The following is a 57,671-nucleotide window of genomic DNA, read 5'->3' as shown; positions in this document are numbered from 1 at the left end:
GACTTCGACGCGGTCTGTCTGAGCAACGGTGCCCTGGCACAGCGCGATGTGGAGATTCCCGGGCGCGCGCTGCACGGCATTCACTTCGGTATGGCGTTTTTGGTGTCCGAGAACCGCCGCCAGGCGGAGCGCGCGGTGGAGCGTCCAATCGACGCGGCGGGCCGGCGCGTGGTGGTGCTCGGCGGTGGCGACACCGGCGCCGACTGCGTCGCCACGGCGCACCGGCAGGGCGCGGCGGGGGTGATGCAGGTGAGCATCCGCGCCAAGCCGCCCGAGGCCCGCCCGCGCGGCAATCCCTGGCCCGCCCATCCCCGAACCTACGAGATGACCTATGCCATTGCCGAAGGCGGCGAGGAGGTCTTCGACCTCAACTCGGCCCGCTTCGTCGACAGCGACGGAGACGGGCACGTCAACGCCATCGAGTTTGAACGGGTGCGCTGGAGCTTCGACGAGAGCGGCCGCAGGACCGACAAGGAGGTGCTGGACGCGGGTGTCCGTCTCGACGCCGACCTGGTGCTGATCGCCGCCGGCTTCAGCGGTCCCGAGATGGCGCCCTTCATCGGATCAGGGCTTGATACCACGCCGGCCGGCACCATCGCCAGCGATGCCGCCATGATGACCGCGCTGCCCGGGGTGTTCGTCGCCGGCGATGCCCGCATGGGCGCCTCCCTGGTGGTGTGGGCGATTGGCGAGGGGCGTGACGTGGCGCGCGCCATCGACTGCTATCTGACCGGCGTGACCCGTTTGCCCGCCAGCCTGGCCACGCACAATCCGCCGCTGTGGCCGCGAGGACTTTAGGGCCGGTCAATAAATAACTACGCCGGCTTGCTGGTCTTTTTGTCCACCTTCGGCATTACGGCAAGACTTACATAGAATGTAACTACTCACGGGGTGATTGGCCTGCCTTGCCGGCCTCACACGATGGCTGGATCAAGATCGGCCAACAAGGCGGACCAATCACTCACAGACCAGGTGAGTGGTCACCATAGAACGACCATGCGCGCCTTGCCGTGCGACGTGAACGGATTCACTTATGCCGCAGGGGCAGGGATGCCCGCAGGAACTTTTTCCTTACAATCTGTCTTATGTTACGTTGAGCACTAAGCTTTCGGTCAACATTGCAACTACTTCTGACATTTCTCATATTTCAGGATCACATGGCAACAGGCAGGAGAAAAAACAGGTTCATATCCTGCACTGTAATGGTGATCTTGGTGCTGACCGTGCTGTCCAGCAGTATCCACGCCAGCCAGATTTTTCCATCATTGAACGAGCAGAATGTTTTGTCCTCGGGGTTTGATGTCGGCTACGACCATGTCATCGGGATTGACCAGGAAGCGTGTGACGAAGGCGATTACGGTCAACCACTGCATTCAGACAACTGCTGCGGGATTTTTTGTCATTTTGTCAGCCCCGTAACCCATGCCGTCGCTGCCGGCCTCGGCAAGAGAACCCACCTCAGCGCATTCGTTCCGCCACTGATCGAATCGGCGCCCTCCCTCCTGCTCAGACCCCCAATCCTTCATACGATCTGAACCAGATACCAACCCTGTTTTTCAGGCCGTGCGCACGTGCCTGTGAGTGCGTGCCTGTATGAATCGTTAGAAGGTGATACGAGATGATCCGTAGTAACGTATTAAAACTAGTCAGCAATTTACTTTTATCAAGCACCCTGCTGCTCACATTTTCTGTTTCTGCCAGTGAGGGGATGCACATGGACGATCACGATAAAGACCATGGCATGAGCGACCGCGGTGAGCATATGGAGACGGAATCCGGGCATTCATCCGGGATGGAAAGTCATGGCCACGATTTCTGGGTGACCCCACCCCCTGAGTATCGGGACAAGAGAAATGCCAACTGGAATGACCGAAATGCTGTGCTCCAGGGAATGGGAATTTTTGCCCAACAGTGCGCCCAGTGCCACGGCGTCTCCGGTACCGGGGATGGCCCCGTGGCCGTGAACCTGAGCCACAAGCCGGCCGATCTCAGTAAACATTTTCATGCCAGGGACGGTGTCAGTGACGCCTACCTTTTCTGGCGTGTGAGTGAGGGGGGCACGGTGGAACCCTTCAAATCAGCGAATTCGGCCATGCCGGCCTTCAAAGGCAGCCTTACCGAGAAGCAGCGATGGGATGTGTTGACCTATATCCATCTGCAGATCCACAAGGGGTTCCATCTCTCCAGGATGATCGATAATGAAGACGTTCACGCAACCAATGAAAGCGGATAAGGAGAGGTAACGGATGCCAGAGCCCAGGGAGGGGCTCTGTACCCTGGAGATCAGGTGCCCGCTGTCACCGCTGTCATTGGCATATCTATGTAGACGGGGAGTGTCCCGATGATTGTCCCCGGCCGTTCGCACTCCGCGAGGGACGCCCCGACTGGCCGTGCCTGCTGGGCGAGATTTCCCGTACCGGTGTGACCCCCGTCTGCTATGTTTGTGGCCCCGACAGCCTGCACCGGCAGGTGGTGCGGGCGTGTCACGGCCATCGCTGGCGGGTGCGCGCCGAGCAGTTCTAGCCCTACCCTTTACCCACAAATGCCGATGAACACGCGTGTAGGATGCAGTCCGACCCACTTATGGGTAAAGGGCAAGGCATGCCGGGAAGGGTGGGGATTCGTGGGGCCGTGACGGCCCATGCGGGCTACCGGCAGGTCTCCGTTTCCCGGGGAGCGTCGCGCGCTTCGAGTAGCGCGCCGGCCGCGTCCGGCGGCACCGGTTTGCTGAACAGGTAGCCCTGCAGATAGTCACAGCGGTGTTCGGCCAGGAAGTCGCGCTGGGTGGTGGTCTCCACCCCCTCGGCGACCACTTTCAGGCCGAGGTTGTGGGCGAGGGCGATGGTGGCCATGCAGATCTCGGCGTCGTTGCGGTCGTTCTCAATGTCGCCGACGAAGGCCCGGTCGAGCTTGAGTGTGTTGATCGGCAGCTTTTTCAGGTAGGCGAGGGAGGAGTAGCCGGTACCAAAGTCATCAATCGCCAGGCTCACCCCCAGCTGACTCAATCTGTTGAGCTGGCGTACCGCCAGTTCGGGATCGGACATCGTGGCGGTTTCGGTGATCTCCAGCTCCAGTTCCCCCTCCCGGATTCGGTGCCGCTCCATGGCCTCGCGCACGGTCTCGATCAGCGAATCCGAGTGCAGCTGCTTGGCCGAGAGATTGACGGAGATCTGCAGGGGGTTGGTGGTAGTCTGCTTCCAGATCGCCAGTTGCCGGCAGGCCTCGTCGATAACCCAGGCCCCCAGTTGCTGGATTACGTCGATCTCCTCGGCGATTGGAATAAACCGGTCGGGACCGATGAAGCCACGGACGGGGTGATTCCAACGGATCAACGCCTCCATGCCGTAGATGTGGTTGCCTTGAGTGTGGACCTGTGCCTGATAGTAGAGTTCGAACTGGTCGAGTTCGAGGGCGCTACGCAGTTGGTGTTCGATATCAAGCCGCTCCTCGGAGGCCACCAACAGACTCTCGGTGAAGAACTGAAAGTTCCTTCTGCCCTGATCCTTGGCGTGATACATGGCGATGTCGCTGTTCTTCAACAGCTCATCGATGTTGTCGCCATCATCGGGATAGATGCTGATACCGATACTCGGGCTGCTGTCGAATACGTTGTCATTGACGGTATAGGGTTGCGAAATGCGATCGATGATATTCCCGGCCAGGGTGGGTACCCGGTTGGTATCTTTCAGCCCGGTGAGCACCAGGACAAACTCATCACCACCAATTCGGGCAACAATATCACTCTCCCTGAGGCACTCCTTCAAGCGGCTGGCCACCTCGATCAGCAGCTGGTCCCCCACCTGGTGTCCCATCGAGTCGTTGATATATTTGAAGCGATCGAGATCGACAAACAGCACGGCCAGTTGCTGATTATCCCTTTTTGCCGCCAGTACGGCCTGTTCCATGCGGCTCTCCAGGCTGAAGCGATTGAGCAGTCCGGTGAGCATGTCATAGTGGGCCAGATGTTCGATTCTGGCTTCGGCCGCCTTGCGGTCGCTGATATCGGTGAAGCTGGCGATATGGAACAGGACCTCGCCGTCGGGATCGCGGATGACGGAAATCGCCGCCCATTTGGGATAGAGTTCGCCGGACTTCTTTTTGTCCCACAGCTCGCCTTGCCAGAAGCTGTTGCTCTCCAGGGCCCGCCACATCTCGCGGTAGGTACCGATGGTGGTGTTGCCGCCCGAAAGTATCCGCGGATTCCTGCCGGCAATATCCGCCAGCTCGTAGCCGGTCTGCCGAGTAAACGCGGTGTTGACGTTGATAATGTGATTATTCCGGTCCGTGATGAGTATCGCCTCGCCGCTGTTCTCAAAGGCGTTGGCATAGATCTGCAGGGTTTCGGCGATCGTTTCCGCATTTTTTTTCGCCCTCTCCAACTTGCCATGTGCGTCGGAAATGCTGTCCGCCATCTCCATCATCGCCTGGGTCAGTTGTCCTACCTCATCGCTGGAATTCCGGGTGAGGGGGGCAGAATAATTTCCCTCCGATATCGCCTGGGACCAGATGAGCAGTCGCGACAATCGTCGGGTAACGCCGCGGATCACGGCAAAGGCGATCAACAGCAGCAGGCCTCCGCCACTGATGCCGATGGCGATAGTGATATAAAGATTTTGCGTGGCGACCGACATGAGTATTTGGCGCGAAACGGCAATGTCTTCGAACTCATGACGGATCAGTTGCGATGTGATCTCCTTGATGCGGGGTACGTATTTCGATTCGACGCGGCTGAGCAGGATAAATGCGGCCTCTTTTTCAAACTCGGCACTCAGTTTGATCGCAACGCCGGTCTCAGCAAAATAGCTTCGCAGGGCAGCAGCGAGGTCGTGTGTGTATACATCGCTCTCCGGCACCGGTTGTTCTGTTGCCGCAGGGGGGGGGCGGGCACCTGGCAGGGCGTCCAGGATTTCCAGACGGGTCTGCTGTAGTTGCCGATTGATCTCCTCCATGCTGCTGAAACTTTCCGTGGTCAGGTGCCGGAGGCTCAGTGCCCGATAAGCGGTGACTCGTCGCTCTATCTGTTCGAGGTTGTGCAGCCGGATATCACCGTCAACATAGATCGTGTCCAGCGCGGCCACCGACTGCTTGAGGATGTTGGAGAAGTAGACGGTGCCGAGTAGTGAGATCAGCCCGATACCAATCATGGGGATGATCAGTTGCCGATAAAGCGAGCAGTTTCTCAGCCTTTTGAGCATAGCGGGCTATCCGCTCACATCGAAGCCGGCCGATCGGAACACCTCTCGACCGGCGTCGCCGTTGACGAATTCGAAAAACCGGCTTGCCTCGGCCCCGGTTTCGGAGGCTCCAAGCGGTGCCATGTAGTAGCGGATCTCCGGGTGCCAGGTCGGGTCGACGGCGTAGAGCGAACGCAACCGGTCCGTGAGATTGGTTGAAAACAGGATGCCGACGGTCCGGTTATCCGATTGCGCGAGTCTATCCGCCAGCAGGGTGATATGTCTTGTCGTGGTGATCTTCTGTTTTATCTGCTCCCAGATACCGGTCCGCTGCAGGGCCTCCTTTGCATAGCGGCCAAAGGGTGCCGTGCCGGGGTCACCTATGAGAATTGTTTTTACCCTGTCCGTATTCAAATCATTCCATGCCTCAAGCTTCAGGGGACTGCCGGCAGGTGCACCGACCACCAGGCGATTGCCCCAGGGACTGACGACCTTATCGGCAGCTACCAGACCACCTTTAGTCATGTACTCCATCCAGCGCCGACTGGCGGAGATATAGATATCGGCCTTGATGGCCCCGCCGCGAATACCCTTGGCCAGCAGGCCCGAGGACTTGCAGAGATAATTGATCTTGATGTCATGGGTTTCAATATAACGCGCCCCCACCGCCTTGATGGCGCTGCAGGTGGAATTGGCTACGGCAAGGGTGATTTCAGCGGCATTGCCGGGGAAGGTGGCTGCCAATGAAATGAGTGCCAAAACCGGCAAGCAGACCCGCCTCACTAAACTGCGCATAAGCGATAACCTGTCAATTGGTCTTATAGAAATAGGACAAGCAATGCGCCAAGTCTACATGAAGAGTAGGGTTAATATCATCAAACTGGTGGATGGTGCGATTAACTTTTGATTATCGAGTTCCCTTTTTCAGATAGTGAAGTGGTTCTGGCTATCTAAGAAAATAATATGCCTATCAGAGCATTTAATTCGATGGATCGGTCAGGCATTACCCGGTAGTTGCATTAATCATGATCCAACAATTTATTTCACCCCATTATCTGCCGGATGAAATAGGGCATGTTGCATGGCTTCCTGGAATGCACCGCTGGTGCAGTCCGGCATTGCGCCCCGTAGGAGGTCCGTCCCCGGGCCGATTTCGCGGCGAGGCGTCGCTACAGGTCGATTTTTACAATGCCCGGGATTACTCTCACTGACCCGACACATGGTGCGGATCCTTAGCCCAAGGGTTTCCTGTTCTCCTTGTGGACTGTTCCATTGCTGTCGATTCCGGGTACGCAGACTGATTCGGCGCTAAGCAGGATCACTTCGATCTCCTCGATAATCTCTTCCTGGCGCAGCACATTGCGCCGCTTGGCCAGTTCGTCCATCCGGCCTCCCAGGTGGTGGCCCGCCTGATCGAGATGCTGCATGCGGCGCTGGTTTTCCGCCATCAGTGCGGTGAAGAACCAGGCATTGGCAAGGGCGAATAGGTACTGTTCCAACAGCTCGCCGAGCAGTTGCCGGGGCGGCAGGTTGAGCAGCGGCGGCAGACCCCGGTCAGCGCGTTCGGCCAATGACGGCAGGGCCGGCTCACAGAGAGGTGCCTGGCTGTCGGGGGTGAAATGGATCACCTCCAGGCGTAGCGGGCCCAGTTGCCGGCGCAGCCGGTTCAGGGTCTCGATAATGTCCGCCAGCACTGCCGCCGCCTCGCCGGCCACCACGGCGCCCGTCAGGCAGACGGCATGGGGATACTTCTGCCGTATCAACCCGTTGAGGCGTGATCCGATGCTGATCAGCGGTGCGCGCAGATGATCGGGCTGCTGTTCCAGCCGGCTCAGCAACTGCTCGTTGTAGGCACCGCAGAAGCCGCGTTCCGAACCGAACAGCAGGTAGACCGGCGGCGCATCCGGCAACCCCGTATCGGGTGCGTTGAAGCGCCACACGTCATTGAGTGCATCGCGGATGGAGCTGACCACGCGCTGTTGGGTCTGGTGATAACGGGCCAGTTTACGGGTCTCCATCATGGCCAGGTTTTTCATGCTCTCCATGATGCCGCGGATCTCCTTGAACGCCTCGATACGCTCCTCTATATCATGTCGTCTGCTCATGCTCCGCTCCGCTTTCCGACCACCAATGACGAATCCATTTTTGCCAATCCTCGAGCGGGGTATCGAGTGACAGTTCACTCTGCCGGATACCCTGATCCAGCCGTTCCAGGTGATCACGCGCCCGTTCCGGCTCCATAGCGTCCAGCAGGCCGTCATTGTAGGCGATCAGCCAGACCAGCAGTTCGGTTTCGCTGCCCGGTTTGAGCCGGTCCTGTTTCAACAATTCGCGCAGGATGCGGCCGCGTTGCAGGCGTTCCTGCATCTGCGGTTCGAGTCGGGCGCCAAAACGGGTAAAAGACTCCAGCTCCTGAAACTGCAGGTAGTCGAGCTTGATCCGTGCCGCCTGTTGCTTGATCAGCGGGTGCTGGGCCTTGCCGCCGATCCGCGAGACCGACTTGCCCACATCGATGGCCGGACGCACACCGGCGGCAAACAGTTTCTGCTCCAGGTAGATCTGACCGTCGGTGATGGAGATCAGATTGGTGGGGATGTAGGAGGCGATCTCGCCCTGCTGGGTCTCGACAATGGGCAGCGCGGTGAGGCTGCCGCCGCCCTGTGCGGGCGCCAGGCAGGTGGCCCGCTCCAACAGCCGCGCATGCAGATAGAAGATGTCACCGGGATAGGCCTCGCGCCCGGGGGGACGGCGCAGCAGCAGCGAGAGTTCACGGTAGGCGCGGGCGTGGTGGGTGAGGTCGTCATAGATCACCAGGCAGTCATGGCCCTGACGCATCCACGCCTCGCCGATGGCGCAGCCGGCATAGGGGGCAAGGTATTTCAGCCCGGGGAGGGCGCTGGCCTCGCCAACCACCACGGTGGTGTATTCCAGTGCGCCGTATTCGCGCAGCCGGTCGATGATGTTGATCACCTCGGAGCGTTTCTGTCCCACCACTACATAGACACAGCGTGTTCCCCTCCCGCGCTGGTTGATGACGCTATCCAGGGCGATACTGGTGCGCCCCAGCCCCTCATCTCCGATGATCAGCTGGCGTTGGCCCTTGCCGATCGGCAGCAGGCTGTCGATCAGGCGGATGCCGGTGTACAGCGGTCGCTGCACGAAGTCACGTTCGATCATCTGCGGTGACGGTCCCTCCAGATTGCGCCGCACCTGGCCGGGGGGCATCGGTTGGCCGTCCAGGGGCAGACCCAGCGGGTCGATCACCCGTCCCAGCAGCGCCTCATCCACCGGTACGCTGACCCGCCGCCCGCCGAGCCGGACCGTGGTGCCGGCGGTCAACTTTTCCGTCTCTCGCAGCAGCACGGCAGCAAGCAGCCGTTCTCCAAGATGCAGGACCTGGCCCAGACTGCCGTCGGCAAAGTTGAGCAGCTCATCCAGTGCCGCGGACGGGAGTCCCTCGATCCAGGCGATACCATCACCGATCGCGACCAGGGTGCCGCGTTCGGCCAGGCGCAGCGCGGGCCGGTAGTCGTCCAGCCAGCGGCGCTGGCGCCGCAGTGCGGGGAATGGATCATTCGGCATGAGCGGCCTCGCTGAAGAAGCGCAGTTCATCCTGAAGGTTGGCATGCAACAGCCAGCCACCGATTGAAATGCGCAGGCCGGCGATCAGCTGTGTATCCTGGCGAAACTGCCATTGACCCAGGCTTGGACCGATCCGTTGCTCCAGGGCCTGGCGGATCGCCTGCTGTTGCGATTCATCCAGCGGCAGGGCGCTGACCACCTCGATCCTTGGAGCTTCATCGAGTCGGCCCTGATGCAGTTGCTTGAGTGCGCTTTCCGGCAGCGTCGTCAGTTGATCGATAAACAGCTGTCGCAGGCGCCGGTCCAGCTCGGGGCCGGCGAGGGTGGTGAGCAGGCGGCTGGTAAAGGCCGCCCCCAGCTGCAGCGCTTCGGTCTCGGCCTGCCGGCGCCACTGTGTCTGTTGTTGCAGATCGCGGGCCGCATGCTTGAGCCGCTGCCGGTCGAGCTCGTCGTCGAGCTGCCGCAGCCGCTTGCCGCGCTCCTGGACCAGTTCCTGCTCCAGGGCTGCCCGGGCCGCCTGTCTCTCCGTTTCCCAGTCGCCTAGGCGGGCCTCATACCGGGTCTTCAGCTGATTTGCCTCCGCCTGCTCGCGGGATGCCTGGCGCAGCTCCTCGCGGATCTGTCGGCGACGCTGTGCTATCACATTCAGTACCGGCTGGTAAAAGAAGCGTTTCAGCAGCCAGATCAGGATCAGGAAATTGACCACCTCCAGGGCAAAGGTCGACCAGTCGAGTTCCACGATGCACGCTCCTTATGGCAGCAGGTATTCCAGCAGTGGGTTGCGGAACAGCACAATCAGTACGATCACCAGCACATAGATGGCCAGCGACTCGATCATCGCCAGGCCGATAAACAGGGTGCGGGTGATCGATTTTTCCGCCTCCGGCTGGCGGGCCAGGGCGTCCAGGGCGCGGCTGATGGCCCAGCCCATCGCAATAGCCGGTCCGAACACACCGATGCCGATGGCGACCAGGGCCCACATGGTGGAGTCGGTGACAAAGCTGCTCAGTTCACTCATAGCGCTTCCTTCTGTTGTTGTAGTTGCTGTGACTGCAGGCCGCCCGCGATATAGATCAGCGCCAGCATGCCGAAGATGTAGGCCTGTACCAGGGCCTCGACGATGTGCAGCATCAGGATCGGCACCGGGGCCAGCAGCCCCGCCACCCAGAGAATCAGCAGCGCGGCCATCTCCAGGCTCATGATGTTGCCGAACAGGCGTACCGCCAGCGCCACGGTGCGGGTGATCTCGCTGATCAGGTGAAACGGCAGCAGCAGCGGGGTGGGGGTGAGATAGTGGCGCAGATAGGCGCGCAGGCCGTTGGCGCGAATGCCGAACCAGTGTACCGAGAGGAACACCAGCAGCGCCAGGGCGCTGGTGGCCGACAGGTCACCGGTGGGTGAGTGCAGGCCGGGGATCAGGCCAACCAGATTGGCCAGCACCAGATAGATCCAGAGCGTGGCGACAAAGGGTAAAACCTGGCGGGCCTGCTGTGGCGTCAACATCTCGCCGATAACGTCCCTGATCGCTTCGATTACGCCCTCGGCGGCGGTCTGCCAGGGTCCAGGCTGCAGTTGCAGGCCGCGCATCAGCAGTCGGCTTGCCAGCCACAACAGCAGCATCACGCCCCAGGTGGTGAGCACGGTATGGGTGACCGCAACCGGTCCCAGTTGAAAGAGCACGGCGGCGCCGAGTGGGTTGGACTCATTCATGGCTCTTGATCATCCAGTAGACATTGAACGCCCCGACCAGCAGACCGAGAAACAGCAGACTCAGGGTCCAGCGCATGGAGTAGCCGGCCAACTGCTCATCCAGCCAGTGGCCCAGATAGACGCCGCCAACCACCGGCAGGATAAACATCAGGCCCAGGCTGCCGAGATAGACGGTCTGCGCCAGCAGGGTCGGCCGCTCGCGCTCGGCCCGTTGCATGCGTTTCGCCTGCTGTTCGACCCGCCTGGCCAGGCGGTCATTGCCCGGTTTCATCCGCCGCGCCCCGCACCACGGCCGATGCGCCACAGGCGCAGCAGCATGGTCTGCTCCAACTGCTCGATACTGCGTCTGAACCCGGAGAGGGTCACCTCCTCCTGCAGCAACTCCTCCCGCAGCGCCTGGCTGATCCGGCTGTAGTCGACGCTGCGCAGATAGCGGCGGGTACTGATAGTTAGCCGGTTGTTGTCGAAATCGGCTACCGCTTCGGGCAGCGCCAGGTACTCCCGGTGCCCGTCCTCGAAGCGCAGCCGGGCGAGAGCGAACACCAGCGTGGTGACGAAGCGGGTATGTCCCCGCATCAGGCCAAAGCTGCCGCTGGCATCCTCGCCGACAAAGGAGACCACCCGGTCGAGCCGTTCGGACTGGGTGGCACTCTGCAACTGGATGCTGAAGCCGCTCATTGGGTTGGACGCTCCATGCTGCCGCGCATATAACACTGGGCTTCCGCTATCCCGTCATAGTGTCCGCGCAGAAACGCCTCGCAATCGGTCAGGGTGTCGGCCAGCGTTACCGTGACACCGGCGATGCCGGTGTGGGCCGCGGTGAGATGGAACGGCTGGCTCAAATAGCGTTGCAGTTTGCGCGCCCGCATGACAATGTCGCGGTCCTTCTGTGACAGCTCCTCGATACCGAGCATGGTGATGATGTCCTCCAGCTCGCGGTAGCGGGCCAGATGTTCACGTACCCCTTCGGCGATGGCGTAATGGTGGTCTCCCACCACATGCCGATCGAGCAGCCGGCTGCCGGAAAGTAGCGGGTCGACCGCCGGATAGATGCCTTGGGCGGCTTGGCTGCGGGAGAGGATCACCTTGGTGTCGAGGTGGCCGAGGATGGTGGTCACCGCCGGATCGGTCATGTCGTCAGCCGGTACATAGACCGCCTGCACCGAAGTGATCGCCCCCTGGTCGGTGGAATTGATACGGTCCTCCAGTTCCGCCACCTCGGTGCCCAGCGTCGGCTGATAACCGACGGTGGCCGGCATGCGCCCCAGCAGGCTGGATATCTCACTGCCGGCCTGGACGAAGCGGAATACGTTGTCCATCAGCAGCAGCACCTCGTGCTGCAGGCTGTCACGCAGGTATTCGGCATAGGTCAAGGCGGTGTGGGCGATGCGAAAGCGCACTCCGGGAGACTCATCCATCTCGCCGAACACCAGCAGTGCCTTGTCCATCACCCCCGCCTCGCACAGTTCGTGCCACAGCTCATGCCCCTCGCGGATGCGCTCGCCGACACCGGCAAATACCGCGCTTCCTTTGTGGAGGGTGGAGACGGCGTGGATGAACTCCATGATCAACACCGTCTTGCCGACTCCGGCGCCGCCGAACAGGCCGGTCTTGCCGCCGCGCACGAAGGGGCAGAGCAGGTCGACCACCTTGATGCCAACCGGCAGGATCTCACTCGCCCCGCGCACCTGGTGAAGAGGCCGCATCACGCCGTGAATATTGTTCATCGTAACCGGGGTGAAAGCGGGTTGACCGTCCAGCGGCCGGCCGAACATATTCAGCACCCGCCCCAGACACTCGGAGGCCACCGGCACGTGCAGGGGCGCCCCGGTATCGATGACCGGGATGCCGCGACTCAGGCCGGCGGTACTGTGCAGGGCAATGGCGCGGACGTGGTGTTCATCCAGATGCTGATGCACCTCGAACAGCAATTCCTCGCCATCCACCTTGGTAGAGAGGGCCTGGCGGAGGGGGGGGAGCCGCTCACAGCGGATCACCACCACGGGGCCCTGGACTTCATGAATAAACCCAATTACCTCATTTGGGACAGGCGCGGGCAACGGGCTGGTGTCTGGTTTTGGCATGATTCGATTGAATGGCAGTGGGGAGGGTCATCCGGCCCTGTCTCTGATCAGTTATTCCCTAAACAAATAGTAGACAACCCCGCTCGGCGGCGTGAGAAAAAAGCATAACGATCTAATGGTATTTTTACCATCGACAGGGCGGTCGAAGTGGGGCGTTATCCGGATTGCTGCACCGGGGAGCAACTATACTGGTGTGAAACTCCCATGCCGTTGTTCCCCATTGCGTGTATGGCCGATAGAGGATTTTCAGCCGGCGATAATAATTTATGGATAAACAGTCAACAGACGGGAGTTCAATTCAAACCAAACTGGAACGGCGATTTGAAAAGGTAGTCACGCCGTTTCAGTATTTCATCCGGGATCAAACCACCAGCAGTATATTGCTGATCCTCTGTACCGCTATCGCACTGCTGTTGGCCAATTCGCCATTCCGGGATGATTACCAGGCCTTTGTCGAGCTCCCCTTCGGCCTGGTGGTGGGCAACCAACTCCTGAGCATGAGCCTGCATCATTGGGTCAATGAAGCCGTCATGTCGTTGTTCTTTTTTTTACTGGGCCTGGAGATCAAGCGGGAATTGCTGGCAGGTGAACTGAGGAATCTGCAGCGGATGATGCCGGTGATTGCCGCCGCCATCGGCGGCATGGTGTTTCCGGCCTTGCTGTTTCTTTCGCTCAACTTCGGTACCGCTACGGAACATGGCTGGGGGATTCCCATGGCCACCGATACCGCCTTTGCAGTGGGTATACTGGCGCTGTTGCGACGGCGGATTCCACCCACGGCCTTCGTCTTCCTGACCGCGCTGGCCATTATTGACGATATAGGAGCCATCCTGGTGATTGCGGTCTTTTACACCGACACCATCGATTTCCTCTACCTGGCTTCAAGTGCCCTCGGCTTTGCCGCGCTATTGCTGTTTAATCTCCTCGGTGTCCGCAAATCCTGGGCCTATCTGGCAGGTGGTGTGCTGGTCTGGGGCACGCTGTACCAGTCGGGGGTTCACGCCACGGTGGCCGGCATCCTGGTGGCGTTCACCGTACCGGCGCGCCCGACGCGGGAGCCCGACTGGTTCTTGCAACGTGTACGGCGTCTGATGAGGCGTTTTGAACACATTGAACGGCAGAGTGACAGCTCGGAAAACATCCTCAGCAGTAACGATCAGCACGACCTCGTCGAGGGGGTGCAGGTGGCGGCGGAGAAGGCCACCACCCCGCTGCGCCGTTGGGAGCGGGCGCTGGAGCACCCGGTAGCGCTGTTCGTATTACCGCTGTTCGCCCTGGTGAATGCTGGTATCCCAATCTCGCCCAACACCCTCCATGCCCTGTGGGATCACGCCCTCGCTTCGGGTATCGTGCTGGGCCTGGTGCTGGGCAAGAGCATCGGCATCCCGCTGCTGGCGTGGCTCGCGGTCAGACTCCGGCTGGGTCGTCTTCCGGAGGGGCTTGATATGCGGCACATTATCGGTATCGGTATGCTGGGTGGCATGGGATTTACCATGTCGATCTTCATTGCCGATCTCGGCTTCACCCAGGCCGATCAGCTGGTCGCCGCCAAATCGGGCATTCTTGTGGCCTCCCTGTTGGCCGGGATCCTGGGCTGGCTCTGGCTACGCTTGGTCTGCAATGACAGGGCGCGAGCCTAGACCGATCGGCCCGCAATCACGGCCAAAGATGTGGATATGCCGAAATGCCGTGACACCAGGCAACCATACTCATACGCCCACTACCGCGTCGGCCCGTGGCCGGTGGGCAATGCCGTCAGATGTGGTCAATTGTTCGCGCTGACATTCGATGAAGATGGGGTTGACGCACTGCCGGCAGACCTGCCGGTCGAGTTTGCGGTAGATGGCGCTGATGGCATCGGATTTGTTGTCAAAGAAATACTGCGCGCCGATGCTCCGCAGATAACCGCCTTCGGCCAGAAACTGCCAGAGTTCATCCTTCAACCCGTAGATATAGAGTCCGCCGCCCGCCGCCTTGAGGCGTTTTGCCTCCTGGGTAAGCAGCTCGGCACCCGCCATGTCGATATAGTTGATACGGGATGCAATGAGCAGGATATGCTTGACACCGTACCTGGCCTCGATCGTCTGCAGTTTCAGCTGCAGATAACTGACCGAACCGAAATAGATGGAGCGGTCCACGCGCACCACCTTGAGCTGTCTGCACTCCTGGAGCGGCTTGGTCTCAATATCGGTGAACACCCGGCTTTTCTGTGTCAGGTCAGGTGCCAGCAGGGTGATCTTGGGCTTTGAGGTGTTGGCCAGAAAGATCACCAGTGACAGCAGAACCCCGATATAGATGGCAAATTCGAGCTCCAGAAACAGGGTGGAGAAGAAGGTGACGAGAAAGATGGCCGTCTCCGGCCGGCTAGTTTTAAAGATGGCACGGATGTGGTGAAAATCGACCAGGTTGTAGGCCACCAGCAAAATAACACCACCCATCGCCGCCACCGGCAGATAGGCGGTCAAGGGGGCTATCAGCAGGACAATGATCATCAGCATGAGTGCCGCGAAGATGGCCGACATAGGGGTCTGGGCGCCGGCGTCATAGTTGATGCCGGAGCGGGTGAAGGAGCCGGAACCCGCATAGCTGGAGAAGAAGCTGCCGACGATATTGGAGAGACCCTGTCCGATGAACTCCTGATTGCCGTCGATACGCTGGTTGGAACGGGTGGCGACGGAGCGGGCGATGGATACCGCCTCGATCAGGCCAAGCAGCGCCACCGCGAACGCCTGAGGCGCCAGCATCCGAATGGCGTCCATGCTGAACAGCGGGCTGGAGAGTGGCGGCAGCTGGGCCGGAATGCTGCCGACCAGGGCGACGTTGTGCGCGGAAGCGCCCACAAACAGCGCGGCGAGCGAACCGACGACCAGGCCCAGCAGCAGATGCGGCATTCTGCGTGACAGGCGCCGGCTGAACAGTGCCACGCCCAGGGTGGCGATGGCGATGACCAGCACGTAGCCGTTGGTCTGGTTAAGCTGCTGAAAGACACCGATCCAGGTGTCGGCAAAGGAGTGGCCACGCGCCAGTTCCAGTCCCAGGACATGCTTGATCTGGCTGGTGGCGATCAGGATCGCCGCCGCGGCGGTGAAGGCCACCACCACGGTATGGGAAACAAAATTCACCAGCGCGCCGAGGCGCGCCACGCCGAAGGCGAACTGATAGACGCCGGCGAGGAAAGTCATGGTCAACACCAGTTGCACAAACTCCGGGGTGCCCGGGGTGGCGTATTGACTGACGGAGGAGAAGACGACGATGGAGATGGCCGTGGTCGGACCGGATACCAGATGCCGTGACGAGCCGAACAGTGCGGCGATGATGGGGGTGATCATGGCCGTGTAGAGGCCGTACTGCGGCGGCATGCCGGCGATGGTGGCAAAGGCGACACCCTGGGGCAGTACCACGACCGCCCCGGTCAACCCGGCCATCAGGTCGAGTCGAAGACTTTGGCCGGTGACTCCGGGTAGCCAGCGCAGGAACGGCAGCAGAAGCAGCAGGCGCTGGGGAATCGAGATCGGTTGATCCGCCCCGGTAAAGCTGTTTGCATCAGCAGAGAGTGCTTTCATCGTGGTAAGGGCCTGGAAAGAAATAAAGGTTACAGATTGCGCCGGATTTTCGTTTGCCTTCAAGGCGCGGCAAGGCGCGCATAGTCGTTCTATGTAAGTCTTGCCGTAACGCCGAAGGCGGACGAAAAGACCAGCAAGATGTGACCTTTATTTCTTGACAGACCCTAAGCGCGCACGTTCAAAGCTGCCACCGTCATGGACGACCTTGCCGCCCGCCCGTGGACGCGCAGGCCGCTGCTCGGTCGGAAATGCGCCGCCATCGAAGGTTTTCAGGGTGTGGGTGCCTGGGCTGAACCGCGCGGCGACATGCTCCAAATTATTGATCCGCTCAACAAAACCCAGCGCAAGTCCGAACGCCAGGGCGAGCAGCATCAACTGGCCGACACTCAGTACGTAGGCGGCCAGCAACAGCAGAGGGATCGACAGCAGGTAGCGGTTACGGAGAAACCGCAGGCCACTTTTCAGCGGGGTGCAGGGTAAGGCATGTATGTACTGCATGGTAAATCCTGAAGTGATGGTTCAATGAGAAACCTAAGGGGATAGCGGACACGCCCTCCCGACTCGTATTTTCCGTGCGCGCCATGCCCGTGCAGCGCCTCGACAAGGGGAGGATCCGTTCCCGGTATAGGGCCAGCGGGTGTCTGCGGGGTGGACAGTTTGTAGGTCGGGGTGAGCTTGCGAACCCAACCTAACGGACTTGGCATTCACACCGCGTTACCTTACAGAATCGGTGGTATAGGGAGTGGATAGGCAATGTTAAGGGAGTGTATAAACGGTCTGGGGGCTGAAAAAATCAGCGGCTGGAGGGTGACAGGTCGAGTTGGGCCAGGGTTCCGCCGCCAGGAAGATTCTCCAGCGAAATTTGCCAGCCTTCATGTTCGCACAGGCGCCATACCAGTGAGAGTCCCAGGCCCGCCCCGTTGCTCTGGCTGCCCCGCACGTAGGGCCGAAACAGTTCCGCCGGATTCGCGGTGTCCAGCCCTGGTCCCGAGTCTTCTATACGGATGGTCTCGGCATCAAGGCGGATGCGCACCTCGCCCCGCGCGGTGAAGCTCAGGGCATTGCGCAGCAGATTACCCAGCACCATGGAGAGGATGGCGTGATCCACCTGCCTGTCCGATAACGCCCCGACCTCCAGCAGCAGTTCGACCGGCTTGTGACTGAAGAAGTCGCGATAGCGCGCAATCAGCTCCCGCACAATCCCCAGGATGTCGCATTCCGTGGATTGGCTGCTGGCATCACCCTGTTCCCGGGCCAGCGCCAGCAGGGCGGCGGAGATCTCGCCCATCTCGGTGGCGGCACGGGAGATACGGGCAACCCGGTTGCGGTTTTTTTCGTCGAGTGTCGGATCGATCATCAGCAATTCGGTGGCGCCGTTGATGACCGCAATGGGGGTGCGCAATTCATGACTGACATCACCGGTGAACAGGCGCTCGCGCTCGATGAAATCGTGTAACCGTTTGAGATAGGTGTCGAAGTCCCCGGCCAGCTGGTGAATCTCCAGCCAGGGAAACTCACGCGCCAGCGTGGTCGGTTCATCTTCGGGATGGAGCCGTGCCACCCGGCGTGCCAGCTCGGTGACCGGGGCGATGATCAGCGCCGCCAGCCAGCGTCCGGCCAGGGCGGAAATCAGGGTGACGATGAGCACGCTGCCGGACAGCAGGAGCAGGAAACCCCGCTCCCGACGTTGCAGCGCGCTGGTGTCATAGAGTACGACGAAGCGTTGTTCCCGCACCTCGCGCACGGCGGCACGATAACCGACGCCGTCGACCTTCAGACTGTGGCGCCCCGGACCGAGTGCGCTGACTTCCTCGGGGATGGGGTGGGTCCCTCCCTGTTCGGCGACCACGTAGGTGCGGATCGTGGCCGTGCGCACGGGCAGGGAGAGTGGATTGCGCTGCCGCCGCGCCACGTAGTCGTCCAGCTCCGCCACCAGGGTGTCATCGATCAGTCGCGTCTCCAGATCGTGCGAGGTGAGATAGATGATGACGGCCAGTGCCAGGCTGACCACGGCGCCGAACAGGGCGAGGGTGACGGCAACCCGGTTGCGCAGACTCCAGTTACTGGCCATTGGGGCCGGCGATCCGATAGCCCATGCCGCGGATGGTGTGCAGCAAAGTGGATTCAAAGCCGCGGTCGATGGCGGTCCGCAAGGCGTGCAGATGGGCGCGCAGGGTGTCGCTGTCGGGGGGAGCGTCGCCCCAGATCTCACGTTCGATCTCTTCGCGCCGCACCACGCCGGGGGATCGGCGCATCAGCAGGGCGAGAATCTTCAGCGGTATGGGGGCGAGTTCGATGTGTCGTCCGGCGCGTTCCACGCGCAGCGTATCGGGATCATACTGCAGGTCCGCGACAATCAGGCGTTGCTGGGTGATCTCCCGGCGGGCACGCCGGGCCAGGGCGCCGACGCGCGCCCCGAGTTCGGGCAGCGCGAAGGGCTTGACCAGATAATCGTCAGCCCCGCTGGCGAATCCCTCCAGCTTGTTGTGCAGTGTGTCGCGCGCGGTCAGCATGAGTACCGGGGTGTCGCGGCCTTCCCGGCGCAACCAGGCGCAGACCTCCAGACCATCCAGGCCGGGCAGCATCAGGTCGAGGATGATCACGTCATAGCTGTTCTCTATCGCAAACCCCAGGCCGGTGATGCCGTTGTAGGCGATATCCACCGTGTGTCCCGTGGACTCAAGGAACTCGCACAGGTTCTCGACCAGATCAGGATTGTCTTCAATCAGTAGTAGATGCATGCCGTTACTTTAGCACTTCTCTCCGGGTCGATCATGGCCTTGAGTGGCGCTTGCATGTTATAGGTATCAGTGATTTATGCTGATTCGGAAATCGCGGAATCCAGGATGGAATGAACCTATGCCAACTCGTGCAGCACATGACTTGTACCGCAATCGATTCTGGTCGGGGGTACTCCTTGTGCTTTCTGTCCTCTGCCTGGCGCCGCTGCGTGGCGACACCCTTGATCAGAATTCGGATTCCCGGGAGGCGGGCGGGCTGAGGCAGTGGCACCCGGACGCCGCATCACGCTGTTACCGGTTTGACAGACCGCATGAGGTCAACCAGGCCGCCAGCCGGTTTGGGGTCATTTTTGCCTATCTGAGACGGGATCGGGAGCTTGCCGGCTACCCGCTGGCGACGGCGAGCCAGGCCGGTGTCGCCTTCTGCATCGAGGACCGTGCCGACGGTAACCGTGGCTATTACGACTATGGCTATAACGTGATTGCCGTCAGGGAGCATCTCAGTCTTCCGCAGCAGACGGCCATCGTGGTGCACGAGCTGCGGCACGTCGCCCATGTACAGCAGGGTTACCGGCAATCACTGGACTACGCCATGCCCGAAATGGTGCGCCTCACCTTCGCCGTGGAGGCGGATGTACAGGCGTTCTCGGCGCTGTTTGCCTGGCGCCTGAAACAGCGGGGTGAGTCCGGGCTCTGGGACACACTGCTGGGCTTCCCGAAGTATGCCGATATTGCCCGCGCGTTCGAGAGCGAGATCGGTAAGTCGGGTGACGAGCTGGCGGCAATGCGGGCGGCGTTTCGCCAATGGTACACCTCCCCCGGGCGTACCACCGGCTATTATCGCAACGCCGTCTCGGGCTACCTGGACATGCTGGATGAATCCCATCTTATCGAGCAGTACCGGCGGTTACCCGGGGATTTTTTCGATCGGCTTTGCGTACTGCCGGATGGCCGTAATTATGGTTGTCAGGACCTGGATGTGATCGGAACAATCCCCGGGCCGCCCGCGTCGAACTGCCTGCCCGAAGAGCGCATTAACCGGTAGGAGACCCGCCCCGGACCGGGCATGTTCCTGATTCAGAACAGCGTCAGCTGGTCCGCGGTGATGCGCTCGAAGCTGTCGTCGAGAAAGTGCAGGATGCCGTCGGCCACCGGGGCGATCTGGCGGTCGATATAGTGCTGGTAGTCGATGGGGCTGGTGTGCCGCTCCACCGGTTCCGGTCCGTTCAGGGTGATCAGGTAACTGACGGTGCGGCGTGGCTTGTCCAGTTTTCGCGCTGCCTGTACATGGGGCGGGACATTGCGCAGGTACTCGTCCAGCTTGCGGCGCAGCCGCTTGCGGTAGACCAGTTCCCGGTCCAGCTCACCCCGTTTCAGGCGCTGGACCAGGTCGCTGATATAGGCCGCGTAGGGTTCGTTGAAGAAGATCCGCCGATAGAGCTCGCGCTGGAAGCGCTGCGCCAGAGGTGTCCAGTCGCTGCGCACGCTCTCCAGCCCCTTGAACACCAGTTCGTACTCCCCCGCCGCATTGCGGACCACCCCGGCATAGCGCTTCTTGCTGCCGGTTCCAATATCGATCCTGGCGCCGCGGATGGTGGGCATGATGAACTGGATGAAGTGGGTCTCGAACTCGATCTCCAGGGCCGATTCAACGCGGAATTCCCGGGCGATGGTGTCGTTCCACCAGTGGTTGAGATCGACGGCCAGCTGTTGACCCGTCCGCTTGGCCCGGGCCTCGTCAAAATCCTCCCCGACCAGCACGAACAGCGAATCGGTATCGCCATAGATCACCGGATAGCCGGCCTCCTCCAGCCAGTCGCGGCTGCGTGTGATGATCTCATGGCCGCGTCGGGTAATGCTGCTGGCCAGGCGCGGGTCGTAGAAGCGACAGCCGCTGGAACCGAGCACCCCGTAGAAGGAGTTCATGATGATCTTGGTCGCCTGGGAGAGCGCCTTGTCCTGGCGCAGCTTGGCGCTATCACGTTTGGCCCAGAGGGCGGAGATGATCGAGGGGAGTAGATGGCGCTCCCGGGAAAATTCCGCCTGCAGGAATCCGGGGATGGGATCGTCACCGGGAAAGGCCATGCCCAGCGGATCGATGCGGAAGGTGCGGATGATGCTGGGATAGAGGCTCTTGAAATCGAGCACCAGCACGTTGCGGTAAAGTCCCGGCTGGGAATCCATCACATAGCCGCCGGGGCTGGTTTGCGAGTGCCGGAAGGCACCGATGTCATGGGCCACCACCCCTTCGCGGTGCAGCATTGGCAGGTAGAGGTTGTCGAATGCCGCCACCGATCCCCCCTGGCGGCCGAGCGCCAGGCCGGTCATGGTGGCGCGCTGGCGCACGAAGGCGATCAGGTCGGTCTTGTGGACGATATCCTCGACCAGCCGGCAATCCTCCAGGTTGTAGGCGGCCAGCGCCGGGCGCTCCTCGCGGAACTGGCGGCGGATCTCGGCCACCTTGTCCTGACCGTCACTGATCAGCTTTTTGCGCCCCAGCAGCTCCCCCGCCACATGGTTCAGCGAGAAGCTCTCGAACGACCAGAAGGCGGCGCGCAGGTTGTCAATGCCATTCAGCGCCACCCGACCGGGGATGCTGGCCACCCGCCCCTGGCCGCTCTGCCGCGGCTGCAGGACGGCCGCCGGCTCGCCGCCGCGCCCCAGGGTGAAGGGGATGTGGTGCGCCTTGCAGCGCCGCTCCAGGTAGTCGAGGTCGAAATTGATCAGGTTCCAGCCCAGGATCAGGTCGGGATCGAGTTCCGCGAACTGCTGCAGGAAGGTCCGCAGTAGCTGCGCCTCGTCGTCGACCCAGTGGATCGGCTGGTCGCTGGGCCAGTCGGCCGCGGTACCCTGCATCAGTATGCGCGCCACCCCGGGACCGCAGAAGGCGATGGAGAGGACCTGGTTGGCGGTCCCATCGGTCTCGATATCCAGGCTCAGGTAACTGAGTTCCGGCTGGTAATCGGCGGGCCGGATGCGCGGATTGATCAGCTCAAGATAACCGTTGCGCTGGACGGGCTCGCCGCTCACCTGCAGCGGTGCGGTGACGAAGCGCTCCATCAGGAAACGGTCGACAACCTTGATGTCGGATTCCAGCAGCAGGGTGCTGCTGCCGGCGGTACGTTCGCGGAACTGCTGCAACTGGCGCTGCTGGTGGAAATAGAGCCCATCCACCGGTTGGCCGTGCAGATCGGTCAGTTGCAGTGGCTTGCGCGTCACCGCGGGGCTATCCAGCTGCAGTTCGGAGTCCCGCGCGATGAAACAGACCGCCTGCTGCCGCGGATAGATCAGCCGCAGCGGCCCGGCGGGTGAATGGGCCCAAAACTGCAGCTCGACCCCCTGCGGGGTGTCGCGCCAGTGTCGGGTCAGCAGGAAGGCGTTGTAGTGCTGCCGGGTCATCAGCCGTCCTGCAGCATCCGTAACGGCGGCCGCACTGTCAACGGCCAGGTGGCCAATACCCCGGCGATACCGATGGCGGAACCGCTGCCGAGGATGCCGACAATGGCGGTCCAGAGACTGGGCTGGAAATTGAAGCCGAACACCTCGGTGGCAATGAACCAGCCGGTGGCGGTGGCGCACAGGCTGGCCAGGGTGCCGGCCAGCAGGCCGAGGGTGACGAACTCGATCCCGGCCGCCTCGATCAGCCCGCGGCGCTGCATCCCCAGGGTGCGCAGCACCACCGACTCCTGGCGGCGGTGTTCGCGGCTCGCCTGGATGCCGGCGTAGAGCATCAGCAGGCCGGCCGCCAGGGTGAACAGGAAGACATACTCCACCGCCAGCGAACCGCGCTGCATGATCTCGCGGATCTGCCGCATAATGGCGCTGACGTCGATGATGGTGACCGAGGGGTATTGGCGTACCAGTTGCGCCAGCAGCGCCTCCCGGCCCGGCGGCAGGTAGAAACTGGTGATGTAATTGGTGGGATGATCCCGCAGCAGGGCCGGGGTGCCGATGACGAAAAAGTTGGGCTGGAACGAGTCCCAACGCACCTGCCGCAGGTTGGCGACCCGGGCCTCTATGGGCACCCCGGCGAGGTCAAAACCGAGCCGGTCACCCAGCTTGATGCCGAGGGTCTCCGCGATCCCCGTCTCCACCGAGAACAGGGGCGCCTCCCGGTTCTCATCCCCCCACCAGCGGCCGGAGACAATCCGGCTACCGGTTTGCGGCTCGACCGCCCAGGAGAGATTGAATTCCCGCTCCACCAGTCGCTGGGCGCGGTCATCCTGATACTGTTCGGGAGCCACCGGTTTGTCGTTGATGCGGGTGAGGCGGGCGCGCAGCATGGGGTAGATGCCGGCCGGTTGGATCTGCTCGCGGCGGAAGAACTCTTGCATCCCCGCCACGTTCTCCGGTTGGATGTTGATCAAGAAATGGTTGGGGGCCTGCTCCGGGATGGTGCGGTGCCAGGCGTCCAGCAGATCCGTGCGGATAATCCCCAGCAGCAGCATGGCGAGTATCCCGAGGCCGAAGCCGGTGAGCTGCAGGGTGGTCATGGCGGGGTCCCGCAGCAGTCCGGCGAGCCCCTGGCGCCAACGCGTTCCGCCGCGATGGCGCAACGGCCGCAGCAGGCGGATCAGCAGCCAGCCCGCCAACAGCAGCAGCGAGACCGTGCCGAGGGTGCCGAGCAGAACCCAGCCGGCCAGGGTCGCATCGCCGGCCTGCCAGCGCATCAGCAGCGCCATGGCGCCGATGGCGCAAACGGCCAGCAGCCAGGTGCTGACGGGCGGTGCCCCGAGGTCGCGGCGCAGCACCCGGAGCGGCGGCACGGCGCCCAGGCGCAGGGCCGGCGGCAGGGTGAAGCCGACCAGGGTGATCAGGCCGGTGCCCAGCCCCACCAGGATCGGCCAGGGGGTCGGCGACGGCAGGGTGCCGCCGAACCAGTCGCTCAGCAGGCCGGCCAGCAGGTACTGCGCCAACCAGCCAACGGCGATCCCCAGCAGGCTCGCCAGCAGGCCGAGCAGCAGCAGCCGCAGCAGCAGCACCCACAGGATCAGCGACTGGCTGGCCCCCAGGCAGCGCATGATGGCACTGGTGTCCGACTGGCGTTCGACAAAGCGGCGGGTAGAGAGGGCGACGGTGGCGCCGGCCACCAGCACCGCCACCAGCGCCGCCAGACTGAGGAAGCGGCTGCCCCGGTCCAGGGTGTTGCGCAGTTCGGGGCGGGCGCTGCTCAGGTGCTCCAGGCGCACCCCGCGCGGCAGCCGTGTCCGGGCCCAGCGCTGGTAGCTCTCCACCGGGTTCCGCTCGCCGGCCACCAGCAGGCGATAGTGCACCCGGCTGGCCGGGGTGACCAGGCCGGTTTTCGGGATATCCTCCAGGGCGATCAGCACTTCCGGGCCGAGGCGGAAGAAGTTGTTGCCGAGGGCCGAGTCACGGCTCAGGATCTGCTCCAGGTTTAGGTTCAGCTCACCCAGGGAGACCCGGTCTCCCGGCTGCAGTTCGAGGGCCGCCATCAGCCGCGCCTCGCCCCACAGGTTGCCCGCCGCGGGTGGACGGGTGACGCGCTGCTCTTCGGCCGCCGCCTGGGGTCGGACACGCAGCTCGCCGCGCAGGGGATAGTCGCGGCTCACCGCCTTGACCTCCACCAGCTGGGTCTCGTCCCGGTGCAGGATGACGCTGGGGAAACTGAGGGTGTGGGCGGTGCGCAGACCGAGTTCGGTCGCGCGCTGTTCGAAGGATTCGGCAATCGGGCGGTGGCTGAAGAGTACCAGATCGGCCGCCATCACCTGATTGGCCTGCAGCACCATCGCCTGCTCGACCCGGTTGGTGAAGAATCCCACCGCCGTCACGGCCGAAACGGCGATAATCAGGGCCAGCACCAGCAGCCGCAGTTCACCGCTGCGCCAGTCGTGGCGCAGGAAGCGCAGGGCCAGCAGGAGGGTGTTCATGTGTCGTATCTCGCTCGGTCTGTAAGGGATTGGCCTGCCTTGTTGGCCGATCTTGATGGCGCCTCGGATCCGGCCCCTTTTTCAGATTCAAGCCTGCCCTTGTTTGAGCGAAGCGAGTTTGGGCAGGCGCTGAAATAGGGGCCGGATTCGAGGATACAAGCCATCGTGTGAGGCCGGCAAGGCAGGCCAATCACCCCGTGAGTAGTTACCATGTGTCCTGCTCCAAACGTCCGTTCTCGATCTGCAGGCGGTGATCGCAGCGCGCCGCCAGCCGCTCGTCGTGGGTGACCAGCAGCAGTGCCGCCCCGGTCTGCTCGCGCATCCGGAACAGCAGGTCGATGATGCGGCTGCCGGTGGCCTGATCGAGACTGCCGGTGGGCTCATCGGCGAACAGCACCTTGGGGCCGGAGGCGAAGGCGCGGGCGATGGCGACCCGCTGCTGCTCGCCGCCGGAGAGCTGGGCGGGATAGTGGTGCAGTCGATCGGCCAGGCCGACTTGGCGCAGCGCCTCGCCGGCCCCCTGCGCCGGGCGGGCGACCCCCGCCAGCTCCAGCGGCAGCATCACATTCTCCAAGGCCGTCATGCCGGGCAATAGTTGGAAGGACTGGAAGACAAAGCCGACCTTGCCGGCACGCAGGGCGGCGCGCTGGTCCTCATCGAGCGCGTTCAGCGGGGTACCGAACAGTTCGATCTGGCCGCTGCTCGCCTCGTCCAGCCCCGCCAGCAGTCCCAGCAGGGTGGACTTGCCCGAGCCGGAGGCACCGAGGATGGCAGTGACCTCGCCGCTGGCGAGTTGCAACGAGACATCGTCCAGGATGGTCAGGCTGCCACCCGGTCCGTTTACCCGTTTACCCACGCCGGTGGCCTTTACCAGGATGCTGTCTGGGGTATGATCTGTGTCCATGAAGAGACTATTCCTGTTGTTGATTTTGGCTATGTCCAATGTATCGGCTGCCGAGCCGGTGATTGTTGTTCTGGGTGACAGTCTGAGCGCGGCCTACGGTATTGAGCGTAGCCGCGGCTGGGTGGCCTTGCTGCAGATCCGCCTGCAGGAGACCGGTTACCCGCATCGGGTGGTCAACGCCAGTATCTCGGGTGACACCACGGCCGGTGGTCTGGCACGGCTTCCCCGGGCGCTTGCACAGTTCCAGCCGGAGATCCTGATTATCGAACTGGGTGGCAACGACGGCCTGCGGGGGCTCGGCAACCATCAGACTCGCGACCACCTGGATCAGATGATAACACTTGCCCGGAACGCCGATAGCCGCCCGCTGCTGTTGGGGATGATGCTGCCTCCAAATTTCGGCAAGGCGTTCACCGAGAAGTTCCTGGGAATCTACCGGGAGCTGGCCGAACAGCACCGTGTGCCCCTGGTGCCGTTCTTTCTGGCGGGGGTGGCGGATCGGCCGGAGTGGATGCAGGGCGACGGGATCCATCCCAACGCGCAAGGCCAACCGCTGATGCTGGAGCATGTCTGGGAGCGGCTGCGGCCGATGCTGGACGGTGAGCCGGCAGGGGACCTGGCGGTGACTCACTCAGAGACGATGCGGAAATAGAGCAGCTGAGTCTGGGCCCAGGGCAGGCTCCCGTCGTCGCTGACCATGAAGAAGCGCATCTCCCGGTGGCGGGTCAGCCCCTCCATGTTCTGCATCAGCCAGCCCTGGCCGCTGTCGAAGCGGGCGATGGTTTCTGTGTCCATGGTTGAGCCGGTAGCGAGGTCGGTGGCGCGGATGCGGGTCAGACTGATCACCCAGGGAGAGAAGATCGAGGTGTAGGCCCGCTCCAGCAGGATCAGGTCGCCATTCGGCAGCGCCTCCAGCGCCACCAGGGCACCATCCGGCTCCTTGAACGCATACTCCCAGACCTGTCCGGCGGCATTGATCAGATAATTGGCCAGATAAGGGGGGCGGCCATCGGGGGGGGACTCCGGGCCGGTGACCAGGCCGTGTTGCGGGTGCAGGGTGACCGCCTCCAGACTGCGATTGCTTTTCGGTCGGTAACCGGTTTCCCGCAATCTTGCGGGCAGGGGCAGGGTGGCCAGCCAGCGACCGTCGGGGCGGTAGCTTTCGATCCGGTGACGGCGTTCGAACGAGACTATCAGACGGGTGTCTCCCTGGATCCCGTTGGCGCTCTGTTCCAGGGTCAGGCCTTCGGCGTCGCGCCAGCCGCTGCGTAGTGGGGCCTCCCGCCGGTCGCGTAGCGGGTAGCTGGCCGTCAACTCCACCTGGCTGAGATGCCCTTCGCTGAAGTGAGGCTTCAGCCACAGCAGCCATCCCCTGTCCGAGACCGCCAGCAGTGTCTGCTCGTCCTCATCCCAGGCCAGACCGGAGAGTTCAGCGAGCGCCGGATCTCCCTTCAACGACAGGCTCCCCAGCAACTCGACGCCCATGAAACGGTCGCCGTCGCCGACACCGTTGGCGAGACGGATCGGCTCTCCGACCAGGCCGGCGGAGTGCCCCGGGAGGCCCTGCAGGGAGAGGATCAGCAGCAATGCGAGTGATTTATATCGAGACATATTGGGCGACGATAGGCGCCGGTGGAGGTGCCGTCAAGCCGCATCGTGACAGGCCCCCGGCAAGCCGAATCCGGCCACCGGAGCCGCCTGTTTCGCTCGATAGTCGGCTTCTGATTTGATATTCGTTGCAGTTGATATTATCTTTCCCAGTCCCCCTCGACCGATGAGACAGAACCGCCGTGCCGTTACCCCGACCTGTTGAACGTGAACATCTCCATACCCGCAAAATCACCTGCGAGGGCTATCTGCGCAAGGATGGGCTGTGGGATCTGGAAGCCCATCTGACCGATACCAAGACCTTCGGCTTCGATACCCGTCACCGCGGCTACATGCAACCCGGTGCGCCGGTGCATGGACTGCATCTGCGGGTGACCCTGGATCTCGATTTTGTCATTCATGATGTGATTGCCGTCTCCGACGACACCCCTTATCCGGTGTGCAAGCAGACGGCGGAGGCGATGCGCCGGCTGATCGGCCTGAAGATCGGTCCCGGCTGGATGCGCGAGGTGAGGAGCCGGGTGGAGCGCCGGGCCAGCTGCACCCATCTGATGGAACTGCTGGGACCGCTCGCCACCACCGCCTATCAGACCATGCATTCGGCCCTGGAGGAGCGCGCCAGTCGGCAACCAACGCGCAGCCGGCCGCGCATCCTCGACACCTGCATCGCCCTGGTCAGCGACGGTCCGGAGGTCAAGCAGCGCTGGCCGGAATTCTTCACCGGTCCCCGGGATGATGAGGGCTGATCAGTTTTCAATTGATATTGGGCAATTACCCTGTTGTCAGGGGTCTCTATAATCGGCGCTTCGATTTCCCTTAAATCAATGCGTGAGAGAGACAGATGATAGGTATGCGGTTGATTGTGCCATTGCTAGCAGCGTTATTGTTCAACGGCCTGGCGCAGGCGGAAGGCATGGATGACAAGCAGTTCAACGCCATACAGCAACTGGGCGAACTGAACGGCGTGGCACTCCACTGCCGTTTTCTGAGCGAAACCCAGCGCATGAAAAAGGCCCTGGTGCTGGCGCTTCCCAAGCGCCGGCAATATGGCGAGGCATTCGACCAGGAGACCAATACCGCCTTTCTGAAATTCATTGAAACCAAGGCGAGCTGTCCCGCGGAAGTGGCCTTCAGCAAACAGGTAGACGCGGCAATCCTGGTATTGGATGCCGTGTTTGCCGAGCAATAAATCGTGGCAACCGCAGGTGGGCAGGTATTCGTGAACAGATTCAGCGCAGCTTTTTCCCGTTCGATTCTTCATTCAGTGCCGGTTCCATTGCTGGCGCTTCTGCTGTTGCTGGGCAGCCAGTCTCTGCTGGCGGAGACGGCCTTCCGCGTGGTCACCAGCATCAAGCCGATCCACTCCATCCTGGCCGGCCTGATGGTCGGTACCGAAGGACCGGAGCTGCTGCTGGAGGGGGATGCGCTGCCGTTCGGCTACCGGCTGAGCGAGGCGCAGCAGGCCAGCCTGGCCGCGGCCGACCTGGTCGTCTGGGTGGGGCCTGAGCTGGAGAAGTTTCTGATCGGACCGGTGACGCAGGCGCAACAGTCGGGCAGGCAGGTGGTCACCCTGCTGGATAATCCGGAACTGAAGATTCTGCCCTCCCGCTGGAGCAAGCGCGAGGATTCAACCGAACGCGACCCGTTTATCTGGATGGACAGCCGCAATACCCTGATCCTGGTGGATGAGCTGGCCCGGGCCCTGATGGACGCGGACAACGGCCGCGCCCATCTCTACCGGAGGAACCGCGCCAAGCTGCTGGTGCGGGTGGCCGAGCTGGACCGGCGCCTGGAGTATGGCTACCGGGGGCTGAAGAGCGGGGTGGGCATGGCCTACTTTGATACCTTGCAGTATTTCGAGCAGGCCTATGCGCTGAAGATTCGCGGGGTGCTGACCCAGTCGCCGGAACAGCCGCTGGAGGCGATCAACCTGTTGCAGAGCCATGCCCGGCTGAAAGAGGGTTATTACAGCTGTCTGCTGACCGAACGGGGCATGCCGATGCCGGAACTGCCGCTGCTGACCGAGGGGGTCGATATCAATATCGGTGTCCTGGATAGCCTGGGCAGCGGCTTCGCCGCCGGTCCGGAGCTCTATTTCCAGCTCATGGAGGAGAACACCGCCGCCATCAAGAGCTGTCTCCAGTACAGCGGCGAGCCGGCCGCGCTGGCAACGGCTGAGCAGTTTGAACCGGAAACCAACCGCATCGGCGGCAAGTTCATGCTGATCGACCACAACGGCAAGCTGGTCACCGAGAAGGACCTGCTGGGCAAGTACCAGATGCTCTATTTCGGCTACACCTTCTGCCCCGATATCTGCCCCACCTCGCTGCAGGTGATGTCGCTGGCGCTGGATATGCTCGGCGAGCGGGCCGCCCTGATCAAACCCTACTTCATCACCGTGGACCCGGAGCGGGACAATGCCCAGGTGATGAAGAACTACGTCAAGTACTTCAATCAGGAGCTGATGGGACTCACCGGCACCAAGGCGATGATCGAGCGGGTGGCCAAGGCCTACAAGGTGAGGTACGAGAAGGTGATCGAGGAGGGCGGCGATCCCGATCTCTACATCATGGATCACTCGGCCAGCGTCTATCTGATGGCGCCCAACGGCGAGTTCATCACCAAGTTCGCCCATGGCATCTCGGCCAAACAGATGGTGGAGGGGCTGAACGCCTATCTGCCGAAACAGACGGCTGCTAAACCCTGATCAAGGCGGGTAGGGTGGGCACGCAGTTTGTGCCCACGCGGATACCGCGCATGGGAGTCCCGTAGGTTGGGTTAGCGGCGCACAGGCACTGCGCATCCAGACCACGATAAGGCTCGGGCGCCGCGTAACCCAACACATCGGCGGTGGCCAAAACGGTGGGTTACGGTGCGCGCATGGAGCGATGCAGACCGCCACCCCCAGCGCAGGGCACACCTAACCCACCCTACACCCCTTATTCGCGTTCATTCCATCCTTAGGTTCGTAAACGGTGCATTGCATCCTCGGCTCCGTTATCGGTACATCCCTGTACCACTCCTCCTGCACCACTCCTCGCGGCCCTCAGTCACAATGCTCCCCGTGCATCCAGGTCTCGATCAGGCGCCAGGAGATGGAGTCCCGTCTGGGGAGATGGAACTGTTCGTTCTCGGGTGAGTTCAGCAGTTGGTCCCGGTGAAACCAGCCGGCGCTCTCCAGTTCCAGGCCGTCCACCTGGATAGCGGTGGAGGCCGCCCGGGCGTAGAAGCCGAGCATGATGGAGGAGGGGAACGGCCAGGGCTGAGAGGAGTGGTAGCGGATTTCCGTCACGCGGATGCCGGCCTCCTCGCTCACCTCCCGCGCCACCGCGTCCTCCAGGCTCTCGCCCGGCTCGACAAAACCGGCCAGGGTGGAATGCATGCCCGGCGGCCAGCTCGGTTGTCGGCCCAGCAGGCAGTAGTCGCCGTCGTGCACCAGCATGATCACCGCCGGGTCGGTCCGCGGATGGTGCGACCGCCCGCAGGCCGGATTGCTGCAGACCCGCATGTGTCCGGAGCGGGTGGACTTGGTCGGGTTGCCGCAGGCCCCGCAGAAGCGGTGCTGCCGATGCCAGTAGGTCATCGCCCGGGCATGGGCCAGCAGGGCACCGCTGCGATGGTCCAGCAGCGGTCCGACGACCCGAAGATCCTCGAAACGCTGCTCCGGCCGGGCGGGCAGGTGTTCTGTCGGCTGCTCCAGGTGGGAGATGTCCAGGGCCAGCCAGACGATGCCGTCGGGATCGCTGCCTAGCAGCACCAGTTCCCCGTCCAGGGCCAGTAGTCCGGCATCCCGGTTGCCCGGAAAGGAGATCGGCCGCTGCTGGCGATTGACCAGATGCTTATTGCGCCATACCGGCAGCAGGCGGCTGTTTTCCGCGTTCAGCATCGCCTGCAGCCACTCGGGATCATCCCGATAACGATCCAGTCGGTCAAAGCCCTGGCTGCTGTAGTAGTTGGGTTGATTCATGATGAATGTAGCATGGCCAATATCGGGCGCGAATGCAAAATCGCGATCAACCCTCTTTCAGCCCCATCAGGTAGCGTGGATCGGCGCCCGGCAGGGAGCGGCAGATCTTGGTGAAGTTGCGGAGATTGGGTAGCCGTCTGCCGCAGCAGAAGTGGTTGATCTGACTCGGCTTGAGGCCGGTCCGGTTGGCCAGCTCCAGTTGCGAGATACGGGCCTGATGGAGACAGCTGTTCAGTCGTTGGGCAAACGCCTCGGGGTCACTGTTATGCATGTTGCTTCCTGCGAAATCGGGAATGAAGGCGGCCGCGACGGTTTACAGAGCGTCGGTCAGCGGATGGCGCAGGCAGGTAAGATGCTGGCGGGTCAGGCACACCGCCGGATAGTGCAGGTTCGTCATGGTCTGGTTCCTTTGGGACACCCCGCCCCAGTGAAAAGGTGAATGGTCGATGGCAGGTCTCCTGGCTCGCGGGTCGCTGTTCGGATGTCGCCTTCCCGGATCTCTCCAGTGGCAAGATGACATGAACTCTCCGCCTACAGTTGCGGGGGCAGCCACGGCTCGGGTTTCCCCTCCCGTGTTCCCTTTTTAATCCCATCGGCTGACGCCGGTCGGAACCATCGCGCCCATTCTAGCGACAGCCCGCTGATCAGCGCAAGGCGCGTTGCTCTACGGCAGCAATTCTAAGTTATGGCTTTCAATAGCCGTTTAGTTCTCCAATTCCCGGCTAATAAGGAACCACGGATGGACACGGATTCACACAGATAGGAGATCAGAATGCTGAATCGGTGTTTATCTGTGTGAGTCCGTGGTTCTCCCGGGTCTCTGGTCGGCATGCAAAAACCTCCCAATCCCAGGGTTTTGTGTTCGATGGCTTATTGCCAAATTAAAAATATCGAATGTTATTCTCAGGATCGATCTGCTAGATTTGTATCGCTCACCCCTGTGAGCAGATAAAAGAGGCCGGTGCGAAGGCCCGTTACAATCTTGGGAGGAAACCATGCGAACTGTTCAAATTGCAGCCGTGCTGCTGTCACTCTTATTAACCAGTTTTTCCCTCATGGCTCAGGACGCGGATCGGCTCAGGCCCTTCGTCCTGGCGGAGACGAGCCAGACTCCGCTGGATGCCAAGCTGCAATCGGTCCAGGCGGCACTGGGTCAGGCGGGTTTTGCCATCGCCGGTGAATATGTCCCCTATGCCGGTGCGCATATCCTGATCATTACCGACGAGAGTCTGCGCAAGCAGGCCGCGGGGTCCCCCATGGGCGGCTATGGCGTAGCCCTCCGGGTCTCCCTGACGGAGCAGGACGGGGCCGTACAGGTCAGCTATACCGATCCGCGGTGGATGGGCAATGTCTACCGCATGGCGGGTGATTTCAAGGCGCTGTCCGACCGTCTGCAGGCCGCCCTGGGGCGGGAGAACACCTTCGGTTCGGAGGGTGGCCGCACGGTGGAGAACCTGCGCGAATATCACTACATGATGTTCATGCCCTATTTTGACGATCAGGTGGAGCTGGCCAGCTATGACTCCCACCAGGCGGCGCTGGACGCCGTCGAGGCCGGCCTGGCCGCCGGTAAAGGGGGGGTGACCCTGATCTCCCGGGTGGATGTGATCGGCAAGGAGGAGTCACTGTTCAATGTGGCGGTGAAGCAGGGTGCCGGGGCGGACGCTCCGGTGATGCAGATTATCGATCAGGCCGCGATGCGGCATACCGCCCATCTGCCCTATGATCTGCTGGTCTCGGGCGGCAAGGTCTACATGCTGCACGGCAAGTTCCGTATTGCCCAGAGCTTCCCCGATCTGACCATGACCACCTTCATGAAGATATCCGATGCGCCGGATGGCATCGAGCAGGCCTTGAAGATGGCGGCGGGGGGCAATTAACAAGCACCTGTAGGAGCCCCGCCCCGGGCTAATGGGGCGTATGTTAAGGGCTCTGACCCCTTTACGGACCCCTTTACGCGAACCAAGCCGACCTCAGGGTGCGGTGGCCACCAGGACCGCCCGCGTGGGTGCCGGGTATCCCTCGATGGTACGGCCGGGATCGGCCGGATCGAGATAATCGGCCAGGGATTCGAAGCGCATCCAGTCGGTGGCGCGCTGCTCCCGGGTACTGGTGGGGGTTACATCCACCACCCGCACGTCGCGGAAGCCGCAGCGTTCCAGCCAGCCCGCGAGGGTGGCAGGGGTGGGAATGAACCAGACATTGCGCATCTTCGCGTAACGGCCCTCCGGCAACAGCACCTGTCCCGGCCCGCCCTCTATCACCAGGGTCTCCAGAACCAGTTCGCCCCCCGGACGCAGGGTCGCCTTCAACTCATAGAGGTGGTCGATGGGGGAGCGCCGGTGGTAGAGCACACCCATAGAGAAGACCGTGTCGAAGGCGCCCAGGTCGGGCGGCAGATGCTCGATGCCCAGCGGCAACAGATGCACCGGCCAGTCTTCGCCAAGAAAGTGGCGTATGGCTAGGAACTGGGCCAGGAACAGCTGGGTCGGGTCGATGCCGACCACCAGACCGGCCCCCTCACCGGCCATGCGCCAGCAGTGATAGCCGTTGCCGCAGCCGATGTCCAGCACGCTTCGGCCCGCCAACGGAGTGATGTGGGGGCGCGCCCGGTCCCACTTCCAGTCCGAGCGCCACTCGGTATCGATATGAATACCATGGATCCGGTACGGGCCCTTGCGCCAGGGGTGTAACTCCTGGAGCAGTGCCTGGATCGTCTGCTGTTCAGTCTCCGTCAGGGGTCGGGTGCCGGCGGCACCGACCTGGGAGCGGTCCAGTGTCACCACTCCCGGTTCCGGTACCGGAAGTCGGGCAATCACGGCGAGCCAGCGCTCCAGATCGCCATGGGGACGCTGGGTGAAAAGCTGCTCCAGCTGCCCCGGCAACTGTTCCGCCCAGGCTCCCAGCCCGTGGGCCTGCATCGCCGAATAGAGTGTTCGAAAGTCGATCATCCCTTGCGCGCCACCAGGGAGACGAAATTGAAACACTGGAACCAGAGGTCGGCGCGCCGGAAGCCGGCTTGCTGCAATCGGTTGCGGTGCTGTTTGAGCGTCTCCGGGATCAGTACATTTTCCAGGGCGCTGCGTTTCTGGCTGATTTCCAGGTCGTTATAGCCATTGGCCCGCTTGAAGGCGTGGTGCATCTCGATCTGCAGCGCCTCCTCCTCGGGATCGTCGAAGCGGATCTTCTCCGAGAGGATCAGGATGCCGCCCGGCCGCAGTCCGGCGTGGATACGGCTCAGCAACGCGCTGCGCTGTGCCAGCGGGATAAACTGCAGGGTGAAGTTGAGGGTCACCAGGGAGGCGTTGTCGAACGCCATCTCCGCGATGTCGGCGCAGATGAAATCGATGGGTGTCCGGTCCGCTGCCGCCGGCAATCGCTCTACCGCCTGCTCCAGCATGGCCGGTGAATTGTCCACCGCGAGGATGCGGCAGCCCGGCACCCGGATGCCGTGCCGCAACGCCTGTGCGGTGGCGCCCAGGGAACAGCCCAGGTCGTAACAGAGGCTGTCCGGTTGTACGTATTGCGCCGCCAGCACGCTGCTGAGGTTGATCACGCTGTCATAACCGGGTACCGAGCGCCCGATCATGTCGGTAAACACCCGTGCTACCTGCTGGTCGAAGACGAATTCGTCAACCCGGTTTCTGGGGTCGGCATAGACTCGGTCCTGTTCTGAATCCTGTTTCATGGTGTGGTCGATGGTCTGGAAAGAAGAATGGCCGCCGGCAGCACTGCCGCGGCGGCCATTATATCCCTATCTGACGGGTGTCAGGCTATCCTGACCAGGTAGTGGCCGTGGGCCTGGCCCTGGAGGATTGCCTGCAACCGTTCCGCCACCTCATCCAGGCCGATCTCGGTGGTCAGGGTCTCCAGGCAGTCCGGTTTCCACTCGCCGGCCATGCGCTCCCAGACCGCCATCCGGGTTGCCATGGGGCACTCGGCCGAGTCGATGCCGATCAGCGAGATGCCGCGCAGGATGAAGGGGAACACGCTGGTGTGCAGTTCCGGGGAGCCCACCAGCCCGGCGCAGGTTACGGTGCCGCCATAGCGGGTCGCCTTGAGGGCGCTGGCGAGCATATCGCCCCCCACCACGTCGATGACGCCGGCCCACTGCTCCTTGAGCAGGGGGCGTTCGGTTTCGATAATGGCCTCCCGGCCGAGCACCGCGTCGGCGCCGAGGGACTTGAGGAAGTCCGCGGCATCCGCCTTGCCGGTGACGGCGGTGACCGAGAAGCCGGCCCTGGCGAGCATTGCCACGGCCAGGCTGCCTACACCGCCGGTGGCGCCGGTAACCAGCACCGGGCTGCGTTCGGGGGTGACGCCGTGGTTCACCAGGGCATTCATCATCAGTCCGGCGGTGAGGCCGGCGGTGCCGAACATCATGGCCTCTTTAAGGCTCAGGTTCTGTGGCCGCTGGATCACCCAGGCCGCGGGCACGCGGATATACTCGGCCAGGGCGCCGTCGGTATTCATGCCCAGGTCATAGCTGGTGACGATCACCTCGTCGCCCACCGCGAAGTCGGGATGTTCGCTGGCGGCGACGCTACCGGCGGCGTCGATCCCCGGGGTATGGGGATAGTTGCGGGTCACCCCCTTGTTGCCGACCGAAGAGAGGGCATCCTTGTAATTCAGCGCGGAGTAGTGCACCCGTACCAGCACTTCGCCGGCCGGTAGATCATCAATAGCGCGGGTCTTGATGCCGCAGATGTATTTTTTTGCTTCGGCCTCTTCAACGACCAGGGCGCGAAATTGGTTTTCGCTCATCATCCATCTCCTGTCAATAGGTGGGGGTTAGCCGGTCGCGTACGGGTCAGCGCCACGAGTCGGTGATCTGTTATCAAACTAGCAATCGGGGGTGTTTCAGGCAAGCCGGCCAGGGTGATCCATTGAAACTGGTGGGGTGGTCCACTCACTCCCGGATGCGGTCGAGAAAGTCTATCCAGTGCGGATTCACCTCCCCGGCGTTGCTGATGGGGGCCATGTGTCCGCCGCGGACCCAGTGGGCTTCCAGCCGGGGCAGGGTCCGTTCCAGTATCTCGGCGATGCGGCGGGTCGGCAGGGGGCTCTCCCGACTGCGCAATAGACAGACCGACACTGTCAGCTCCCGGTAATCGGCCGCCTTGAGGGGTTCCCGCAGCAGCGCCTGAAAATCGAGAGACACCTTGGCAATGTAGCGGTCCAGCATCTGCTGCCGCTCCGCCGGGAGTCCCTGGTAGGTGCCCGTGCCGCTCCAGAAGTCGATAAAGTGCGCTGTGGCGGCGGCCGTATTCCCGGCAGCCAGGCATTCAGCCACCCGCTCCGCCACTTGGCGGATGATCCGGTGCGCCGGTTCACTGCTCGCCAGCAGATGAAACGCCACCGGTTCGTACAGCCCCAGGGACAGGACGCTGGACGGTTGTTCATGGGTGAGGCGGAGCGCGGTGGCGCCGCCGTAGGAGTGGCCAATCAGATGGAAGCGCCGATCCCCCAGGCGTTGCCGGATGATCCTGGCCACCCGCTGCGCCTCCTCGGCCAGGGTAAAATCCTCGGGAGCGGGGGGGCATTCGCTCTCGCCATAACCGTACAGATCGATAGCGATCACCCGGTAGCGGCTCAGCAGCTGTTCGCCCAGCTTGCGCCATTGGGTCCGGTCGCTCATGGAGCTGTGCAGCAGGATCAGGGGTGCGCCCGCTCCCCGGTCGTCGATTGCCTGTTCGGAATACATGGGTGTGTGACGGCCTTTCACTGAAATGACCGCTCACTTTAACCGCTGGGTTGCAGCGCAACAACCGGGTTTGGGACATGGTTTCCCCGGTAACCACCGGACGATTGACGCCCCGGGATGGGTGTTGGCATTAATAGGTTTATTGATGCAGCTAATGGGGGTATTCTTTAGTGTCCGGCCTACCGGTCGGATAGAGCAGGCTTTGCGAAGCGGCCAAAAGCCGCGACTAATGTTTGGTCATCGGTTCAGAAGAGAGCATATGCTGAACACACAAGTTATCCAGTTACCGAAACAGAGTGTCGAACATGACCATCTGTACCACCAGATTATCCTGGGGGTGCAGGGGCGGGCGGAATTCGAGGTGGAGGGCCGCGGCGATCTGGTCTGCAATCATCTCGGTTGCCTGATCCCGTCCTCGTTGAGCCACTCGTTCTGCGGCATCGACAGCAACGAAATCCTGGTGCTGAATGTACCGGTGCCGGATCGACCGGCCGAGCCGCTGGACCAGGTGGAGTTGAACTGCCTGTCGGAACTGTTTGATCGATCAGGTTTTTTCAGGGTGGATCCGATGGTGCGCCAGCTGCTGCAGCTTTCGGTCAAGGAGATGAGAAGCTACCCCGAGGATGAGTCCCTGGCGCGCAGTTTTGGCGTTTGTCTGCTGCAACTGCTCTCCCGGCGCGCCAGCCGGCAAGCGGAGCGACGCCCTTCAAAACGGCTCAACATGGACGTGCTCGATGCCTATATCGAGGCCAATCTCAATCAGAAGATGCTGGTGCGGGAGTTGGCGCTGATCGCCTGTATGAGTCCGAGCCACTTTTTCAGCGTGTTCCGGGAGGAGACCGGGGTAACCCCGAATCAGTACATCACCCGGCAACGTCTGCAACATGCCAAATTTCTCCTGGAGAGCACTCGGCTGCCGTTGAGCGATGTCAGCGTGCAGACCGGATTCTCCAGTCAGAGCGCCTTCGCCCAGGTGTTTAAACGGTACAATGACATCACGCCCCGGCAATATCGGCTCAAGCAGTAGTTCTGTTTTTGATTTTTTCAGCATAACTACGCACCCCGTCTGTAAGTGATTGCCTGCCTTGTTGGCCGATCTTGATCCAGCCATCACCTGAGGTCGGCAAAGTATGCCGATTTCCCGTGAGTAGTAACTTTTCAGCAATAACTGATACTTGGGAAAGCCGATCCCCGGGCACCCGTTTACCGCTGGTATTCGTGCCGCATCGGCCATCTGGCGTAGGATTTCGATAAAAAACCGTAGCATTCTGTAAGAAGTACGCCATGCTCAACGCTAGTCTGGCGCATCCGAAATTGCATGTTACAGTTTTACTAAGGGTGACAGGCCGTTTTTCCAGTTAAGGGCCTGGAAAGAAGTAGCTGTTACAGATTGCGCCGGCCACAGATTTTATTGAAGCGGCCGTTTGCCTTCAAGGCACGGCAAGGCGCACATAGTCGTTCTATGTAAGTCTTGCCGTAACGCCGAAGGCGGACGAAAAGACCAGCAAGATGTGATAGTTATTTATTGACAGGTCCTAAGTCCGTCCCAAGGAGTCAGGTGTTGTGATGCCCGAATTCAATATCAGTTCCGCCCTGGATGCCGGCACCGTCCGGCAAGCTCCCGACCTGCTCAAATCCCGGATCAGCGCCATGTATTGCATGGATGAGACGCGGTTACTGGAGGAGCTGATTCCTCTGGCCACACCCACACGGGAGCTGCTGGACAAGACTACCCGGGAGAGTGCCGAACTGGTCAGGGCGGTGCGCAAGCGCGACGATGCTATGCACATGATCGACGCCTTGCTGCTGGAATACAGCCTGGATACCCGTGAAGGGGTGTTGCTGATGTGCCTTGCCGAGGCGCTGATGCGTATCCCCGACAGCGCCACCGCCGACGCCCTGATCAAGGACAAGCTGACCATCGCCGACTGGAAACAGCACCTGAAGCAGAGCCGATCGCTGCTGGTGAATGCCTCCACCTGGGGCTTGTTGCTGACCGGCAAGGTGATCACCCTGGATGCCGGGATTGAAGACGAGCCGGCCAGTATCATCAACCGGCTGGTCAACCGGCTGAGTGAACCGGTGGTGCGACAGGCGATGCATCAGGCGATGAAGATCATGGGCAAGCAGTTTGTGCTCGGTCGCAGCATCGGCGAAGCGTTGGCCAACAGCCGCAAGAACCGCGAGGCCGGTTATACCTATTCCTACGATATGCTGGGTGAGGCGGCCCTGACCGGTCAGGATGCCGAGCACTATTTCCAGGCCTATTCCCGCGCCATCCAGACCGTGGGCAAGGATACCTTCCCCGCCGACAAGTCCCCCCGTCCTACTATCTCGATCAAACTCTCCGCTCTGCACCCCCGCTATGAAAAACCGCAGGAGTCGCGGGTGATGAGTGAACTGCGCGAGCGCATGCTGGCACTGATTGAGATGGCCCGGGAGCTGGACGTGGGTATCACCATCGATGCCGAGGAGGCCGACCGGCTGGAGCTGTCGCTGAAGCTGTTCGAACGGCTCTACCGCGATGAGCTCACTCGCGGCTGGGGCAATCTGGGACTGGTGGTGCAGGCCTATTCTAAGCGGGCGTTGCCGGTGCTCTGCTGGCTGGCGGCGCTGGCCAATTCCCAGGGCGACCTGATCCCGATACGCCTGGTGAAAGGAGCCTATTGGGACAGCGAGATCAAGCATGCCCAGCAAATGGGGCTGGAAGGCTACCCGGTGTTCACCCGCAAGGAGGCGACCGATGTTTCCTATCTGGTCTGTGCCCGCTTCCTGCTGAGCGAGCAGGTGCGGGGGCTGCTCTATCCCCAGTTCGCCAGCCACAATGCCCACACGGTGGCCAGTGTCATCAGCATGGCGAGCCACAACGAGTATGAATTTCAGCGGCTGCACGGCATGGGCGATGCCCTATATAACACGGTCATGGAGCGTTATAACTGCCATGTGCGGATCTATGCACCGGTCGGCAGCCACAAGGATCTGCTGCCCTATCTGGTACGCCGGCTGCTGGAAAACGGTGCCAACTCCTCTTTCGTGCACCGGCTGATCGACCAGAAAACCCCGGTGGAGTCCCTGACCGAGCATCCGGTGACCCAGCTCTGTCGCTACGCCACCCTGGCCAATGAGCGGATTCCGTTGCCGGCGCATATCTATAGCCAGGGGCGCATCAACTCCCGTGGCATCAATATCAATGTGGATGATCAGTGGCTGCCACTGCAGCGGGAGGTGCAGGCATTCTTCAGCCACTCCTGGCATGCCGCCCCGGTGATCAATGGTCAGCGGATCGAAATCGGCGAGCTAAAGCAGGTTCACGCGCCGTTTGACCGGGTGATCCATGTCGGCAGTCTGTTCGAGGCGGATGCGCAGACCACCGAACAGGCGATCGCCGCGGCCCACGGGGCCTTTGCCGGCTGGAACGCCACCCCGGTAGCGAAGCGCGCCGAGGCCGTGGAGCGGGCGGCGGAGCTGTTGGAGAACCACCGGGCGGAGCTGATCGCACTCTGCCACCTGGAAGCCGGCAAGGCGATTCAGGATGGCATCGACGAAGTGCGCGAGGCGGTGGACTTCTGTCGCTACTACGCCCAGCAAGCGCGGCAGTTGTTCGGCTCGGCATTGACCCTGGATGGCCCCACCGGCGAGTCCAATGAGCTCTACCTGCAGGGCCGGGGGGTGTTTGTCTGCATCAGTCCCTGGAACTTCCCCCTGGCGATCTTCACCGGCCAGATCATGGCCGCGCTGGCTGCAGGCAACTGTGTAATCGCCAAGCCGGCGGAACAGACCAGTCTGATTGCCGCTCGCGCGGTGGCGCTGTTCCATCAGGCCGGTATCCCGGGCCCGGTACTGCAACTGCTGCCGGGCGTGGGCAGCCGCATCGGTCCACTGCTCACCGCCGATGAACGCATCACCGGTGTGGCCTTTACCGGTTCCACCGAGACGGCGCGGCAGATCAATCGATCACTGGCGGAGCGTAACGGCCCGATCGCCACCCTGGTGGCGGAGACCGGCGGCCAGAACGCCATGATTGTCGATAGCACTGCGCTGCCGGAGCAGGTGATCAAGGATGTGATCTCTTCCGCCTTTACCAGCGCCGGGCAGCGCTGCTCCGCCCTGCGCGTGCTGTTCATTCAGGAGGATGTGGCCGAGCGCATGCTGGAGCTGCTCAAGGGGGCGATGGCGGAACTGAAGGTGGGGAATCCCTGCGAGCTGGATACCGACGTGGGCCCGGTGATCGACGACGCGGCACGTCGCGCGCTGCAGCAGCATATTGGCGAGATGCGCGAGCAGGCGAGCCTGATTGCCGAGACCCCGCTGCCGCCGAATGCCGAGACGGGCAGCTTTGTTGCACCGGTGGCATTTGAGATAGCGGGCATGGGGCAGCTTGAGAAGGAGCATTTTGGACCCATCCTGCATGTGATCCGTTTCCCGGCATCCCGCCTGGACGATGTGCTTGCCCAGATCAACAACTCCGGTTACGGCCTTACCCTGGGCATACATTCACGCAATGAAACCACCAGCCGCCGTATCGACGCCAAGGTGCGCGTAGGCAATGTCTATATCAACCGAAATCAGATCGGTGCGGTGGTCGGGGTGCAGCCGTTTGGCGGTCTCGGCCTGTCTGGCACCGGTCCCAAGGCGGGCGGTCCGCACTATCTGCTGCGCTTTGCCACAGAAAGAACACGCACCATCAATACCACCGCCATCGGTGGTAATGCCACGCTGCTTTCTCTTGAGAACAGCGTACTCCGCTAATCCCACTTCCGGGAGCGGATTTGTCCAGGGATGGAGTTATAACGCGGAGCCCGTGGATGGGCAGGAGCGTATTTGTCCAGGGATGGAGTTATACCGCGAAGGCCACGGTTGGCCGGGAGCGGACGTGTCCACGGAAGACGTAATACTATGGAGCCCATGGATGGGCGGGAGAGTTGGACAGTTGGCATTATTGTCAATAATAACTATAAAGCGGTACAGTACCGCACGGCCACAAGCCACCAAAGGCATACAGTGTTGACCGTTATCCACCGGGTCGATCCGCAACTGTATGATGAAAATAATAGACGGGTGAGGAGCTCATGGAATATTTTATCCAGCAGTTAATCAACGGCGTCACGCTCGGTTCGATCTACGGACTGATCGCCATTGGTTACACCATGGTCTACGGTATTATCGGCATGATCAATTTCGCCCATGGCGATATCTTTATGATCGGTGCCTTCCTATCGTTGATCGCCTTTTTGGTTCTCGGCATTGTCGGCATCACCTGGATTCCACTGGCGCTACTGGTTGTGCTGCTGGTCTCCATGCTCATCGCCTCCATCTATGGTTGGACGGTCGAACGTCTGGCCTACCGACCGCTGCGCGGCTCGTTCCGCCTGGCGCCGTTGATCTCCGCCATCGGCATGTCAATCTTCCTGCAGAACTATGTCCAGCTGCTGCAGGGGGCGCGGGTGCGGCCTATCCCGCCGGTCATCTCCGGCGGCTTCACCTTTCTGGAAGGGGGCGTCTTCTCCATCACCATCAGCTATCTGCAGATCGTGATTATGCTGCTTACCATCGTACTGATGACCGGCTTTGCGTTGCTGATTTCACGCACCTCCCTGGGCCGGGCGCAACGCGGCTGTGAGCAGGATCGGACCATGTCGGCACTGCTCGGGATCAACGTAGACCGGACCATCTCCCTGACCTTTGTGATGGGCGCCGCACTGGCGGCGGTCGCCGGCATGCTGTTTGTCCTTTACTACGGTGTGATCGATTTCTATATCGGTTTCCTGGCCGGAATCAAGGCGTTTACCGCGGCGGTACTCGGCGGTATCGGTTCCCTGCCCGGGGCCATGCTGGGCGGCCTGCTGATCGGATTGATCGAGACCTTCTGGTCCGCCTATTTCTCCATTGAGTACAAGGACGTGGCGGCCTTCGCTATTCTGGTCCTGGTGCTGATATTCAGGCCGACCGGTTTGTTGGGTAAACCGGAAATCGAGAAGGTGTAGGCATCATGAATGAAAACAATAACAGGCTGCGCGGCATCGATATCACCGCGTTGTTGAAAGAGTCCGCTATCGCCGCCCTCGTGGCATTGGGACTGACCATAGTCATGCTCGGGCTGCGCACCGTGGATACCACCACGGGGCTCGGTATTACCACGCGCTGGCCACTGGTCGTACTGGCGGTGGTATCGGTATTTGTCGGGCGCCTGCTGTTTGCCCTGCGACGTGAATGGAAAGCGGCCGGACGACCGGTGCAACGGGATCTGAAAAAAGCCGAGCACCGGGCCGCGATTATCGTGCAACGCTTTTCCACCATCGGCGGACCCATCTTCATCGCCTTCGCCCTGGCCCTGCCGCTGCTGCCCTTTGCCGATCGCTATGTGGTGGATGTGGCCACCTATGTGCTGATCTATGTGATGTTGGGCTGGGGGCTCAATATCGTTGTCGGACTCGCCGGATTGCTGGACCTCGGCTACGTCGCATTCTATGCCGTTGGGGCTTACTCCTACGCCCTGTTTGCCTTCTATTTCGATCTCTCCTTCTGGGTCTGCCTGCCGCTGGCCGGACTCTGTGCCGCCGGCTTCGGTGTACTGCTCGGGTTCCCGGTACTGCGGCTGCGGGGTGATTATCTGGCCATTGTGACCCTGGGCTTCGGTGAGATTATCCGGGTGATCCTGCTCAATTGGTATAGCTTCACCAATGGGCCGGACGGCATTTCCGGTATCCCGCGCCCCACCTTCTTCGGACTGGAACTGAAACGCACGGCGGCAGAGGGTGAACAGACCTTCCATCAGTTTTTCAATCTCGATTACTCCACCATGCATCGCCTGATCTTCCTCTACTATCTGATTCTCATATTGGCGCTGTTCACCAACTTCTTTACCCTGCGTATCCGCAAGATGCCGATCGGACGTGCTTGGGAGGCGTTGCGGGAGGATGAGATCGCCTGTCGATCACTGGGTATCAACCCGACCAACACCAAGTTGACCGCCTTTGCCCTGGGCGCCATGTTCGCCGGTTTTGCCGGCTCCTTCTTCGCTACCCGGCAGGCCTTCATCAGCCCGGAGAGCTTCACCTTTATCGAATCGGCGGTGATTCTGGCCATCGTGGTACTGGGTGGCATGGGCTCCCAGGTCGGTGTGGCGATTGCGGCGGTGCTGTTGATCGGCGGCACCGAGCTGTTCCGTGGTCTCGAGGAGTATCGCATGCTGGCCTTCGGGGGGCTGATGGTCGCCATCATGGTGTGGAGACCGCGCGGACTGTTGGCGCACCGTGAACCCACCATCAAATTGCATTCGGGCAAGGCGCCGCCAGAGGAGGTGATCAAGGCGGTTACCCAAGGGGGTATGAAATGAACCAGGTTTCATCCATACCACCTGAACTGGTCATTCCCAGTGGCGCCGAGCCGCTGCTCACCGTCGAGCACCTCACCATGCGCTTTGGTGGCTTGATCGCCATCGATGATGTCTCCTTTGCCGCGGGCAAGGGTGAAATCACCGCGATCATCGGTCCCAACGGGGCCGGCAAGACCACCCTGTTCAACTGTATCACCGGTTTTTACACGCCGACTGTGGGCAGATTGACCCTGCGGGCCCGGGGTGAAACCTTTCTGCTGGAACGGATGGACGGGTTCCGCATTGCCCAGAAGGCCCATGTGGCGAGGACCTTCCAGAATATCCGTCTGTTCTCGGAAATGTCGGTCCTGGAAAACCTGATCGTCGCCCAGCACAATGAACTGATGAAGGCATCCGGTTACACCGTAACCGGCCTGTTCGGTCTCGGCGGCTATCGCAAGAAAGAGCGGGAGGCGACCGATCTGGCAAGCTACTGGCTGGACAAGGTGGGGCTGACCCGGCTGGCCGATATCAATGCCGGCAATCTCCCGTATGGCGCTCAGCGTCGGCTGGAGATCGCCCGGGCTATGTGCATCAGGCCGACCATACTCTGCCTGGATGAGCCGGCCGCCGGCCTGAATCCAACGGAATCACATGAACTCAATAAGCTGCTCAACTATATCAAGGAGGAGCACGATATCGGACTGTTGCTGATCGAGCACGATATGAGTGTGGTGATGGAGATCTCCGACCATGTGATTGTGCTCGATTATGGCGTCAAGATCTCCGACGGCACGCCACTTTATGTCCGTTCAGATCCCAATGTCATCCGCGCCTATCTCGGTGAGGAGGAGACCGAAGAGTTGCCTCCGGAGATCGTCGAAGACATTAGCAAGGATTATGATCCAGATAGCATTGATTCAGATAAAGGGGGCGTCTGAGATGTTGGAAGTATCCGGTTTACATACCTTCTACGGCAGCATCGAGGCGTTGAAAGGCGTCGATCTTACGGTCGACGCGGGTGAAATCGTTACCCTTATCGGCGCCAACGGTGCCGGCAAGAGTACCTTGCTGATGACCATCTGCGGAACGCCCCGGGCGGCAAGGGGCTCGATCCATTATCTGGGACAGGACATTACCCACCTGAATACCCACACCATCATGCACATGGGGCTGGCCCAGTCGCCGGAAGGGAGACGGATCTTTCCCCGTATGACGGTGATGGAAAATCTGCAGATGGGAGCGATTGTCGCCGACGAGGAGTATTTTGATCAGGATCTGGAGCGGGTGACGACTCTGTTCCCGATCCTGAAAAAGCGTGCCAACCAGCGGGGGGGGACCTTGTCCGGGGGCGAGCAGCAAATGCTGGCTATTGCCCGGGCGATGATGAGCCGGCCGAAACTGCTGCTGCTGGATGAGCCCTCATTGGGCCTGGCGCCGTTGGTGGTGAAACAGATCTTTGAAGTGATCGAGGAGATCAACCGGAAGGACAAGGTGACCGTGCTGCTGGTTGAGCAGAACGCCTTTCATGCACTGAAACTGGCCCACCGGGGCTATGTCATGGTGACCGGGGAGATCACCCTGTCGGGAGAAAGTAAGGAGCTGTTGGAACGACCGGAAGTGCGTGCGGCTTATCTGGAGGGCGGACATTGAACATACCTGTATTTATCGGCGTTACCCTGGTGCTGTTTGGTGGTGCCGGCTACATGATGGGGCAGGCGGTGGCGATCACCTGGAGACCCCTCCGGCAAGTGTTTCTCTATGCCCTGCTGCTGGGGGCCGGCGACCGTTTCCTGGTGTTTGCCCTGTTTGACGGAGAGTTGATCTCGCTCGGCGGCTACCTGATAGACACCACCGCCATCACCCTCATCGCCCTGCTGGCGTTTCGTGTGACCCGGGTGAACCGGATGATCAGCCAGTATCCCTGGCTCTACCGACGCACCGGTCTGCTGAGCTGGACGGAGATTGAAGAATAATCAGACGAAACCGACTAGACTTAATCGTGTTCGTGGATTGTATGTCATCGGGTTATGCGGGAAGCATATTTCCTCATGATTCGAGTGACTTCCCGATGAGTTCCTGTCGGGCGGAAATAAGAAGAGTGGAATAAATATTTTTTGACTGGGAAAGTACTAGAGGAGATATGTTGAGATGAAAAAGACATTCAAACTGTCCATGATTGCCGCGGTAACCGCTGCGACCATGAGCTTTGGCTCGCTGGCAGCGGCCGATATCATGATTGCCACTGCCGGCCCGATGACGGGACAGTACGCCAGTTTCGGCGCGCAGATGAAGGCCGGAGCTGAACAGGCGGTTGCCGATATCAATGCATCCGGTGGTGTGCTGGGGCAGCAGCTGGTGCTCGAGGTGGGTGATGATGCCTGCGACCCGAAACAGGCCGTTGCCGTGGCCAACCAGATGGTCAATAAGGGCGTCGTGTTCATGGCGGGGCACTTCTGCTCCGGCTCCTCCATTCCGGCATCCAAGGTGTATGAAGAGGAGGGCATCGTGATGATCTCTCCGGCATCCACCAACCCGAAACTGACCGAAGAGGGTGGCGACACCGTATTCCGTGTCTGTGGTCGCGATGACCAGCAGGGTGCGGTTGCAGGTAAATTCCTCAAAGAGAACTTTGCTGATAAGAAGATCGCCTTCATCCATGACAAAACCGCCTATGGCAAGGGGCTGGCCGACGCCACCCTGGCGGAATTCAAGAACCTGGGTGGCGAACCGGCCATGTATGAAGCCATCACCGCGGGCGAGAAAGATTACACCGCGCTGGTCTCAAAGATGAAGCAGGCCAATATCGGCGTCATGTATCTGGGTGGTTACCACACCGAAGGTGGCCTGATTGTCCGGCAGATGCGCGAGCAAGGCATGGATACCGTACTGGTATCCGGTGATGCCCTGGTGACTAACGAGTACTGGTCAATCACCGGTCCCGCCGGCGAGGGCACCCTGATGACCTTCAGCCCGGATCCACGCAAAAATCCGGTGGCCGCACCGCTGGTGGAAAAATTCCGCAGCAAGGGTATTGAGCCGGAAGGTTATGTCCTGTACACCTATGGCGCCGTCCAGGCCTGGGCACAGGCAGTGACCACCGCCGGTTCCACCGACACCGGGAAGGTGGTCAAGGCGCTGCAAAGTGGCGAATTTGAAACCGTACTGGGCAAATTCGGTTTTGATGAGAAGGGCGATGTCACCGCACCGGGTTACGTATTGTATGAATGGAAAAACGGTGTGTACGACTATCTGTAACCAGCGAGTATAAGCGCCACAAAAAGCCCGGCATATTGCCGGGCTTTTTGTCTGGGGGGTGTCAGGTTTAATCCTACCTGATTACCCATCTGGCTCAGCCACAGTCAGGAGAATATTAAACGCAAATGAACGCGAATTCTGTAAATCTTCCAGTTTCGTAGGGTGGGTTAGCGGCGCGCAGGCACCATACTTCCCGGCCGCAACAACACCCGGGCGCCGCGTAACCCACCGATGCCGCAACCACCAAGCGGTGGGTTACGGCGCGCGCACGATGCAATGCAAACGGCCACCTCCGACGCAGGGTGCGCCTAACCCACCCTACGGGAGCAGGGTGTGTTACTCCAGTCCGGCAAGCAGATGGCGGCTGCGCCAGAGATCAATCAGTGTGTAACCCAGGTTTGAGGCGAGGATGATGCTCATCCCCAGCAGCAGGGTCAGGGTGAACTGCTCCCCCAGGATCAGGATGGCCAGGCCGAACCCGAAGATCGGTTCCAGGTAGGCCAGTACCGGTGCCAGCGAGGTGCGCACACTGCCGAATCCCTTGAAGTAGATCAACCCACCCAGGGCCGTGGCGATAAAACCCATGCCGGCGGCGTTGTACAGGTTGGCACTGCTCAGCTCGATCGGCAGCAGAAACAGCGCCGGCAGCATGATCAGTGAACCGATGAATGAACTGGCAACGATCATCTGCTCGCTTTTGATCCCCCGGGTCTTGATCACCCGAACCAGCACCATGCTGAAAGAGAAGGCGATGCTGGCGGTGACGGAGCAGATCAACCCCAGCACCGACGACAGTGAACCGAAGCGCGGAAGCTGGGTCGTCCCCAGGATGATGGTCACCAGCCCCAGCAAGTTGACTCCAACCGACAGATAGTAGGCACTGCTGAACTGGGTGGGGCGCAGGTCGGGGAACAGGTAGCGGCAGGCCAGTTTCTCGGTGAGCGGAAACCAGATGGCGGCGGTATAGAGGAGGATCACGCTCAGACCCACCGACAGCAGGACCGCGCCCAGGGTATAGAGGGCCAGCACCAGCGCCATGGAGATTCCGACCATGATCCACAGGCCGGGCTGGTTTCTTGCGAAAGCAATCGACTCCAGGATCTTGTCCCGGGTTTTTCGGGGAAACAGCGGGTAGCTGATAATTGCGATCAGCGGGAAACTGAGGACGCAGAAAAAGAAGCGCAGAAAGACCACATTCACCGGGTGTGTCTGCACGATCTGGTTGGCAAAAATACCCATCGAACCCATCATCAGGCAGCCCAGCACGAGCGTACCGATATGTCGGTTTTCGGATTCACGGAAAAGGCTGAACACCCAGGATCTCCCGGCAGGAGGACAGTTTTTTGACTGGCTGAAAGCGGAGGATTATAGAGGGTTGTGACGCTGAGACAAACAGAAAAAACACACGCTTGGCGTTATGTGGAAGGGGTCGGAGTCAGGCTCCCGGACCGGGTGGAGTTTACCGCCGCCGGTGCGCGACTGGACTCCGACCCTGTGTGTTTTTCGTGCACCACCGCTGCCGTCATCGCGTGGTGTTTTCTCCCTGTACCGTCATTGTCAGCTGTTTCTTCCCTGTGGTCAGATCAGGTTTCTTCTCAGATGGTGTTTTTTCTTCTTTCCCTTGATCAGTTTTGCCGCCTGTTTGGCGCGTTTTTCGGCGGACAGGATCAGCAGTTGTTGACAGCCAACGGCTTCCACATCGGTGGATGGCTGGCGCTGGTTGAAACTGCCGTCCGGTTGCATCTCCCAGGCGCTGCGCTGATCATTGATCTGGGTGTCGAGGATGAGGCGAAGCTCGTCGCACAGTTTCTTGTCGGTTACCGGTGTAACCACTTCCACCCGTGATTCCAGATTTCGTTTCATGGCGTCGGCCGAACCGATGAAATACTCCTCTTCGCCGCCATTCTGGAAATAGTAGATCCGGGAGTGCTCCAGAAACCGCCCGACAATACCGATGACCCGGGTGGTTTCGCTGAGACCCGGTAACCCGGGACGGAAGCGGCAGGTGTCGCGCACAATCAGGTCGATGCGCACGCCATCGCGCGCCGCTTCATAGAGTGCACGGGTAATATCGACATCTTCCAGTGCATTCATCTTGAACTGGATCAGCCCCGGCGTTTCGCTGCTATGCAGCTTGCGTTCCCGTTTAATCTTGGCCAGCAGGGCGTACTTGAGCATTTTCGGTGAGGGAAGCAGTTTAAGGTAACTGCGCTCCTGGGTGTACCCGGTGGTCAGATAGTTGAACAGCTCGGTGGCATCCCGGCCCAGCTCCTCATCGTTGGTCAGCAGGCCGAGATCGGAGTAGAGCCGTGCGGTGCCGGCGTGGTAGTTGCCGGTGCCGATATGCAGATAGCGTTTGATGCCGCTGTAGTCGTTACGCACCACCAGGATGATCTTGGAGTGGGTCTTGAGTCCGACAACCCCGTAGGTCACGTGGACACCGGCCTCCTCCATGCGGTTCGCCCAGCGGATATTGGCCGCTTCGTCAAAGCGCGCCTTCAACTCGACCACCACCGCCACCTGCTTGCCGTTGCGGGCCGCACTGATCAGGTAGTCCACTACCTTGGTATCGCTCGAGGTGCGGTAGAGGGTCATCTTGATGGCGCGCACCTTGGGATCGATACTCGCCTCCTTCAGGAAGCGTTCAACGGAGGTCCCGAACGACTCATAGGGGTGTTGCAATAGCAGCGGACCACGTTCCCGGATGATGTGGAAAATGTTGCGGCTGTCCACCAGTTCCGGGTGATCTATCGGCTTATGGGTTGGATCACGCAGTTCCGGAACATCCAGGGAGGCGAGTTCGAACAGGTCCCGCATGGCCGGCATGCTGATGATCTCGTATACGTCATTCTCTTCATCCAGAAACAGCTCGGCGGCGAGCATGCCCCGGTGGACCGGTGCCATATCCTTCTGTACCTGCAGGCGCACGATCGGGGCGAAACGGCGTTCACGGAGTTCCGATTCGATCAGCGAAAGCAGGTCGTCGGCATGCTCTTCGCTGCGTTCGGTATTGGCATTTCGGGTGACCCGGAACACTTCACAGCTGAGCACCTCCATCTCCGGCAGCAGCATATCCAGGTTATTGGCGATCACATACTCCAGCGGCACATAGTGGCGCCGATCCTTCAGTTTGAGAAAGCGCGGAATTCCGGCACCCACCGGCACCTTGATACGGGTCAGGGAGGTCTTGTTGGAGTCCCCCGGGTAGCGCACCAGCACCAGCAGGTTCAGTGACAGATTGGAGATGAACGGGAACGGATGGGCCGGATCGATGGACTGGGGAGTGACCAGCGGGTAGATGTTTTCGTAATAGTAGTTGCGCAGATAGCCGCGATCCGATTTATCCAATTCATCGTAACTGAGAATGGCAATGTCATAATCTCGTAACAGTGCGGTAACCGCCAGATAGTTTTCGCGCATCTGCGCTTCAATTTCCCGTACCATCAGGCTGGATTCGTCGATCTGCTGCTGTGGCGTGCGGCCATCCACCGTCAGGGTGGTCACACCGGCGCCGACCTGCTGCTTCAGACCGCCCAGCCGCTTCATGAAAAATTCATCCATGTTGGAGCTGACGATAGCAATGAATTTGAGGCGCTCGAGCAGCGGCGTGCGTTCGTCCGCCGCCGCGTGCAGTACGCGCTTGTTGAACTCCAGCCAGGTCAGCTCACGGTTGAGGTAATACTCACTGGAATACAGGTCCAGGGGGATCTCCTCCTGGGTGGGTGATTCGGTTTCGCCGACTGGCTGGAGCGGTTTTGCTGATTCGGTAACCATCTTTTTTGCGCTATCTGACATCGTCATTTCCATGGGTGAGGGCGGGCCCTTAACTGAAGTAGTGTCGCAATGTTTCAAGGGAGAGTCGATAGTGATACTGGACCTGCTTCAGAGTATAACGCTGTTCCGTTGATACAGGGCAACTGAGACGCGCCAGACAGCGATCGGCACAGCCGGAATCGGGGCTGAGCCGGTAACCGGCGCATAAATCCATGTCGATGGTCGCCGTTTCACTTAGCGCCCCGGCGGGACAGACGGAAAGACAGGGTTTTTCGCTACAGGAGGCACAGGGGGGGAGCGGTGCCGGTTGGCACATTTCCGGCAGCGGGTCATTGGTTAGCAGCGCCGCGCGGTAGGCGTACCAGAGCCCCCATTGTGGATTGATGCCCAGCCCCAGCGGTGAGGCGGTATGCCAGCCGGCGCTGGCCCCTAATTGCTGCAGGGCGACCGGGTTGTCGCCGGGGTAGATGAGCCGGTAGTTTCCCGGAGTCAGTACCTGGCCGGCAAAGTGGCGAGCGGCCTCGCTGCTGTAGCGATTGATCGGATCCGGCTGTTGCCACTGTGCCGTGGACAGGGCTTTCCAGAGGCCCCGTCCGCCATTGCCGATCAGGATGATACGGCTCCGGGGGGAGAGCGGGAAGGCGACATCGGCGAGCCGGCTGGTCACCCGATCCGGCAATCGCCCGACCTCGAGAATGGAAAAAAGATTCAATCCTGCTTGCTTGAGGTATTCAATGCCAAGCTGGAGTTTTTGCGGCAAACGGTTTTCCATGGGTGGATTTCCTGTATCCGGGCAGGCGAGGTATCCGGCAAGCGTGGTTCGGCGAGTGTCCAGAATCAAATTGCGGCAACATCTCCGCCGGGGGTTTACAACAGACCGATTATCGTCAGTTTAAACACTGCTGGAAAGCCGGGCTGAAAATAGTGCGAACGGGCGGGGAACGAGATCAACCTTCGAAGCAGATCTCGACAAAAAAGTCACCCTGATCGGTATGGAAGGGGAGAATAATGGTCTGGCCGCTGGTCTTGTGTGTAATCACATGGTTCTTGCCTGCCACCACGCCCGGGATTGCCAGGTCAAAGTCATAGCCCATCTCGCTCAGCGTCCGCTTTGCGCCACCGGTTACCATATTGGTGATTTCACCCACCAGGTCGGTGACCAGGTCATTTACCGAGTCAACCCGCTCACCCAGCATATTCTCCGCCACCTGGAAAATGACCGATTCGGAAAACGAGATGGCGAGCGACCCTTTCATCTGGTTGCCGGTCAGGCCGATCAGGCCGCTGACATCGCCCAGTGAGGTACGCTCGTTTTTGAGATAGGGCTTGCCAGGTCTGGCTTCTATGCGTGCCATCGTGGCGAGAACATCAAGGATTGCGTTCAGGAATGGATTGACGAATTCCGCTTTCATGTGTGGGATTATAAGTCAGTGGCGGATGTTTTGGAATGCCGCTCCCGGCCATCCTGGCCTTCGCGGTATAAGCTCGTCACTGGGCAAAAAAATGCCCGGCGGGGATGCCGGGGAAATGTAACCTTGTAACCACCAAAGGAGGATGGAGATATGAAGGAACAGCAGGACTTGACACTACTACGATACTGCCTTTGGCCAAGTCCCGCCGACCTGAGGCTATTGAAGCACACGGGGAGAGTGTATCGCATTGAGAATTATCAATCAATAAAATAATGAAATACTTATTTACTCTCCGATTGCCAGGTCCGCTTCACTGACCGCACTCGGGGGTATCGAATAGGTCCCGGTGGCGTGGGCTACCAGCTTGCCGGTGGTCGCGGCGCTGATGGAGACCTCCATAATGGCCAGCCGTTTGCCGAGCTTGATAATCTTGCCCTCGGCCAGGAGATCGGTCTCCTCCGGTTTGCGCAGGAAATTGATGTTGAAATTGGTGGTGACCGCCAGTTTCACCTGGCCGATCAGGCCCAGCACCACCGCGTACATGCAGGCGTCCGCCAGCATCATCATGTGCGGGCCGGAGATGCTGCCGCCCGGTCGGGTACTGCCGTGGTGATAGGGCAGGCGCATGACCGCCAGACCGGGTTCGATACGCTCCAGCCGCATGTCCGCATCGCTGGCCCAGGTCATCTCGCTCTGCAGAATGTGATTAAAATCCTGGCAGGTTATTTTCGGCATAAGGACTCCTGATGGTGGAAGCAACTATCGCTGGGCATCGTGGCATTGGCTATGGCAACCGCCGGTCGTAAATCAGAACTCGGTTTCGTCAAGCGCCATCATCAGGCCGGAACCCGAGCGGATGCCGATATTCAGCCCCTGTATCTGGGGCAGGAGGCGTCCCATGAAAAAACGCGCGGTGTTGATCTTGGTCCGGTAGAAACCGCTGTTGTCGTCGGCCAGCCTCGCCCGTGCCAGCTGCGCCATGCGTGCCCAGAGCCAGGCAAAGGTGGTCAGGGCGAAGATGCGCAGGTAATCGGTGGCGGCGGCCCCGAGCTCATCCGGGTTCTGCTGACTCCCGGCGACCAGCCAGGCCGTCAGCTCCTGCAGCAGGGTGTTGGCCTCGCGCAACGGGTCAATGAATTCCGCGAGCGCTTCATCGCCCCGATTATCGGCAATATAGTCGTCCAGCAGGGCGAAGAAGCGCTGCGGTAGCCGGCCGTCGTGGATGAACAGTTTGCGGCGGACCAGGTCCAGTGCCTGGATGCCGTTGGTGCCTTCGTAGATCTGGGCGATACGGGCATCCCGGACAAACTGCTCCATGCCCCACTCCTGGATGTAGCCGTGGCCACCATAGACCTGCTGGCAGAGGGTGGTGGTCTCGTAGCCGTAATCGGAGAAGAACGCCTTGACGATCGGCGTGATCAGGGCGACATAGTCATCCGCCGCCTCCCGCTGCTCAGGCTCGGGATGGCGGTGCGCCAGATCGATGTTGATCGCGCTCCACACGGCCAGGGCCCGGGCGGCCTCGTTATAGGCGCGGGTGGTGAGCAGCATGCGGCGGATGTCCGGGTGCACCAGCAGGGGATCGGCGGCCTTGTCTGGCGCCTTGACGCCGGTTGCCGCGCGGCTCTGGACGCGCTCCCGGGCATATTCAACCGCGTTCTGGTAGGCCACCTCGGCCAGCCCCAGCCCCTGCATGCCGATGGCCAGGCGCTCGGAGTTCATCATGGTGAACATGCAGGCGAGCCCCTTGTTCTCCGGACCCACCAGGTAGCCGGTGGCGCCATCGAAGTTCATCACACAGGTGGCCGAGGCCTTGATCCCCATCTTGTGCTCGATCGAACCGCAGCTGACGGCATTCTCTCCGACTGCTTCGTTGTTGGCGTCGGGGAGCCGTTTCGGCACCAGGAACAGGCTGATGCCGCGCACCCCCTCCGGGGCGTCCGGCAACCGCGCCAGCACCAGGTGGATGATGTTCTCCGTCAGGTCATGCTCGCCGCCGGTGATGAAGATCTTGGTTCCGCTGATGGCGTAACTGCCATCCCCGTTCGCTACCGCCCGGGTGCGGACCAGGCCGAGGTCGGTGCCGCAATGCGGTTCGGTCAGGCACATAGTGCCGCTCCAGGTACCCTCGACCATCTTCGGTAGATATTGCTTCTTCAGCTCGTCGCTGGCGTGGTGGCTGAGGGCGGTGATGGCGCCCCGGGTCAGACCGGGGTAGAGGCTGAAAGAGACGTTGGCCGAGCAGAGCATCTCCTCCAGCATGAAGCTGAGGGTCTCGGGCAGTCCCTGGCCGCCCAGTTCCGGGTCGGCGGCCAGCGAAGGCCAGCCGCCCTCGATGAAGGTGCGATAGGCTTCCTTGAAGCCCTCGGGCGTGGTCACCTGGCCATCCTCGAAACGACACCCCTCCAGGTCGCCGCTCTGGTTCAGCGGTTGCAGCAACTCCTCGCAGATCTTGCCGCCTTCCTGCAGAATCGCGTCCACCAGATCCGGGCTCACCTCGTCGAAGCCGGGGAGGGCGCTCAGGGTCCTGTCGGCCTCGTGCAGTTCATGGAACACAAACTGTAGATCGCGGATAGGGGCTTTGTAGCTGGGCATGGATGACTCCTCTTGATAAGGCCTGAATTGGATGACGGTTTTCTATGACCGGCAAGGCAGGACAATCGCCCCGTGAGTAGTAACCCGGCGGTCACATATTCGGATAGTTGGGACCTCCGCCGCCCTGCGGGACGGTCCAGTGGATATTCTGGGTCGGGTCCTTGATGTCGCAGGTCTTGCAGTGCACACAGTTCTGGGCGTTGATCTGCAACCTGGGCTCCGCGCCTTCCTCGCGGATGATCTCGTACACCCCGGCGGGGCAGTAGCGCTGTTCGGGGGCATCATAGAGCGCCAGGTTGACCCGGATCGGCACCGCCGGATCCTTCAGTGTCAGGTGCACCGGCTGATCCTCCTCATGATTGGTGTTGGAGATAAACACCGAGGAGAGCCGGTCAAAGGTGACCTTGCCATCCGGCTTCGGGTAGTTGATCCGCGGGTAGTCGGCCGCCTTGCCGAGCTGCTCGTGGTCGGCGTGGTGGTGCAGGGTCCAGGGCGCCTTGCCGCGGAACAGGTAGGTCTCCAGAGCCGCGTTGAACAGGCCGAACCAGAGCCCCTTGCTGAAGCCGGGACGGATGTTGCGCACTTGGTTCAGCTCCTCCCACAGCCAGCTCTGGCGCAGGCGCTGCGGGTAGCTTCCCACCTCTTTATGGCCCTCGCCGGCGATCGACTCGAAGATCGCCTCCGCCGCCACCATGGCGCTCTTCATGGCGGTGTGGGTACCCTTGATCTTGGGCACGTTGAGGAAACCGGCGGTATCGCCCACCAGCAGTCCGCCGGGGAAGGTAAGCTTGGGAATCGACTGAAAGCCGCCCTCGGAGAGGGCGCGGGCGCCGTAACTGATGCGGCGGCCACCCTCGAACAGCGGCCAGATATCCGGGTGGGTCTTGAAGCGCTGGAACTCCTCGAATGGATTGAGGTGCGGATTTTTATAATCCAGGCCGACCACGAAGCCGACCACCACCTGATTCTCCGACAGGTGATACAGGAACGAGCCGCCATAGGTCTGACTGTCCAGGGGCCAGCCGATACTGTGCATGATGGAGCCGGGTCTGACCCTGGCCGGATCGATCTCCCACAGCTCCTTGATGCCGATGCCGTAAGTCTGGGGATCGACACCGTCGCGCAGCTTGAAACGTTCCATCAACTCCTTGGTCAGTGAGCCGCGGCAGCCCTCGGAGAAGATGGTCTGTTTGGCATGCAGCTCGATGCCGGGTTCAAAGTTGTCGGTCTTCTCGCCGGCACGGTTGATCCCCATATCGCCGGTGGCGATACCCCGCACCGCGCCCTGCTCGTCATAGAGCACCTCGGCGGCGGCAAAACCGGGGAAGATCTCCACCCCGAGCTGTTCCGCCTGCTCTGCCAACCAGCGGCAGAAGTTGCCCAGGCTGATGATGTAATTGCCGCTGTTGTGCATCTGCGGCGGGTTGGGCATGGCGATGGATTTCTTTTCAGTAAGATAGAGGAAACGATCCTCCAGGGCGGGGGTATCCAGCGGCGCGGCGCGCGCTTTCCAATCCGGAATCAGTTCCTCGAGCGCACGCGGCTCGAGGATAGCTCCGGAGAGGATATGGGCGCCCACCTCCGAGCCTTTCTCGACCACGCAGATCGTCAACTCCTGCTCTTTTTCGCTGGCCAGTTGCGCCAGTCGAATGGCCGCGGAGAGGCCCGATGGGCCTGCGCCAACAATCACAACATCAAATTCCATCGCTTCGCGTTCCACAGCGACACCTCCTTTGGCGTTTGCTTTGGTGTTTGTCCCGGCTGTTGTTTCCGGATGATCCAAGATAGCTTTGTTGACGTTTACGTAAACGTCATTATACTGAGTCAGGCAGACGGGTCAATTTCCTTCAACATCCGATGCTGTTCCATCGATCGCTCTATCGATCGCTGAAGTGTAGTGCACCCGCTTCTCTACCCCGCTTCCCTACTTAGCGGCGTAGTTTACTACCTAATGTAATCGGATACGTAGACTCCTTTGTGCACCATAAAAAGTTATTATGAGATTGCAGAGAGTCGGGGTAACTGCTCACGGGGAGATTGGCCTGCCTTGTCGGCCTCACACGATGGCTTGTTTCCTCGAATCCGACCCCATTTTCAGTGCCTGCCCAAGCCGCTCCCGGCCATTCATGGCCTCCGCGGCATAAGTCCATCCGTGGACAAAACTCGCTGCGCTCAAACAAGGGCAGGCTTGAATCTGAAAAAGGGGCCGGATTCGAGGCGCCATCAAGATCGGCCAACAAGGCAGGTCAATCACTTACAGATCGGATGAGTAGTTACGAGTCGGTTTTTAATTGATTTCTCCATGGAGATAGGCAAAATAGTGCATCTAGTATAATTCAAGCAGGAAAAATAATTCATTATTGTTCCCTGTAGGGATTGATACCCGTATCAG

At 60.9% G+C, this 57,671-nt stretch carries 50 protein-coding genes and 1 riboswitch (1 of these 51 running past the window's edge); of the genes, 19 read left to right on the top strand and 31 right to left on the bottom strand.

Translation table 11 applies throughout. The features are described 5' to 3' along the window. The 3 genes from gltB to NPX02_RS12695 form a co-directional block, all read left to right on the top strand. Nucleotides 1-798: the 3' portion of a glutamate synthase large subunit gene (gene gltB / locus NPX02_RS12705; protein ID WP_260293992.1), read on the top strand. The gene continues 5,178 nt to the left of window position 1, outside the view; the window shows 798 of its 5,976 coding nt (coding positions 5,179-5,976); the start codon falls outside the window, past its left edge; its stop codon occupies nt 796-798. 416 nt (nt 799-1,214) lie between these two features. After that, nucleotides 1,215-1,535 (top strand): hypothetical protein, encoded by a 321-nt coding sequence (locus NPX02_RS12700; protein ID WP_260293991.1) that lies wholly within the window; start codon nt 1,215-1,217, stop codon nt 1,533-1,535. Nucleotides 1,536-1,618: 83 nt separating this feature from the next. Then, nucleotides 1,619-2,233 carry a c-type cytochrome gene (locus tag NPX02_RS12695; RefSeq protein ID WP_260293989.1) on the top strand — a complete coding sequence of 205 codons (615 nt, stop codon included), beginning with the start codon at nt 1,619-1,621 and terminating at the stop codon, nt 2,231-2,233. 415 nt (nt 2,234-2,648) lie between these two features. Here the strand turns inward: NPX02_RS12695 and NPX02_RS21375 are convergent, their stop codons facing one another. Beyond that, on the bottom strand, nt 2,649-5,195 hold the full coding sequence (locus NPX02_RS21375; protein ID WP_305792861.1) for an EAL domain-containing protein: 2,547 nt from the start codon (nt 5,193-5,195) through the stop codon (nt 2,649-2,651). 6 nt (nt 5,196-5,201) lie between these two features. Beyond that, nucleotides 5,202-5,918: a molybdate ABC transporter substrate-binding protein gene (gene modA / locus NPX02_RS12675; protein WP_260293987.1), complete on the bottom strand. Its 717-nt coding sequence runs from the start codon at nt 5,916-5,918 to the stop codon at nt 5,202-5,204. A gap of 4 nt (nt 5,919-5,922) precedes the next feature. Here modA and NPX02_RS12670 point away from each other — a divergent pair, with 4 nt between their 5' ends. Next, nucleotides 5,923-6,081 (top strand): hypothetical protein, encoded by a 159-nt coding sequence (locus tag NPX02_RS12670; RefSeq protein ID WP_260293986.1) that lies wholly within the window; start codon nt 5,923-5,925, stop codon nt 6,079-6,081. 325 nt (nt 6,082-6,406) lie between these two features. Here the strand turns inward: NPX02_RS12670 and NPX02_RS12665 are convergent, their stop codons facing one another. From NPX02_RS12665 to atpD, 8 genes are read right to left on the bottom strand one after another with little or no spacing between them, the layout of a single operon-like run. Then, a complete protein-coding gene (locus NPX02_RS12665; RefSeq protein ID WP_260293985.1) occupies nt 6,407-7,279 on the bottom strand; it encodes a F0F1 ATP synthase subunit gamma in 873 nt (290 codons plus the stop codon). After that, nucleotides 7,263-8,756, bottom strand: a complete 1,494-nt coding sequence (locus tag NPX02_RS12660; RefSeq protein ID WP_260293984.1) for a F0F1 ATP synthase subunit alpha — start codon at nt 8,754-8,756, stop codon at nt 7,263-7,265. The genes NPX02_RS12665 and NPX02_RS12660 overlap by 17 nt, the downstream gene beginning before the upstream one ends. Continuing rightward, nucleotides 8,746-9,495, bottom strand: a complete 750-nt coding sequence (locus NPX02_RS12655; protein ID WP_260293981.1) for a F0F1 ATP synthase subunit delta — start codon at nt 9,493-9,495, stop codon at nt 8,746-8,748. Before NPX02_RS12655 ends, NPX02_RS12660 begins: the two co-directional genes overlap by 11 nt. Nucleotides 9,496-9,507: 12 nt before the next feature. Next, complete coding sequence (atpE, locus tag NPX02_RS12650) at nt 9,508-9,774, bottom strand: ATP synthase F0 subunit C (RefSeq protein ID WP_260293979.1); 267 nt, start codon at nt 9,772-9,774, stop codon at nt 9,508-9,510. Beyond that, the gene (locus tag NPX02_RS12645; RefSeq protein WP_260293978.1) at nt 9,771-10,466 is read right to left on the bottom strand and encodes a F0F1 ATP synthase subunit A; all 696 of its coding nucleotides are present in this window, start codon (nt 10,464-10,466) and stop codon (nt 9,771-9,773) included. The genes atpE and NPX02_RS12645 overlap by 4 nt, the downstream gene beginning before the upstream one ends. Continuing rightward, complete coding sequence (locus NPX02_RS12640) at nt 10,459-10,737, bottom strand: AtpZ/AtpI family protein (protein ID WP_260293977.1); 279 nt, start codon at nt 10,735-10,737, stop codon at nt 10,459-10,461. Before NPX02_RS12640 ends, NPX02_RS12645 begins: the two co-directional genes overlap by 8 nt. After that, on the bottom strand, nt 10,734-11,144 hold the full coding sequence (locus tag NPX02_RS12635) for a F0F1 ATP synthase subunit delta/epsilon (RefSeq protein WP_260293976.1): 411 nt from the start codon (nt 11,142-11,144) through the stop codon (nt 10,734-10,736). The genes NPX02_RS12640 and NPX02_RS12635 overlap by 4 nt, the downstream gene beginning before the upstream one ends. After that, a complete protein-coding gene (atpD, locus tag NPX02_RS12630) occupies nt 11,141-12,550 on the bottom strand; it encodes a F0F1 ATP synthase subunit beta (RefSeq protein WP_260293975.1) in 1,410 nt (469 codons plus the stop codon). Before atpD ends, NPX02_RS12635 begins: the two co-directional genes overlap by 4 nt. Before the next feature lie 266 nt (nt 12,551-12,816). Between atpD and nhaA the strand changes: the two genes are divergently transcribed. Further along, nucleotides 12,817-14,190 (top strand): Na+/H+ antiporter NhaA, encoded by a 1,374-nt coding sequence (gene nhaA, locus NPX02_RS12625; protein WP_260293973.1) that lies wholly within the window; start codon nt 12,817-12,819, stop codon nt 14,188-14,190. Nucleotides 14,191-14,259: 69 nt separating this feature from the next. Here the strand turns inward: nhaA and NPX02_RS12620 are convergent, their stop codons facing one another. The 4 genes from NPX02_RS12620 to NPX02_RS12605 form a co-directional block, all read right to left on the bottom strand. Continuing rightward, a complete protein-coding gene (locus NPX02_RS12620) occupies nt 14,260-16,113 on the bottom strand; it encodes a SulP family inorganic anion transporter (RefSeq protein WP_260293972.1) in 1,854 nt (617 codons plus the stop codon). Nucleotides 16,114-16,260: 147 nt separating this feature from the next. After that, the gene (locus NPX02_RS12615) at nt 16,261-16,611 is read right to left on the bottom strand and encodes a hypothetical protein (RefSeq protein WP_260293971.1); all 351 of its coding nucleotides are present in this window, start codon (nt 16,609-16,611) and stop codon (nt 16,261-16,263) included. A gap of 295 nt (nt 16,612-16,906) precedes the next feature. Further along, nucleotides 16,907-18,184 carry a sensor histidine kinase gene (locus tag NPX02_RS12610; protein ID WP_260293970.1) on the bottom strand — a complete coding sequence of 426 codons (1,278 nt, stop codon included), beginning with the start codon at nt 18,182-18,184 and terminating at the stop codon, nt 16,907-16,909. Then, nucleotides 18,174-18,854: a response regulator transcription factor gene (locus tag NPX02_RS12605; protein WP_260293969.1), complete on the bottom strand. Its 681-nt coding sequence runs from the start codon at nt 18,852-18,854 to the stop codon at nt 18,174-18,176. Before NPX02_RS12605 ends, NPX02_RS12610 begins: the two co-directional genes overlap by 11 nt. A 118-nt stretch (nt 18,855-18,972) precedes the next feature. Here NPX02_RS12605 and NPX02_RS12600 point away from each other — a divergent pair, with 118 nt between their 5' ends. Continuing rightward, nucleotides 18,973-19,899 carry a DUF6782 family putative metallopeptidase gene (locus NPX02_RS12600; RefSeq protein ID WP_260293968.1) on the top strand — a complete coding sequence of 309 codons (927 nt, stop codon included), beginning with the start codon at nt 18,973-18,975 and terminating at the stop codon, nt 19,897-19,899. A gap of 32 nt (nt 19,900-19,931) precedes the next feature. On the opposite strand, the gene NPX02_RS12595 is transcribed toward NPX02_RS12600, so the two are convergent. From NPX02_RS12595 to NPX02_RS12585, 3 genes are all read right to left on the bottom strand, one after another. After that, complete coding sequence (locus NPX02_RS12595; protein WP_260293967.1) at nt 19,932-22,253, bottom strand: DNA polymerase II; 2,322 nt, start codon at nt 22,251-22,253, stop codon at nt 19,932-19,934. Next, complete coding sequence (locus NPX02_RS12590) at nt 22,253-24,742, bottom strand: ABC transporter permease (protein ID WP_260293966.1); 2,490 nt, start codon at nt 24,740-24,742, stop codon at nt 22,253-22,255. The genes NPX02_RS12595 and NPX02_RS12590 overlap by 1 nt, the downstream gene beginning before the upstream one ends. A gap of 205 nt (nt 24,743-24,947) precedes the next feature. Further along, the gene (locus tag NPX02_RS12585; protein WP_260293965.1) at nt 24,948-25,646 is read right to left on the bottom strand and encodes an ABC transporter ATP-binding protein; all 699 of its coding nucleotides are present in this window, start codon (nt 25,644-25,646) and stop codon (nt 24,948-24,950) included. Here NPX02_RS12585 and NPX02_RS12580 point away from each other — a divergent pair. Next, complete coding sequence (locus NPX02_RS12580) at nt 25,645-26,298, top strand: arylesterase (RefSeq protein WP_260293964.1); 654 nt, start codon at nt 25,645-25,647, stop codon at nt 26,296-26,298. The genes NPX02_RS12585 and NPX02_RS12580 overlap by 2 nt on opposite strands. On the opposite strand, the gene NPX02_RS12575 is transcribed toward NPX02_RS12580, so the two are convergent. Next, complete coding sequence (locus NPX02_RS12575; RefSeq protein ID WP_260293963.1) at nt 26,274-27,257, bottom strand: esterase-like activity of phytase family protein; 984 nt, start codon at nt 27,255-27,257, stop codon at nt 26,274-26,276. The genes NPX02_RS12580 and NPX02_RS12575 overlap by 25 nt on opposite strands. Before the next feature lie 179 nt (nt 27,258-27,436). Between NPX02_RS12575 and NPX02_RS12570 the strand changes: the two genes are divergently transcribed. The 3 genes from NPX02_RS12570 to NPX02_RS12560 all read left to right on the top strand — a co-directional run bounded on the left by NPX02_RS12570 (nt 27,437) and on the right by NPX02_RS12560 (nt 29,961). Beyond that, nucleotides 27,437-28,000 carry a DUF2889 domain-containing protein gene (locus NPX02_RS12570; RefSeq protein ID WP_260293962.1) on the top strand — a complete coding sequence of 188 codons (564 nt, stop codon included), beginning with the start codon at nt 27,437-27,439 and terminating at the stop codon, nt 27,998-28,000. A 116-nt stretch (nt 28,001-28,116) separates the two neighbouring features. Beyond that, nucleotides 28,117-28,443, top strand: a complete 327-nt coding sequence (locus NPX02_RS12565) for a hypothetical protein (protein ID WP_260293961.1) — start codon at nt 28,117-28,119, stop codon at nt 28,441-28,443. A gap of 30 nt (nt 28,444-28,473) precedes the next feature. Further along, nucleotides 28,474-29,961 (top strand): metal ABC transporter solute-binding protein, Zn/Mn family, encoded by a 1,488-nt coding sequence (locus tag NPX02_RS12560; RefSeq protein WP_260293960.1) that lies wholly within the window; start codon nt 28,474-28,476, stop codon nt 29,959-29,961. A 339-nt stretch (nt 29,962-30,300) separates the two neighbouring features. Here the strand turns inward: NPX02_RS12560 and nudC are convergent, their stop codons facing one another. After that, nucleotides 30,301-31,221 carry an NAD(+) diphosphatase gene (gene nudC / locus NPX02_RS12555; protein WP_260293959.1) on the bottom strand — a complete coding sequence of 307 codons (921 nt, stop codon included), beginning with the start codon at nt 31,219-31,221 and terminating at the stop codon, nt 30,301-30,303. Nucleotides 31,222-31,267: 46 nt separating this feature from the next. Continuing rightward, on the bottom strand, nt 31,268-31,492 hold the full coding sequence (locus NPX02_RS12550; protein WP_260293957.1) for a helix-turn-helix domain-containing protein: 225 nt from the start codon (nt 31,490-31,492) through the stop codon (nt 31,268-31,270). Nucleotides 31,493-31,652: 160 nt separating this feature from the next. Beyond that, a riboswitch (cobalamin riboswitch) is annotated at nt 31,653-31,853 on the bottom strand. A 363-nt stretch (nt 31,854-32,216) separates the two neighbouring features. Here NPX02_RS12550 and NPX02_RS12545 point away from each other — a divergent pair. Further along, nucleotides 32,217-33,101: a hypothetical protein gene (locus NPX02_RS12545; RefSeq protein ID WP_260293956.1), complete on the top strand. Its 885-nt coding sequence runs from the start codon at nt 32,217-32,219 to the stop codon at nt 33,099-33,101. A 93-nt stretch (nt 33,102-33,194) separates the two neighbouring features. Here NPX02_RS12545 and cmoB read toward each other — a convergent pair whose 3' ends face one another. The 4 genes from cmoB to NPX02_RS12525 form a co-directional block, all read right to left on the bottom strand. Next, on the bottom strand, nt 33,195-34,172 hold the full coding sequence (gene cmoB, locus NPX02_RS12540; RefSeq protein WP_335342562.1) for a tRNA 5-methoxyuridine(34)/uridine 5-oxyacetic acid(34) synthase CmoB: 978 nt from the start codon (nt 34,170-34,172) through the stop codon (nt 33,195-33,197). Further along, a complete protein-coding gene (gene cmoA, locus NPX02_RS12535; RefSeq protein WP_260293955.1) occupies nt 34,169-34,909 on the bottom strand; it encodes a carboxy-S-adenosyl-L-methionine synthase CmoA in 741 nt (246 codons plus the stop codon). Before cmoA ends, cmoB begins: the two co-directional genes overlap by 4 nt. Before the next feature lie 80 nt (nt 34,910-34,989). Beyond that, on the bottom strand, nt 34,990-35,985 hold the full coding sequence (locus tag NPX02_RS12530) for a YhdH/YhfP family quinone oxidoreductase (protein WP_260293954.1): 996 nt from the start codon (nt 35,983-35,985) through the stop codon (nt 34,990-34,992). Between the two features lie 145 nt (nt 35,986-36,130). Beyond that, a complete protein-coding gene (locus NPX02_RS12525; protein WP_260293953.1) occupies nt 36,131-36,946 on the bottom strand; it encodes an alpha/beta fold hydrolase in 816 nt (271 codons plus the stop codon). Between the two features lie 238 nt (nt 36,947-37,184). On the opposite strand from NPX02_RS12525, the gene NPX02_RS12520 reads away from it, so the two are divergent. The 8 genes from NPX02_RS12520 to NPX02_RS12485 all read left to right on the top strand — a co-directional run bounded on the left by NPX02_RS12520 (nt 37,185) and on the right by NPX02_RS12485 (nt 47,498). Further along, on the top strand, nt 37,185-37,952 hold the full coding sequence (locus NPX02_RS12520) for an AraC family transcriptional regulator (RefSeq protein WP_260293952.1): 768 nt from the start codon (nt 37,185-37,187) through the stop codon (nt 37,950-37,952). Nucleotides 37,953-38,491: 539 nt separating this feature from the next. Next, nucleotides 38,492-41,674, top strand: a complete 3,183-nt coding sequence (gene putA / locus NPX02_RS12515; protein WP_260293951.1) for a bifunctional proline dehydrogenase/L-glutamate gamma-semialdehyde dehydrogenase PutA — start codon at nt 38,492-38,494, stop codon at nt 41,672-41,674. A gap of 320 nt (nt 41,675-41,994) precedes the next feature. Then, nucleotides 41,995-42,909, top strand: coding sequence for an ABC transporter permease subunit (locus NPX02_RS12510; protein ID WP_260293950.1), 915 nt, complete (start codon nt 41,995-41,997; stop codon nt 42,907-42,909). A 5-nt stretch (nt 42,910-42,914) separates the two neighbouring features. Further along, nucleotides 42,915-44,261: a high-affinity branched-chain amino acid ABC transporter permease LivM gene (livM, locus tag NPX02_RS12505; protein ID WP_260293949.1), complete on the top strand. Its 1,347-nt coding sequence runs from the start codon at nt 42,915-42,917 to the stop codon at nt 44,259-44,261. Continuing rightward, a complete protein-coding gene (locus tag NPX02_RS12500) occupies nt 44,258-45,181 on the top strand; it encodes an ABC transporter ATP-binding protein (protein WP_260293948.1) in 924 nt (307 codons plus the stop codon). The genes livM and NPX02_RS12500 overlap by 4 nt, the downstream gene beginning before the upstream one ends. Nucleotide 45,182: 1 nt before the next feature. Further along, on the top strand, nt 45,183-45,893 hold the full coding sequence (locus NPX02_RS12495) for an ABC transporter ATP-binding protein (RefSeq protein ID WP_260293947.1): 711 nt from the start codon (nt 45,183-45,185) through the stop codon (nt 45,891-45,893). Then, nucleotides 45,890-46,216, top strand: coding sequence for a DUF6867 family protein (locus NPX02_RS12490; protein WP_260293946.1), 327 nt, complete (start codon nt 45,890-45,892; stop codon nt 46,214-46,216). Before NPX02_RS12495 ends, NPX02_RS12490 begins: the two co-directional genes overlap by 4 nt. 175 nt (nt 46,217-46,391) lie before the next feature. After that, the gene (locus NPX02_RS12485; RefSeq protein WP_260293945.1) at nt 46,392-47,498 is read left to right on the top strand and encodes a branched-chain amino acid ABC transporter substrate-binding protein; all 1,107 of its coding nucleotides are present in this window, start codon (nt 46,392-46,394) and stop codon (nt 47,496-47,498) included. 336 nt (nt 47,499-47,834) lie between these two features. Here NPX02_RS12485 and NPX02_RS12480 read toward each other — a convergent pair whose 3' ends face one another. The 7 genes from NPX02_RS12480 to NPX02_RS12450 all read right to left on the bottom strand — a co-directional run bounded on the left by NPX02_RS12480 (nt 47,835) and on the right by NPX02_RS12450 (nt 56,999). Further along, entirely contained in the window at nt 47,835-48,812 is a 978-nt protein-coding gene (locus NPX02_RS12480; RefSeq protein ID WP_260293944.1) for a DMT family transporter, read from the bottom strand. A gap of 264 nt (nt 48,813-49,076) precedes the next feature. Next, nucleotides 49,077-51,293, bottom strand: a complete 2,217-nt coding sequence (ppk1, locus tag NPX02_RS12475; protein ID WP_260293943.1) for a polyphosphate kinase 1 — start codon at nt 51,291-51,293, stop codon at nt 49,077-49,079. Between the two features lie 28 nt (nt 51,294-51,321). Continuing rightward, entirely contained in the window at nt 51,322-52,044 is a 723-nt protein-coding gene (locus NPX02_RS12470; protein ID WP_260293942.1) for a 4Fe-4S dicluster domain-containing protein, read from the bottom strand. A gap of 175 nt (nt 52,045-52,219) precedes the next feature. After that, the gene (locus NPX02_RS12465) at nt 52,220-52,627 is read right to left on the bottom strand and encodes a chemotaxis protein CheX (protein WP_335342561.1); all 408 of its coding nucleotides are present in this window, start codon (nt 52,625-52,627) and stop codon (nt 52,220-52,222) included. 342 nt (nt 52,628-52,969) lie between these two features. Next, nucleotides 52,970-53,419 carry a PaaI family thioesterase gene (locus NPX02_RS12460; RefSeq protein WP_260293939.1) on the bottom strand — a complete coding sequence of 150 codons (450 nt, stop codon included), beginning with the start codon at nt 53,417-53,419 and terminating at the stop codon, nt 52,970-52,972. A gap of 72 nt (nt 53,420-53,491) precedes the next feature. Further along, a complete protein-coding gene (locus NPX02_RS12455) occupies nt 53,492-55,279 on the bottom strand; it encodes an acyl-CoA dehydrogenase C-terminal domain-containing protein (RefSeq protein WP_260293938.1) in 1,788 nt (595 codons plus the stop codon). 91 nt (nt 55,280-55,370) lie between these two features. Continuing rightward, nucleotides 55,371-56,999, bottom strand: a complete 1,629-nt coding sequence (locus NPX02_RS12450) for an electron transfer flavoprotein-ubiquinone oxidoreductase (RefSeq protein ID WP_418067331.1) — start codon at nt 56,997-56,999, stop codon at nt 55,371-55,373. Nucleotides 57,000-57,671 lie beyond the last annotated feature (672 nt).

The sequence above is a fragment of the Sedimenticola hydrogenitrophicus genome, from assembly GCF_025175675.1.
Classification (GTDB): Bacteria; Pseudomonadota; Gammaproteobacteria; order Chromatiales; family Chromatiaceae; genus Sedimenticola; species Sedimenticola hydrogenitrophicus.
Note: the sequence above shows the minus strand (reverse complement) of the source record. Positions and strands in the feature narration are given on the sequence as shown.

What these genes read in the sequence shown, in the direction of transcription:
- NPX02_RS12530 (WP_260293954.1), bottom strand. Translation starts at nt 35,985, where the DNA reads ATGAGCGAAAACCAATTTCGCGCCCTGGTCGTTGAAGAGGCCGAAGCA.
- ppk1 (WP_260293943.1), bottom strand. Translation starts at nt 51,293, where the DNA reads ATGTCAGATAGCGCAAAAAAGATGGTTACCGAATCAGCAAAACCGCTC.
- NPX02_RS12605 (WP_260293969.1), bottom strand. Translation starts at nt 18,854, where the DNA reads ATGCATCTACTACTGATTGAAGACAATCCTGATCTGGTCGAGAACCTG.
- nudC (WP_260293959.1), bottom strand. Translation starts at nt 31,221, where the DNA reads ATGAATCAACCCAACTACTACAGCAGCCAGGGCTTTGACCGACTGGAT.
- NPX02_RS12470 (WP_260293942.1), bottom strand. Translation starts at nt 52,044, where the DNA reads ATGGAAAACCGTTTGCCGCAAAAACTCCAGCTTGGCATTGAATACCTC.
- NPX02_RS12665 (WP_260293985.1), bottom strand. Translation starts at nt 7,279, where the DNA reads ATGAGCAGACGACATGATATAGAGGAGCGTATCGAGGCGTTCAAGGAG.
- NPX02_RS12580 (WP_260293964.1), top strand. Translation starts at nt 25,645, where the DNA reads ATGAAGAGACTATTCCTGTTGTTGATTTTGGCTATGTCCAATGTATCG.
- livM (WP_260293949.1), top strand. Translation starts at nt 42,915, where the DNA reads ATGAATGAAAACAATAACAGGCTGCGCGGCATCGATATCACCGCGTTG.
- NPX02_RS12465 (WP_335342561.1), bottom strand. Translation starts at nt 52,627, where the DNA reads ATGGCACGCATAGAAGCCAGACCTGGCAAGCCCTATCTCAAAAACGAG.
- cmoB (WP_335342562.1), bottom strand. Translation starts at nt 34,172, where the DNA reads ATGATCGACTTTCGAACACTCTATTCGGCGATGCAGGCCCACGGGCTG.
- NPX02_RS12620 (WP_260293972.1), bottom strand. Translation starts at nt 16,113, where the DNA reads ATGAAAGCACTCTCTGCTGATGCAAACAGCTTTACCGGGGCGGATCAA.
- atpE (WP_260293979.1), bottom strand. Translation starts at nt 9,774, where the DNA reads ATGAGTGAACTGAGCAGCTTTGTCACCGACTCCACCATGTGGGCCCTG.
- NPX02_RS12640 (WP_260293977.1), bottom strand. Translation starts at nt 10,737, where the DNA reads ATGAAACCGGGCAATGACCGCCTGGCCAGGCGGGTCGAACAGCAGGCG.
- NPX02_RS12615 (WP_260293971.1), bottom strand. Translation starts at nt 16,611, where the DNA reads ATGCAGTACATACATGCCTTACCCTGCACCCCGCTGAAAAGTGGCCTG.
- NPX02_RS12575 (WP_260293963.1), bottom strand. Translation starts at nt 27,257, where the DNA reads ATGTCTCGATATAAATCACTCGCATTGCTGCTGATCCTCTCCCTGCAG.
- NPX02_RS12600 (WP_260293968.1), top strand. Translation starts at nt 18,973, where the DNA reads ATGCCAACTCGTGCAGCACATGACTTGTACCGCAATCGATTCTGGTCG.
- NPX02_RS12670 (WP_260293986.1), top strand. Translation starts at nt 5,923, where the DNA reads ATGAGTGCCAAAACCGGCAAGCAGACCCGCCTCACTAAACTGCGCATA.
- NPX02_RS12495 (WP_260293947.1), top strand. Translation starts at nt 45,183, where the DNA reads ATGTTGGAAGTATCCGGTTTACATACCTTCTACGGCAGCATCGAGGCG.
- atpD (WP_260293975.1), bottom strand. Translation starts at nt 12,550, where the DNA reads ATGCCAAAACCAGACACCAGCCCGTTGCCCGCGCCTGTCCCAAATGAG.
- NPX02_RS12500 (WP_260293948.1), top strand. Translation starts at nt 44,258, where the DNA reads ATGAACCAGGTTTCATCCATACCACCTGAACTGGTCATTCCCAGTGGC.
- cmoA (WP_260293955.1), bottom strand. Translation starts at nt 34,909, where the DNA reads ATGAAACAGGATTCAGAACAGGACCGAGTCTATGCCGACCCCAGAAAC.
- NPX02_RS12645 (WP_260293978.1), bottom strand. Translation starts at nt 10,466, where the DNA reads ATGAATGAGTCCAACCCACTCGGCGCCGCCGTGCTCTTTCAACTGGGA.
- NPX02_RS12585 (WP_260293965.1), bottom strand. Translation starts at nt 25,646, where the DNA reads ATGGACACAGATCATACCCCAGACAGCATCCTGGTAAAGGCCACCGGC.
- NPX02_RS12520 (WP_260293952.1), top strand. Translation starts at nt 37,185, where the DNA reads ATGCTGAACACACAAGTTATCCAGTTACCGAAACAGAGTGTCGAACAT.
- NPX02_RS12590 (WP_260293966.1), bottom strand. Translation starts at nt 24,742, where the DNA reads ATGAACACCCTCCTGCTGGCCCTGCGCTTCCTGCGCCACGACTGGCGC.
- NPX02_RS12510 (WP_260293950.1), top strand. Translation starts at nt 41,995, where the DNA reads ATGGAATATTTTATCCAGCAGTTAATCAACGGCGTCACGCTCGGTTCG.
- putA (WP_260293951.1), top strand. Translation starts at nt 38,492, where the DNA reads ATGCCCGAATTCAATATCAGTTCCGCCCTGGATGCCGGCACCGTCCGG.
- NPX02_RS12485 (WP_260293945.1), top strand. Translation starts at nt 46,392, where the DNA reads ATGAAAAAGACATTCAAACTGTCCATGATTGCCGCGGTAACCGCTGCG.
- NPX02_RS12635 (WP_260293976.1), bottom strand. Translation starts at nt 11,144, where the DNA reads ATGAGCGGCTTCAGCATCCAGTTGCAGAGTGCCACCCAGTCCGAACGG.
- NPX02_RS21375 (WP_305792861.1), bottom strand. Translation starts at nt 5,195, where the DNA reads ATGCTCAAAAGGCTGAGAAACTGCTCGCTTTATCGGCAACTGATCATC.
- NPX02_RS12550 (WP_260293957.1), bottom strand. Translation starts at nt 31,492, where the DNA reads ATGCATAACAGTGACCCCGAGGCGTTTGCCCAACGACTGAACAGCTGT.
- NPX02_RS12660 (WP_260293984.1), bottom strand. Translation starts at nt 8,756, where the DNA reads ATGCCGAATGATCCATTCCCCGCACTGCGGCGCCAGCGCCGCTGGCTG.
- NPX02_RS12460 (WP_260293939.1), bottom strand. Translation starts at nt 53,419, where the DNA reads ATGCCGAAAATAACCTGCCAGGATTTTAATCACATTCTGCAGAGCGAG.
- nhaA (WP_260293973.1), top strand. Translation starts at nt 12,817, where the DNA reads ATGGATAAACAGTCAACAGACGGGAGTTCAATTCAAACCAAACTGGAA.
- NPX02_RS12595 (WP_260293967.1), bottom strand. Translation starts at nt 22,253, where the DNA reads ATGACCCGGCAGCACTACAACGCCTTCCTGCTGACCCGACACTGGCGC.
- NPX02_RS12695 (WP_260293989.1), top strand. Translation starts at nt 1,619, where the DNA reads ATGATCCGTAGTAACGTATTAAAACTAGTCAGCAATTTACTTTTATCA.
- NPX02_RS12545 (WP_260293956.1), top strand. Translation starts at nt 32,217, where the DNA reads ATGCGAACTGTTCAAATTGCAGCCGTGCTGCTGTCACTCTTATTAACC.
- NPX02_RS12610 (WP_260293970.1), bottom strand. Translation starts at nt 18,184, where the DNA reads ATGGCCAGTAACTGGAGTCTGCGCAACCGGGTTGCCGTCACCCTCGCC.
- NPX02_RS12455 (WP_260293938.1), bottom strand. Translation starts at nt 55,279, where the DNA reads ATGCCCAGCTACAAAGCCCCTATCCGCGATCTACAGTTTGTGTTCCAT.